This is a genomic window from Shewanella goraebulensis (assembly GCF_030252245.1).
Classification (GTDB): Bacteria; Pseudomonadota; Gammaproteobacteria; order Enterobacterales; family Shewanellaceae; genus Shewanella; species Shewanella goraebulensis.
In genome coordinates, this window is record NZ_CP126972.1 from 1,441,790 (window position 1) to 1,499,460 (window position 57,671).

Below are 57,671 nucleotides of genomic sequence, written 5' to 3' on the forward strand. Positions count from 1 at the left end.
CATTTGCTCTTCGCCAATGGTGGTCACGGTTAAATTGTCATGAACTTCGCCAATTTGACGGGCTTGTGAAGCAAGGTAAGCAGGATTACAGATGTTTGGTGGCATGTTTGCCACATCACGACACAAGTCCATACCAGCAGCAACGGCCATTCCGTGATCGATTGCGCGTTCACCAATGGTTAGCTCACGACGCGTTGGCACATTGAATACCATTTTACGTAATGGACGACGAGTTTCACCTTTTCGGGTTTTTAAAGTATCAAAGCTATATAAACTGTTATAAGTTGTTTCAACAGCTTGGCGTACTTTCCAATAAGTGTCGCGACCTTTAACGTGCAGTTCTGTTAAGAAGCAGACTGCTTCCATAGAACCTGTTTCGTTTAAGGTGTTAATGGTTTTAGTTATGATTTGTTTGTATTGGCGTTCATCTAGTTCACGCTCTTTGCCACAACCAACTAACAAAACGCGCTCACTGAGTACGTTTGGTACATGATGCAATAAAAGCATCTGTCCAGGTTTGCCTTCTAAATCACCGCGTCGAAGTAGGTTACTGATATAACCTTCACTGATTTTATCCAATTGCTCCGCGATACCAGATAAACGACGTGGTTCGTATACACCGACAACGATACAAGCTGAACGTTGTTTCTCGGGGCTGCCGCTCTTTACGCTAAACTCCATGAGCACTCCTAGATTATTAAAGACAAATTTTTATATTTATTAGATAATGTTTTAATTAGGCCTGTTAGGCCATATTTACAAACCTTTAAGGAAATAAATCCTTGGTAATTTTCTGCTATGCAGCTAAATGAATTACACTTAAGGAAGCTCACGAGCTGGTCAGAAAACTATCAATAACTGCTGAAAGCAGACATTTTATAGTGAACTTACTCTGATACTAGCAAAAAGACAAGTTTAGACAGTGGATCCTACCTGTGATTGTATTTAGATACTTGATCGTTGAAGTTTTAAAAGCCCAATTTGCGATACTTTTGGTGCTGTTAACTATTTTTATTAGCCAACAATTTGTGCGTGTCTTAGGGGATGCCTCAAATGGCGAGTTCCCAGCATCTTTAGTGCTCACATTATTAGGGCTAAATTTACCGCAGCTTACTGTGCTGGTGTTGCCGTTGAGTTTTTTCTTAGCGATATTACTTGCTCATGGGCGAATGTATGCCGAAAACGAAATGGTGGTACTCCATGGCGTTGGGATCAGTGAATGGTATGTGACTAGGGTAACCTTACTCATTGCAGTTGCGAATCTGGTATTTACTGGTGTGTTATCTGTTTATGTTGGCCCTTGGGCTGAAGAGAAACAAAACCAAGTATTAGAGCAGGCGCAATCTGAAGCAGGTTTAGCAGCTATCACCCAAGGACGATTCCAAGCAAGCCCCAATGGTCGTGCAGTATTGTTTGTTGAGAAAATATCAAAATCTAATGAGTTACAAAATGTATTTGTGGCGCAACTCCCTGATCCTGAAGATGAAGAAGGCCTCACCAATGTGGTGGTGTCTGAACAAGGTCGAGTCGTAGAAGATCGCTTTGGCAGCCAGCAATTACAACTGGATAATGGTATTAGATATCAAGGTAGTGCCCAACATCTTGATTACCAAATGATTGAATTTGGTGGCTATCGGATGGAAATTAAAGAACAGGAAGTAGATGAAAGGCGAAGAAAATTATCGGCTTTACCTGTGAATGAACTGCTTAGCACACCAGGTCCTGAAGCCGTAGCTGAGTTTCAATGGCGCTTGGCTTTACCATTAGCCATTCCATTAATGACCTTAATTGCTGTGCCGTTAGCACGGGTAAATGTGAGGCAGGGTAAGTTTGCCAAGATGTTCCCTGCTATTTTACTGTATTTAGGCTATTTCGGTTTGATGGTTGCAGGACGTAAAGCATTAGAAGATGAAGTGATTCCATTAGCGTTAGGTATGTGGTGGATCCATGGCTCTGCGCTGATAATGGGCTTGTTTTTGTTAGGTAAAGAACGTCCAAGTGGTGCCAAGTTATTGCAAGTGTTTAAACGCAAGCAGGTGGCATCATGAAGATATTAGATCTCTATATAGCTCGCGTTATCATTAGTACATCAGCTTTGTGCCTGCTTATCTTGACCGGTTTATCTGGGATTATTAAGTGGGTTGATCAATTGCGTGTAGTAGGGCGCGGCGCATACACCATGCTAGATGCGATGATTTATGTGATTTTCCTGATCCCGCGTGATATCGAAATGTTTTTTCCTATTGCGGTATTACTCGGTGCATTAATCGGTATGGGAATGTTGGCATCAAACTCAGAGTTAGTTGTGATGCAGGCGTCGGGTATGTCACGTTTGCAAATCACTATTTCTGCGATGAAGACGGCTATTCCTTTAATGATTATTGTGATGGCTTTGGGAGAGTGGGGCGCACCTGTTGCAGAGCGCAGCGCTAAAGAGTTACAAGCAACCAAAGTATCAGGCGGGAGTTTAATTAAATCTCACCGAGGGGTTTGGGCGCGTGATGGCGATTTGTTTGTGAATATTGGCGAGGTTGAGACAATTAACACCTTAAATAACATCACTTTTTATGAATTTGATGACGATTTAAAGTTAAAAACCATGACGCAAGCAATGCGAGCTAATTTTGCGAATGGTGTGTGGCGATTATTGGATGTTAAAAACACCCACATCACAGAAGATAAAATCACCTTAGAGTATCAAGAAGAACGGGTTTGGAATTCGACATTGACCCCTGACAAACTCAGTGTGGTGTCTGTTAAACCTGAAGCATTGAGTATTCAAGGCTTAATAGGATATTTAGATTATCTCAAAGTGAATCAACAAGATCCCAGCCGTTACGAATTGGCATTATGGCGTAAGATAATGCAGCCAGTGACAGTGGCAGTTATGATATTAGTAGCATTGTCATTTGTATTTGGTCCATTAAGAACTGTGACCATGGGAGCAAGAGTATTGCTCGGTGTAGTGGCAGGATTTAGTTTTTATATTTGTAGTGAAATATTTGGTCCGCTGAGTATTGTTTATGGCTTACCTGCTTATATCAGTGCAAGTATGCCTGCCTTGCTATTTAGTGCCGGGGCGCTTTACTTTATTAGGAAGTAACCTAACGTAGAAATAAGCATTAGGAACAAGCACTAGCGCGACAAAAATATAGCTGCACGTGATAGTGATGATTAAAACCAGCCTCTTTGTTATTCAGAGTGGCTGGTTTTTTTATGGCTGCTAACTGGCTATTTTAGGATGAACACTATCTCTGCCATGTTCTTTAGCATAGTAAAGGTGTTCATCGGCTTGAGATATCGCAGAGTCTACTGAATGCGTGATGTCAGCTTTACCAATACCGATACTGACAGTAATTGGGATGGTGATATTTTCATAAATAATAGGATTATTACGAATGGTTTGTCTGATTTTTTCAGCCACCTCATAAGCATCATTAAAAGGTGTTTGGGGCAGTAATATTAAAAACTCTTCTCCTCCCCAGCGAGAGATCATGTCTTGTTTACGAAGAGTTCCAGTAAAAAGTTTTGCTAATTTAACCAGAACCTCATCCCCATAAGAATGGCCATATTGATCATTCACCTGCTTAAAAAAGTCCACATCAACAAGTAAGATACTCATAGCATGTTGATTGCGCAGCACTCTGGCATACTCATAATTGAGCTGTTCCATCATAGCTCGGCGGTTAGGAATATCAGTGAGGTGATCGCGAAGCGCTTGTTGCTCAAACTTCTCACTGAGCTGCTTCACGTGTAAAAAAGACTGGTGACGGGAATACTCATAATAACCAGATAAAAACGTTAAGGTTAGTAACGAGTAGAGCACCCGTGTTTTAAATTCATAGGTATAAGTCGCTAGTAATAGTTGGTCATTGGGATAAAACATAATGATGCAATAGCAAGTTATAAAGCCGAGAGTATTTCGTAAGCCGCCTTTTAAACCACCAAAAAACATCATTACGGGAGGCACTAAGAATATCCACAAAGGCCCAGTATTATTGGCTCCACCACTATAGACAAGGTAGATCATTAAGGTCAGTAAACTGAGCTGAATTAAGGTGCCAGAAGCTTCAAAACGGTATTGCTTTAGGAAAAGCCAATGATTCTGTAGGGAAAGAAAAAATAACACGCAGGACAATAATAGAACGATTGATAAACTACTATTATTTTCAAAATAGGCATTGATGCCCAATATAAAAGTAATGGAAAAACCAACCATGCCAAACCAGTTGATAATTAGAATCTTATGACGTTTTTCGGGTTCGTCATAAAGCTCTGTACCGCGGTTCAGATAATTTAATAGCAATTTTTTAATCGCAATCAATGTATTCAAAACTTTTGTTCGTCCCTTTACGTAAATATTCCTTAAATAAGCTGAAACAGTCGCGTTATTTCAACGCCTTAAAGTTGAATTTTTCATCTTATAGTCTTATTAAGATACTCCAGTATGCTTGTATCGCCAAGTAACATTCGTATGCTAGTGTATGTCATTAATATCTATAGATTTACTATCGACACTTTCTTAAATGAGTGTGAGGTATTTAGCAATAAAAAAGCCAATTGACAGTGCAATTGGCTTTGATGGGTATTCCTATACGTAATAGTAGGAAATGAAAGTGGACTCTATGCGCCGCGCCAATTTCTCATCTGGTTCGCTTCTACTGATAATACAACGACTTCTGAACGGGTCATTTTATCTTGTAAGGCTAACTTGTCAGGATTAATTAGAATAAATAAATTGCCGATCCCTGCAAAAGACCAAACCACACGTGCTACAGCAGTAATGAAACTTAGGTTTTGTCCATTTGGATGTTGAACTTTTAAGCGCCAAGCTCGCATGCCTAAGGTTTGACCGCCGCGGCTCCAAAAAATGGCATAAAAGCCTGCAACACATACCACTAACCAAAGCTGATAAAAACCCTGATAAAGTGGAGTTTGATTCAGTAGATCTGAAACGTGTTCATGGCCATTCATGCTGATTACACCGGTACTTGTTAGGCCAAAAAAAAGTCCGAATCCAATCACACCAGCAACCATATAAACGGCTACTGCAAGTAAAGCGTCATAAATCATAGCGCCACAGCGTTTAATAAAGCTGGCTCTAGGAAAGTTAGCGTGTTCTGTATTAATCATGATAGCCCTATTGAATTAGCTAGTCGTTGTCTCTTCGTCGTCTTCTCTGACAAATTTGATACTGGTAAACCCAAAGCGAGCAAACTCAGTTTTACGGAATTCTTTTTCTGCTTTAGCGCCTTTTTTAGAGGTCATTGCCACTTGTTGTTCCATTGCTAAGAAGCCTGTTAAATCGATTCCTTCAGCTTCTGCTGCGGCTTCGTATAAGTCGTGATGAACATCATAGCTAAATGGGATAACTTTGGTTTTACCTTTAAAGATATAAATGACTTGGCGAGCCATGGAAACTCCTAAAATCGGATTCTGAGGTATGAGTAAAATAGATTCATACGGCTAAATAAACATGCTGCATTTCTCATGCTGACACAGCAGCAATAAGTTGGCTATTATAACCAAAGCTGATGGCGCAAGATAGCACTGATGGTTATGCTTTTAGTGTCAGTTATCACCAGCTAATTAAGTTTTAATGCAAACTTTAAATTGGGGTAAATTTTTCTGATAACTTAGATAAATAAAAGGTGCATTGCGCTTCGTTTGCTATTCATAGTGGAAAATCAATCGTGTGATGACATAAATAAGGAATGTCCATGTCTGCAAGAGTTAAGCTCGGTGTTATTGGTGTTATTGGTGTTATAGGAATCGTGTTAATTGGTTTTATGCTGCCAGTTCAGGCAGGAATGGAGGTATTCAAGAATGGCACAGCAATTAAAGGTTACGGCAAAATAGCCGCAGTCGATTCTCAGCTTTCAATACCGCAAAATACGGTGTTTAAAGTGGTGTTTGATATGAGTAAAGCTGCTAATGCTGGAGAGGTTAATCGCAATTTAAATACCCTAGCGAGATTTATTAATATGCATGTGGCTGCGGGTGTAAAGCCCGAAAATATCCAATTAGCCATGGTGGTTCACGGCGCATCGGTAGCTGATTTAGCCAATGATGAATTTTACGATCAATTTTACCTAGCTAAGCAAAGTAAACAAGGGCAGCAATTAAATCAAACTAACAAATCTACAAAGACCGCAGACACAAGAGTTTCAACCGTTAATGAAGCAAAATTTGCTAATGCCAATAAAGATTTGGTGAGTCAGCTAGTTAACCACGGAGTGAAAATCTATATTTGTGGTCAGAGCGCGGCTTATTATGAATTAAATAATACATCGCTATTACCTGGTGTGGATATGGCGTTATCGGCGATGACAGCTCATGCAATATTAGCGCAGCAAGGATATAGCCTAAATCCTTTTTAGTATTGAAGTTGAAAAAGAGGTGGCTGAAAGTAATAGCTGATTCCGATCGCTTTAGCAGCTAGGGGGAATTGTTTATTAATCCTCTTCGAGACGCATTGCTTCTTTTATCTCGTCGCTACCAAAGCCTTTTCGGGATAAATAGGCGTAAGCTTTCGATTTTTCTTTGTAGTCTGATAAGTCGTAACGTTTTTTATCTAGTTGGGTTTTACAGCTCTGATAAAAGTCTATTTCTTCAGTAAGACTTAATTGATATACCGTGTCTTCAAAGTCACTGACATCTATTAAGCGCTGTTTTAACTCTTGTAAAATGACCTTCTCACCTTTGCCTTTGTTATAAAGCTTAATAATTTCAGTTTTTAAGTCTGACTTGTCAGCCTTAATAGATAATTTACTCCGCAGCGTGTCTCGTTGTGGGTGATGAGCTAAAGCGTGATCGGTTTCAGCACGAGAGAAGCCTTTGGTACTCATTTGAGCGTAAACTTTTTCTTTGTTGGTGCTGTAAAAGGTTTCAAACTTATTAAGTAATCTTGAAGCCGCCATTTCATATGTATCAACGTTTTGATTTTCGATAACTTGCTCAATCGCCTGTTCAATTTCAGAGGCCGAAACACCACGTTGTTGTAACTTTCTTTTAATCGCGCCAGTACCTATTTCATTATGAAAAGCGAGTTCGCAGTAGCGAACGGCAAAATCCTGATTGCTTTTTAGATAACCACTTTCGATAAGCTTAGCTATTACAGTGTCAATCCACTGTTGATTATCAGTTTTTCGCTCAAGTTTGCTGCGGATTTCACTAATGGTGAAATCCTGTTGGCTTAAATGCCAATAGGCACTATTAAAAACATTATCAATGGTCTTAGCTTTGCGAAGGGGTTGGCGCTGCATAACGAAATTATCTTATAAAAAGAATTCAATGGAGTGTAGCAGAACAGCGCTGTGAAGAGCACTGCCGCTAGATATGAAACTTGCTTTTCTTGGCGCTAATTATTATTTAGCTTCGCTTTTAAAATGGGATATTCCCCAGAATAAAATGCCGGTACCAGAACAAGATAAGAAAAAGAATAAACCTAAGCCGACGGGAGAGCCCCAAGACATAACAGTGTAAAGCACTTCCATGTTTCGTTTCCTTTATTGCGATAATAACTAGATTGAAGAGGATTTTTTCGATATTAATGAAATCAGTATAAGCGAGTGAATCCACAAATCCAGACTAAAAAATCAAAATCAACTTTGAAGCTGAAGTTTTAAAAAGCATGAGAAGCAAGTGGGAAAAGTTTACTAGGTGAAATAGGTGGGCTAAAAACTAGAAAGGTCGCGGATATGTAGCCACGACCTTATGGGTCAAAAGTAACTTTAATGATTTAAATATCAATACTTAATAAAGCTACTTAACTAATACTATTTATCTTAAATTACTGAACTAGAAAACAAAGCGCTTTAAGTTGGTTGTTAGGTGCAATGATATAGGTTTTATGGTGTTTGATTAGACTGGTCTTTTTGTTACCAGGGCTGACTAATAAACCTTTTTCTAGGGCTTTGGCTGCAAAATGGTTTTCATCGCCACGCACATAAATAGGCAAAGGTTTAATTAGCTTTTCACCATCAAAATGGCTTTGAAGCTGTAACTCACATACGACTAAGCTAGACTGCCCATTACCTGCCAGCTTGAGTTTAGTACTACTGTTATCTGAAAAGGCACTGTCTGAGATGACAAACCAATCTTCGTTTTCAAGTTCCGTCAGTAATTGAGTCACGCTTTGTAGTTGGGTTAACTCAGCTTGTTCAACTAGGCGATATTGCTTTGCGATACGTTCAAACAGTTGCGGCAACATAGCGCCAGCACCTTGGCTGCGAGCCATTCTTATCCAAGCTGAAATATCATCGGCGACAATTTTAGAAAAACGTTTTATTCGAAATGACTCAACCAACCATGCACATAAAAAATGGCTCTCTTGAGCAGGAGTGCGGGTGGCTTTTTGATTTTCAGCAGAATCTTGCAGAGCTTTAATGCCAGCTTCTGCAACGTCTAAAATGGCTTGGTTGTATGTTTGGGTTTGCACTATTTTTGGCACCGTTTTATTAAATTACTCCATCACGGAAGTCATCTATGATGGAGCATTGCGACTAATCTATTTTCGATGAATGTATTGTAGCAGAGGAGGTTTAATTGCCGCTACAAACTTAACTCAATGCTGATGTATATGCCGCTTAATAACGATGAACTACAGCTTATTGCTGCTGAAGTAATTTAGCTGCAGTTAAAATTAATTCAGGTGCAGGACGAACTTTGTAGTTTGGATTAATGTACTGGAAATGAACCAGTCCAGATTTGTCTGCCACGTAAACGGCAGGAACAGGAAGCACTAAACGTTTGTCACCTTCAGGTGTTGTCCATAGCGGGTTATCAACGCTTAACTTAGCTTGATACATAGAGGTTACTTTTTCGCTGGTATAAAACGCGATGCCAAATGCTTGAGATGCTGCCATTTTTTCATCGGATAATAGCAAGTAATCTAGCTCGTTATCATTGATTGATGCTTTAAGTTTCGCAGGTGAGTCAGGTGAGATACCCACTAATTGAAAACCCATTTCGATGAGTTTTGGTTCAATAGCTTTTAGCTGACCCATTTGTACATTACAAAAAGGACACCAGCCGCCACGGTAGAAAAAGAAGATAGTCGGCTTTTTAGCTGTAAGCTCTTCTAAGTTTACTTTATTGCCTTCAACATCGTGCAGATCAACGTTGGGAATTTGCTGGCCATTCATCAATGGCATAACGTGGTATTCATCACTTGCAATGGGTTTAGCCATTGAAGGGGTGCTAAATAAAGCCACTGCGGCGACTAACATAAGTTTTTTTAACATGCTGAAATCCATATTCAATTAAAAGGGATGATCTGATTGAATGTCCTAAATAGACATTTCTTATGGTTGAGCGTTACGCATCGTTCAAATTCGCTTTAACAGCGACTAGGGTCTATTGTCTTTGCTGGTTGAGTTTTGTTCGAGTTAAAACGTTTTTAGCCGAACCTTTCGGGCAGCGTATGTTGGCCATTTTTACTGCGTTATCGACTTTTTATGTAGAATAACTACACCACAAAGTCTCTACCTTGTATAAGTGGCCACAATTCGCTGCCAAAACAACCTTGAAAGATCATCAGACACTAATACTAGACCCGAGCATAGCAGTTTTTATTTCATCGAATTCGGATAAAAGTGAATGTGGATTTACTTTTTGTTATTAAGGATAAAAGCATGCAATAAAAAAGGCGCTATTAGCGCCTTTAATGAAGTCAAAACTCAAATAGAGATTACTTAAGCTTTTTGTATTTTACTGTGCTGCTAGATTTACCTACGGTAACACGGCGACCTTCCATGTTGCGCTCTGCGGCAACTTGAGCACCAGCACTATCTGAGCGCTGTTGTTTCTTAGCGAAGCTGCGACGTTTTTGAATTTGCTTGAGCAATAATTCACGACTTCCCACTTCATAGCCTGCCACTGTAATACGGCGAATTGGCTGACCGATTAGCTTTTCGATATCAGCTAAAGTGCGCTCTTCTTCACGACTTACAAATGAAATTGCAGTACCTGATTTACCCGCACGGCCGGTACGACCAATACGGTGAACATAATCTTCTGCAAGGAACGGTAAGTCGTAGTTAACGACGTAGCCAAGATTTTGAATATCTAAACCACGAGCAGCCACTTCAGTTGCGACTAACACGCGAACTTTACCTTCAACAAATTCACGTAAAGCACGGCGACGGCTACCTTGGGCTTTTTCGCCATGAACAACCGCAGATGGAATCCCATCTAAGTTTAATTCTTTGACCAATACATCTGCTGCATCACGAGTTGCTGTGAAGACGAGAACCTGCTGCCAGTTTTTAGTACCAATTAATTCAGATAACAGCTCACGTTTACGACGCTGCTCTACGGGGTAAACCACTTGGCTTACTGTTGCTGCTGTAGTGTTTTGCTTATCAGCAGTAATCACTTTTGGCTTATCAAGCATTTCGTTAGCCAGCTTTTTAACTGACGTTGAAAAGGTTGCTGAGAATAATAAGTTTTGACGCTTCTTATTAACTGCTTGGAGTATTTTTTGAATGTCAGTGCTAAAACCCATGTCTAACATACGGTCAGCTTCATCCAACACTAAAAATTCAACGTTTGAAAGGCTTAGGTTACAAGCAAGAAGATGTTCTAATAAACGGCCCGGTGTGGCGACAATAATGTCTGCACCACGTTTTAGCTTTTGCGCTTGAGTTGCAACCTTAACACCACCGTAAATGGTCAGTACTTCAATATTGATATTTTTACTGTAGTCGTTAATGTTTTCGGCAACTTGAGCGGCTAATTCGCGTGTTGGGGTAAGAATTAATGCACGAGTATTTGAATGCTGAAGTTCACGTGGATTTTCAACCATTTTTTGTAGCATAGGTAATACAAACGCTGCTGTTTTACCTGTACCGGTTTGAGCACTTGCTAGTACATCTTCACCACGACGAATTGCCGGGATAGCTTGCTGCTGAACAGGTGTCATAGTTTTATAACCGCAATCAGCGATCGCACTTAATATTTCTGGGGCGAAGCTAAAAGATTCAAATTTCATCGGTAGATATTCCTATGGTAATCACGTTATTCAACAGTTTAAATGCTTGCCGATTGTAGATAGAAGTATAACGGCTATTACAAGCGGCGGCGGAGTATAACAAATAAAATTGATTAATTCTTAACTTAATTTTTAACAAACTGGTTTAGTTGATTAATCAGGGTTTTAATTATGCTTTGTTCGGTTAGAAATCACCTCAAATGTTGGCATAAAAAAGCCAAGCTTTAACTAGCTTGGCTCTCTAAATGGTTAACTTTTATTTACTGAACTCAGTTCAGCAGTGATTAAATGGCTTGAGTCACTTGAGTTAGCCACTCTAAATCTTTGCCTTGCATCAATGGCGAAATCGTTTTGAATACTAGAGCGTGATACTGATTAAACCAATTAATTTCAGCTTCAGTGAGTAATGATTTATCAACTAAGCGCTTATCCATTGGGATAAGTGTAAGTGCATCAAACTCCATCATTTCTCTTTCAGAATTTACAAGCTTCGACGGCACGATGGCAACTAAGTTTTCAATACGGATCCCAAACTCATCTGCGCGGTAGTAACCTGGCTCGTTTGACAGCACCATACCAGGTACCAATGCCACGTTATTAACATTCTTACCGATACGTTGCGGGCCTTCATGAACACTTAAGAAGTGTCCAACACCATGACCTGTACCATGGTCATAATCAAAACCATGTTGCCATAAGTACTGGCGAGCAAAGCCATCAAGCTGTTGACCTGACGTGCCTTTAGGAAATTTTGCTTGGTCTAATGCAATATGACCTTTTAATACCAGAGTGAACATTTTTTGTTGCTCAGCAGTGACATGGCCAATCGCCACTGTACGGGTCACGTCTGTTGTACCATCAATATATTGTGCGCCTGAATCAACAAGGTAAATGCTGTCCATGGCCATTTTACTTGGGGTGCCATCAAGGTGATTGTAATGGCACATAGCGCCATTGCCACCAGTGGCTGAAATGGTGTCAAAGCTTGGCTCACGATAAAGCGGGTCAGTTAAACGAAATGATTCAAGTTTGTCAGCAAGCTCAGCTTCGTCATGCATGACATTGGCAGCCACTTCTCGGTCAAGCCACGCAAGGAAACGGCTGACGGCAACGCCATCTCTAACATGGCTTTCACGCATACCATTAAGCTCGGCCGCATTTTTTTGTGCCTTAGGTAGTGCCACAGGATCGCTACCAGCAATCAAGATTGCCCCGGCGTTTTGGGCTGTGAGTTGGCTCCAAGCGTTGGCGGTATTAGGGTCTGCAAGTAATTTAACCCCTTCTAACTGCGCAAGCGCATCGGCAAGTAATGACTCATCTTTAAACTCAACACCAGTGCCAACATGTTCTTTAAAACCTTCAGGCAGTTTATTAATGTCAGCAAATAAGGTTGTATCGCCATTAGCTGATAACAATGCACAACCTAAAGTGACAGGTAATCTAGGTACATCGCTACCGCGAATATTCAATAACCAGCAAAATGAATCTAATGCCGATATCAGCGCCATGTCTGCGCCTTCTTTCTCAACCAATTTTCCAATTTGCTGGCGTTTATCTAAACTGTTGCGACCAGCGCCTTCATGACTAAACAAGGTAATCAGTTCACTTGAAAGAGTGGGGCGGTCATGCCAATGGATATCAATCGGGTTTTCATCAACACAAACTAAGCTTAAGTTGGCTTTAGTGAGTTTTTGCTCAGCTTGTTGATACCAAGCTAAAGTGTGTAAACGACTGTCGATGCCGACTCTTTTTCCTTCGCCCAGTTGCTCAATCAACCACTCGATTTGCGGTGTATCATATAAGCTTTGGTAGCTAAATAATTCGCCATTTACTTGCTGTTTAACTTGAACCGTGTAGCGACCGTCAATGAAGATTGCAGCACTGTCTTTTAATACGATGGCCATGCCAGCAGAACCGGTAAAATCAGTAGCCCAAAGTAAGCGTTCGTTACGCTCAGGAACATATTCACCGAGGTATTCATCAGCTCTAGGAATAATGAATGCATCTAGATTGTTTTTAGTAAGCTCTTGACGAATAGCGTTAAGGCGCTGGTTAATGATCTCTGACATGATGACTCCATGAAGGTTGCTGATTGGCTCAGTCTTATTAAGGAAGGGCGATTATCGCAATTGCGTTAGGCTATTTGCAAGTAAAGAACTTGCAAGCAGTTCTGTTACTGTACTGATAATCTTGTAAACATATTTTATAACTTTATATTGTATACATTTTTGATTTGCAGTTTACACTATGACAAATATCTCTTCATTACTTAACTTTTTTGGAGTCATTTATGACCATCGGTGTCGGTATTCAAACCCCAGAACAAGCGTTAGCCAGTTTGTCTGATATGACCACAGATGTTGCCAGCATTGGGTTGCATGAATTTGAACAACGTATTGCTAAAGCCCAAAGCTTAATGCAGCAACAAGGTATTGCAGCAATCTATATTAATGCTGGTACTAATTTGTACTATTTCACCGGTACTAAATGGTACGCCAGCGAGCGTGTTGTGGGTGCGATTATCCCTGCAAATGGTGATGTTGAGTACATTGCACCTGCTTTTGAGCTAGATACCTTAGAAGGCTATATGGCGATTAAAGGCAAGGTTAATACGTGGCAAGAAGACGAAAGCCCATATGATTTATTTGCTCAAACTCTAACAAATATGGGCATTGAATCAGGTAAAATTGGCATAGATGAATCCACCGCCTTTTTTATCTTTGATGGAATGCGACTTGCTAACGACAAGCTAAATTACATTAATGCCAAAAGCATCACTGCTGGCTGCCGAATGATTAAATCAGCAGCTGAAATTGCTTTACTTCAACGCGCTAAAGATATGACCTTAGCGGTACATGTGGCTGCGGCGAGCATGCTTTATGAAGGGATTACGACTGCAGAGGTGGAAGCCTTTATCCATGAAGCGCATAAACGTGTTGGCGCACCTGCAGGCTCATATTTCTGTATTGTGTTATTTGGCGAAGATACCGCATACCCGCATGGGGTTAAATCACCTAAAACCCTCGATAAAAATGACACAGTATTGATTGATACAGGTTGTCAGTTAGGTGGTTATAACTCAGATATTACTCGTACTTATGTGTTTGGTGAGCCAAGTGAACGTCAGCGCAACTTATGGGTACTTGAGCAACAAGCACAACTCGCTGGGTTTGCTGCAGCGCAAATTGGCCAAACGTGTGCCAGCGTTGATAAAGCTGCTAGAGCAGTGATAGTAGATGCGGGTTTTGGTCCAGGATACGATGTACCAGGTTTACCTCATCGCACAGGGCATGGCGTTGGTTTGGACATTCATGAGTGGCCTTATCTTGTATTAAATGATCAAACGCCACTTGAAGCAGGTATGTGTTTCAGCAATGAGCCCATGTTATGTGTACCCGGGGAGTTTGGTGTACGCCATGAAGATCATTTCTATATGACTGAGTCTGGCCCAGTGTGGTTTACCCAGCCAGCTAAATCGATTGATGACCCTTTTTATTTAGGCTGATTTATTGCAGACTTTGTATTTAAATAAGAGGTTAGATTTAAATAAGAAAGTAGATTTGAGCAAACCACAGTCATAAAAATGCCCGATTGGTTAAGCCAATCGGGCATTTTCATTAAGTAGAATAATTGATTAGTTAATGGCTAAAAGCTCAACTTCAAAAATCAGTACAGAACCGCCTTCAATTTTACCTGCAGCGCGATTGCCGTAAGCTAATGTGCTTGGTACAAAAAACTTAAATTTGTCGCCTACATTCATTAACTGTACGCCTTCAGTCCAGCCAGGGATTACGCGATTAAGCGGGAAATCAATACTTTCACCACGGTCAACCGAGCTATCAAAAATCGTCCCATCGATTAATGTGCCATGATAATGAACGGTAACAGTATCAGTAGCTTTAGGGTATTCACTACCTTCGCCTTTATGCATCACAAGATACTGCAAGCCAGAAAGCGTGGTGATAACCCCTTCTTTTTCTTGGTTCTCAAGTAAGAAAGCATTGCCTTTAGTTATGTTTTCTTGGGCTGCTTTTTTATTGTTTGATTGAGTGAAAAAGTAAAAAATGAGTCCTGCTATCACGCATACTGCCAAAACGACTTTCATAGTATTGATTCCTATGTATATTTTTATGTTTATATCGCTGAAAAGCTAAAGGTTGTAGCTGAGCTACCAGTGAGCTTGCTTGTATTATTAGCTTTCGATATAAACGCTTGTAGATAATCTAGTTATGCATGTTACTGATTGAATTTAGCAGGGTAAAGCGAAAGCTTGAAATCTTGTGCTTAGGTTTTATCAGACCGTGAATTTATTAGCGGAATGTGACATTATTGAGTGAAAAAGGTGATGTAAGCCATCAAGGATGCGAAAGAAAAATTCAGTAAAATCATCAAGCGGTAAATCCATTTAAAAGGTGTTTTTTGGGTTTTATGACGAAACACTTCCTGAGCCACAATCCCAGCTGGCCATCCACCAATAAGTGCAAATCCATGGAGTGTTTGTTCCTGAATACGCCATTTTTGCTTACTGGCGGCACGTTTATCACGCCAAGTGATGAAGGCACTGATAACGTTAACTGCTACTAAGTAGTAACCTAAATTAATTGAAACCATAAAACCAACCACTAACATGATGGTTAAACTAATAAGACCGAAAATTTTCATATTGGGTTCTTCATTTTATTTTCTAAACTAATTTTCTAAGGAATAGCCTCTAAAAGCTAGTCTGAACTTTTAAAATGACACAATAGTTGATTAAAGCTACTTTAAAAACTCAGCATAAATCTCTAAATCGATTTCATCACCGACAATAGGAATATAACTGCTCATACCAAAGTCAGATCGTTTTATTTGTCCAACAGCACTAAAGCCAACGGTATACTTTCCTGTCATCCAGTTATCAGCGCCGCCATGAAATGTTGCTTTAAACGTGACTGGCTTTGTCACTCCACGCAAGGTTAAATCGCCGCTGAAGTTAAAACTGGTATCAGAGATAGGTGTAACGGTGTGGCTTGTAAATACAGCTTGAGGGAACTTGGCACTGTAAAACCAAGTGTCTTCTTGTAATGTCTCGGCTAAGTCAGGATTATTAATATCGATAGAGTTTATTTCAACAACAGCGTTGAGAGTGGCAGCTGCCATATTGTTAGGGTCAAAGTTAAGCTCAGCGTCAAATTGATTAAAGCGGCCCACATAGGTTGATAAACCAAGGTGCTGGATTTTAAATATTAACGCAGCGTGGTTTTCATCTAATTGATATTCACCAGATTGCAGTTCTACTAACTCAGACTCAACGCTAGGCGCAACCCAGCTCACACAGCTAGTTAAAGATAATAGTGCAATACCGGTTATCAATAATTTTGTTAATGGATTCATGCGCCTTCCTTGATATAGTTATTCGCTATGTATATCAACTTACAGATTATTGACGAACAGCATTGTTCATCACCAGCTTGCGCCATAACGCTTCTAACGGACCTTGTGTAAAGTAACGAAGATACATTGGCGCTAACACTAACTGTAACAGTGTTATGACCATTGCGATAAGGAAATAGTCGACTCTATTCAATGTCATATATAAGTCGGCTGAATAATGATTGATGCCATATCGAAATATCGCCACGCCAATTAGAGATTGTAGGATATAACAGCTAAAGGCGAGTTTACCTACGGCTTGAAACGAAGAGAGGGCGTGATGACTGTTTTGGCAGACCTTTACCACCAAATGAATGTAAATGAGTGCCATAGCGAATGCACTTAGCATCATTAATACAGACGAAAACTCGACTAGAACAGGACTTGCTGAAAAGCTCAATACTGAGTCAATACTTGATAAAATGACCGTCACTAAAATACACTTTAAAATTGTATTTTTATCTAAGCCATATTCAAACACACCTTGCTGATACAGTGCCATTCCCCACATCATTAACCCAGCAGCAAACCACATTAGAGTAAGTGGAATAATCAGCAACATAAAGCCTACTTGCATCAATTGCAGTAACACAATATCCATATAACCTGATGACCAGTCGTTGAGTTGCTGCAGGTGTAATTCTGAGCCTCTAAAATATTGCTCATCTTCTATCGCTAAACTAAATAACGCCACCAAAGCTAATGCGGCAAAGATGAACTGGCTGGCGCGTTTTTTAATCGTGTTTATATCTGAATTGATATAATTAAGTGCTAAAAATGCGCTGATACCATAAGTCAGTAAGATATCGCCACCCCAGATGAAAACTCCATGGAGTAACCCAAACACTATTAGCCATTTTAAGCGCTTTTTAATTAATGGATAAGCGGGTAATCCATTTGCTTCAAAGCGGCGGTATTGAATTAATAACCCTGCTCCAAACAATATTGATAGTAAGCTTAAAAACCGTCCTTCAAGGAAGAAGTTACTAAATATCTCTAGTATTTTGTCAGATTGAATTTGTGGTAAATGAGGTGCGTAGCCGTAAAAACTGTCATTCATGAAAAAGATATTCATGAATAAGATACCCAATATGGCAATGCCTCTAAGTGCATCTATATTGGTATTACGATTGCCATGACTTTCGTTAATCGTATTAGTTCGTTGGTTAAATGGGTCAGCAGTTATATTTGCTGCTGTACTAGGACTTTTATTAGTGATTGTATTGGAGGTTGTATTAGTTTTAGCAGCAACAGAGGGCTTACTAATATGAGCTGCAGAATCCTTTTCGCTAATCATATCTTTATTTTTATTATGTTTTTTAAGTGGTAGTAAACAGAAAGCCTAACAGCCTGAGATTAAAAAAGATACAGGGTTAAGCTTTCGGAAAGGGGTGAAGTTTCAGGTTGTCTGAGTTACTTTTGTGGTTTTTCAGAAATCCATAATTTGATGGTGCCTTTTACCACGACATTACCGTCAGTATCGTATGCATTTACTGGGACTAATAAGTCACCGACTTGCCATTGCTCAGGAGTTACTTCAGCGACACATAAAATATCACTGCCTGCTTTAGCTGTGTAATCCACAGACATCCCTTTAGGTATCCAACGAAGATGTTTTGGTACTGAAGCTTCAGCCATAACCCCCATTGCCATTTCTAAGCCGTTACAAATCGCAATCACATGTACGGTTTGAATGTGGTTATGAACTGCTTTGCGCTTTTTAATTAAACAAGCACAGCGATTTTCTTTAAGTTCGGTCACAAGTGGTTTTACGGTGGCAAAGTAGGGCGCCATTCTCGAGACCATGATTGAAAAAATCTTATGCCCAAAAGGGTACTTAGTGACTTTATTGTATAAAGCTAATACGTGGTTGGGTTTTGTGCTGCTCATATCAATCCTTCTCTTATTAGAATTATTTTAACATCTGGTCTGATGAGTTGTTTGGGCTTTAGCTTAACATTCTTGTAACCGATTGCACATAAGCGAATTAAATTGAAAAAAGATTAATTAGTTTCAGGCAAAGTTGCAGGTATAATTCGGCTAAACACTTTTGGCACTTCTGACATTTTTGCTTGTCACAACACCAGATATTTAAAATTTAGTTTCAGATGTTTGATTAAGGATTGGCTTTGCAGCAACTATTAAATTATTTCAAGGGAATGGCGATGGGGGCAGCTGATGTTGTGCCAGGTGTATCGGGCGGCACAATTGCGTTTATTACTGGGATTTTAGAGCCTTTATTAGATGGGATTAAAAAGATTAATCCGTCGCTATTCGGCATTGTAAAACAACAAGGCGTAAAAGCGGCATTTATGCACATTAATGGCCCATTTTTGGTGGCCGTATTTGGCGGGATCCTCACCAGCATATTTAGCCTTGCTAAGCTTATTTCATGGTTATTAACTAATCACCCTGTACCAGTTTGGTCGTTCTTTTTTGGCTTAATCTTGTTTTCTGTTATTCACATGCTCAAACAAGTCAAAAGCATCAACCTATTGCGTTGTGTCTTATTCGTTTTAGGTGTTGCCTTTGCATGGTTTATTACGGTGTTAAATCCAATAGAATTGGATGCTGGTTACCTTAATTTCTTCTTTGCTGGTTGTATCGCGATTTGTGCGATGATTTTACCGGGCATCTCCGGCAGCTTCATTTTATTACTGTTAGGGCTATACCCAGCGGTGCTAGCAGCAGCAAGAAGCTTTGATATCTTGCTACTTGCATGTTTTGCTCTTGGTTGTGTCGTCGGTCTACTAAGCTTCAGCCATGTGTTATCTGCCATGTTACGTAAATTCCATGATGAAACCTTGTTGTTTCTAACGGGGCTAATGCTAGGAACACTTGGTAAAATTTGGCCTTGGAAAGAAGTGCTCACTTGGCGCGAAAACTCTAAAGGTGAGCAAGTGCCTTTACTGGAGCACAATATTTCTCCGATGCAATTTGAGCAATTAACAGGTCATTCATCGCAATTAACTACTGCCATCGTGTGTCTATTGTTGGGAATAGGCTTAGTTTGGGGCTTAGAGAAATTTGGTGAGCATTCAGCTCAAAAAGAGTCTTAATTCATCTTCACTTATTTCAAACTCCATACTTACTGGCTTTAACGAGCCAGTAAATTCTATTGTGATTAATGCTGCATCCCCCTTAAACCATTCTTCAAATTCAATCATTTCAAGATAACAAAATAAAAATATTTCTTTTTATTAAAATTTAATGAGTTAAAGGCTAATATCAATAGACATTAGTGATCTTAAAAACATTGCAACACGTAATGTTGTTTAAGCCACAAGGAGTCGTATCGTGAATAAAGAAGTCTTTAATCCAGAAAAAATACAAATCGGTATCAGCAGCTGCCTTTTAGGTCAAAAAGTACGTTTTGACGGCGGCCATAAAAACTCAAATTACTGCAATATCGACCTCGCTCCATTTTTTGACTACATCAGTGTTTGTCCGGAAATGGCTATAGGTATGGGTGCTCCGCGTAAGACTATTCGTCAAGAGCTCGACGGCGATAAAATTTATTTAAAAAGCGCCGATGGCAGTATTGATGTAACCGATAAGCTTGAAGAGTATAGCCAAAAACGCGTTGGTGAACTCGATTTTATTGGTGGTTACATTCTTTGTGCTAAGTCCCCAACTTGTGGAATGGAGCGGGTGATTGAATACAAGTACGGTACCAATAATGGTACCAAAAGTGGCGTGGGTGTATTTGCAAAAAAATTAATGGATACCTACCCAGAGTTGCCTGTGGAAGAAGAGGGCCGCTTGCATGACCCAGTAATTAAAGAAAATTTTATCACTCGAGTATATGCGTATCATGAGTGGCATACCTTGCAAGCTGAAGGCTGGACCAAGCATAAACTAATGCAGTTTCATGCGCGTTATAAGTACCTTTTAATGGCTCATAGTCCTCAATGGTATCGTGATTTAGGGCCGATATTAGCGAATATTGATGATCTTGATGCCACTGCGCAAACCTATTTTGTAGGTTTTATGACGGCGTTAAAGATTAAAGCGACCCGTAAAAATCACACCAGCACTCTGCAGCATATTCAAGGGTACTTTAAAAAGCACCTGTCAAAAGAGCAGAAGCAAGAGCTGACTGAATCAATCATGAAGTATCGTGAAGGACTACTGCCTTTACTTGTGCCTATCACGCTGATTAACCATTATTTACGAGAATATCCGACCCCGTATATTGAAGGGCAGGTTTATCTTAATCCACATCCTGAAGCGCTAAGACTTCGTTACGCTTACTAGTTAAGTTTATTACTCAGCCTAAAACTTAGTGATGCAGATAGACGTTGATAAACAGCAACGTCTATCTGTAAACCTGTTGATATATTTTTTGTTGATAAGTATTTGTTAATAAATATTGCTGTTATTAAGGTTGCAATGATGAAAACTCTGATTTGGTTTAGACAAGATTTACGCCTTGCTGACAATCTAGCTGTTTGTGAAGCTTTTGAATTTGCACTGCGACAATCAGCGTCACAAGAGAAATCTTCTGCTCAAGTCGAGGCTTTATACATAGTCAGCCCTCTGCAATGGCAAAGTCATGATGTAGCGGCAATTCAAATAGATTTTATTGAACGCCATGTGAATATTTTGGCGCAAGGATTAGCCGCTCTTGGGGTCAAACTCAATGTGGTTACATTACCTTGGTTTGATGATGTAATGGATTGGATGCCAAGTTTTTTGGCCGAAAATCAGATTGAGCAAGTCTTTGCCACCCAAGAGCCTGAATTTAATGAGCGCAAACGAGATCAGCAATTGCTGGATATTGGTTTGCCCATCACCTTTGTTGCTCAAGATTGCATTATTAATGCAGGTGAGGTGAACAATCTATCAGGGCAGATGTATAAAGTGTTCACGCCATTTTCTAAAAAGTGGCGTGAGATAGTAGCAAGTAAAATGATTGTACCTTTATCAGTACCTACCCCTATCGGTGCTGCGCTTGCAACTCCTGCTGCTATCAAATTTGATGCAGATAAACGTTCAAGTAAATTGTGGCGAGCCGGTGAAGGCGAAGCGAAACGAATACTCGCTCAATTTTGCCAGAACCATATTCAAGATTATCAGCTCGATAGGGATTTCCCTGCGCTAGACAATACCAGTAAATTATCACCTTACTTAGCGATTGGCGTGATTAGTGCTAAGCAATGTTTAGCCGCTGCGTTAAACCATTATCCTGATGTGCTGGTGGACGACACTAGTCCTGCTAAAACTTGGATCAATGAACTAGCGTGGCGAGAGTTTTATCGTCATTTGTTAGTCGCTTTTCCGCGCCTTTCAAAAGGTAAAAGCTTCAATGAAAAAGGCGACTATGTACTATGGCGAAACGATAAAACTGAATTTGCGGCATGGTGTGAAGGGCGCACGGGTTATCCAATCGTTGATGCCGCGATGAGGCAGCTTAATCAAACGGGTTGGATGCACAATCGTTTAAGAATGGTCGTAGCGAGTTTTCTGACTAAACACTTGCTGATTGATTGGCGCTGGGGTGAAAAATATTTTAGACAACAATTAATTGATGGTGATTTAGCGGCCAACAACGGTGGCTGGCAATGGTCTGCTGGCACAGGCTGCGACGCTCAACCTTATTTTAGAGTGTTTAACCCGATGAATCAGAGTAGTAAATTTGATCCAGATGCCAGCTTTATTAAACGATTTGTTCCCGAGTTATCGAATCAACCGCTAAAAGCCATTCACCAGCCGCTATTTGTTGAAGGAGCTGATGATTCAGCACTCGATACGATGGACTTATTTTCTGTAGACTCTATAGAGGTCGGCTTTGGAGCTGATAGCGCTGTAAGCAACAGTTCAGCTGAGGCTTCAACTGTTGCGTATCCATCACCGATTGTAGAGCATAGCTCTGCACGAAAACGCGCTATTGAGGTGTTAAGTTCGTTAAAGCGATAACGCTATGAATATTAACTGACAAGTCACAGTTGTTTTGATATGGCAGATTTTCCCAAGTCGCCTTATTCGAACGACCTTACTCAAACCACCTTAGGGTGGTTTTTTATTGAACTATTTTTGATGACATACTTTGCGAGAGATCACAGATTCAGCTAGGTTAATAAGACTATTCATTTTTTATGATTGCTGGATGAGAGATAACAACATACAATAAACATATATTTTAAATGCATCTTTTGTTTTTTATTAAAAAGGCTTGATAACTATGCTAAATATTGATGATCCAGCTGAAACTGAAAAAACCGCTGCAATATGGCGATTAGCATTCAGACCTTTCTTCTTAGGTGGTGCAGCTTTGGCGATGTTGTACATCCCACTATGGTTAATGGGCTGGTATACACCTGAGTACAGTTTATTTAACAGTAACTTTTGGTCAAATGTATTGCCGCTATGGTGGCATCCTCATGAGTTACTATTTGGTTTCGCTATGGCGATTGTGTGCGGCTTCTTACTCACAGCAGTACAAACCTGGACTAATCAACCTAGTCTAAAAGGTCCCACTCTTGCCATCACATTTAGTAGTTGGTTGTTAGCAAGGCTGTTACTCCTGCTGCCTTTTGATATTCCATTATATTTTCCTGCACTATTTGACAGTATATTTTTAGGCATTGCTGCTTTTACGATGTGGCGTTGTGTTTATCGTGTTAAGCAATGGCAAAATATCGGTTTTTCGATCATGCTTACAGTAGCCCTGATTGTTAATCTTGTGAGTTATTACGCATTACAAGAACGTAATTTCATTTTAGCTAATCAAATATGGCAAGGAATGTTATTTTGGCTGGCGCTGTTGATTACCATTGTGGGAGGAAGAGTTATTCCTTTCTTTACTGCAATGCGAGTTAAGCAAACCAAAGCCGAACCGATTTTTGCACTAGAAAAAAGCCTATTAGTATTAATGATTACACTGGTTGTGCAAGCCATTTTTAAAGTTTTACCTATGGCAGTTGAACAAGTGTTATTGATTAGCGCTGGTATATTGCATTTGATTCGAATAAGTCGCTGGTTGCCTCATAAAACATTGAAAGAGCCAATGCTGTGGTCGCTGCATTTATCATATTTATCTTTACCCATCGCTTTGTTGGGCTTAGGTTGGTTCATTAATAATGAATTTGCTTACCGAAGTTTATTACACTTATTTGCCATAGGTTGCTTAGCTTCATTGTGTTTATCAATGATTTCTAGAGTATCTCTTGGGCATACCAGCAGAAATATATATCAAGGCCCGAATATGGTATTGGCTTTTGCCAGTTTACCTATTGCAGCTTTATTGCGTGCGGTAATGCCGTTGATATTTCCGGCGCAAACCCAAACTTGGTTATGGTTAGCGGGTGGATTTTGGTTTTTAGCTTTTGGACTTTTTGTTTGGCATTACAGTCCAATTTTATCGCGTCCTCGAATTGATGGACGTCCAGGTTGATAACAACATTATGTTCTCGAACCATTTTTTGATGATTTTTAAAGGAAGAGTTGTGAATATGCAATTAGCATTGTTTGCTAAAAAACACATAGCAGTTAGCCGATTAAGCAAGCGTGTTAGCACTATCTTAATTTCTATTTTAGGTGCTACAACCTGTGCAACAGCCATTGCCAAAGCTGACGTTAACGAAGCTAAGTTTCCAGACCAATTTAAAACTTGGGCTGAAACTGAAGAGCAAACAGAACGCGAAGATATGCTTGCTAGTTACCCTGCCAATATTATTTTATGGGCGGGCTCTTCTTTTGCTAAAGAATATCACAGCCCTCGTGGTCACCAATTTGCAGTGGCGGATGTCACTCAAACATTACGAACTGGCGTGCCACCAAAAGAGGGCGAAAAGGGCACTTCAGCCAGTTGTTGGACTTGTAAAACACCTGATGCACCTCGTCTAATTAAAGAAATGGGTTTTGAAGGATACTCAGCATCTAACTTTACTGATTTAGGCACTGAAATTAACAGTGTGGTTTATTGTACAGACTGTCATGTAGACGGAAGTGCTGACTTAGCTTTACCACGTCCTCATGCACAAAATGCAATGAAAAAAACTGGGATACCTTTTGATAAACAAGATGTGTCGATGCAAGGTGCACAAGTGTGTGGCCAATGTCATGTGACCTATTATTTTCAGCCAGAAAAAAGCAATGTGGTTAACATGCCGTGGATTTTCGGCAGCGACACTGACAATATCCTGAAGTACTACGATACCCGCCGTTTTTACGAGTGGATCCACCCAATTTCGAAAACGCCAATATTAAAAGCGCGTCATCCTGAGTTTGAGCATTGGAGCCGCAGTAAGCATGCTGAAGCGAATGTGACCTGTATTACCTGTCATATGCCCGTTGAAGAAAATGCCAAAGGCGAAGAATTTACCAACCATAAAGTTGATAAAGCACTGCCGCATTTCGATAAAACCTGTATCGGGTGTCACGATAGCAAAGAAGAGGTTACTGCCAAGCTAGATGCTGACAAGCATGAAATTGAAACAATGGCACGTGAAGTTGAAGGCTTATTGGTTAAAGCTCACTATGAAGCTAAGGCGGCATGGGATGCAGGTGCTAACTGGGAGCAAATGAACAGTGCAATTATGGCTATTCGTCATGGCCAATGGCATTGGGACTTCGCTATGGCATCTCACGGACTATATGCACATAATCCAGATGAAGGTCGTATGTTACTCACTCGAGCCACATCACAAGCCAAAATGGCGCGAGCCGTGTTAGCTCAAGTGTTAGAAGGTTTAAAAGTGACTAAGGTTGAATACCCAGATATTAGCTCTAAAGAGTCTGCACATGCAGCTGTGGGTATTAATGAAGCAAAACTGTCTGAAGCTAAGCAAATGTTCATTAAGGATGAAGTTGAAAAACACTGGAATCCAATTGCTGTAAGAGGTTACAAGTAACTATCAGTTAAGACATTGTTAGATGATAATGCTGTCATTGAACAATAATTAGCGGTTTAGTATTTGAAAAAGCGTATAGAGCAATCTATACGCTTTTTTTTGATCTGTAGCTAACGAATAGGCGTATTGACCGTTAAATACATTATTTAATTTTTGTTTGATTATTTTTAAGACAAATTCCTCAACTAAGATTAATATTAATAGATAACTACTCGTTTTTATTGTTAAAAGTAAAAGTGACAAGCTTGTTGAGTAACGATAAAAAATAAACAAGATGTTTAAAGAGATGGTTCAAGGAGAGTTAAATGCACAGTAGCACTAATCTTGTTAGTGAAATGCCTGAGCCGATGAGCTTCGATGAGTATACGCAGCCACAAATCATTGATGACTTCATTAGCATGTACCAGCGGCTTAACAAGGATACTCTGCACCTTTTAAGTCAGGTATACAGTAATAATATTGTGTTCCAAGACCCTTTGCACAAAGTAGAAGGGCTAGCTAATCTGACGAATTATTTTGCCAATCTCTATGAAAACGTTGATTCGATATCATTTGATATACAGCAAGTGAATGTTTCCCAGTCACTGTCTCAATCCCAATCCCAATTACAAGCAAAATCACAGTCGCAACTAGAAGCAGAACAAAAGTCACAAGCCTCAATATTCTGGAAAATGACTTACAGCCATAGCAAGCTTAATAGCGGGCGTGATATTCATGTGGAAGGTATGAGCCACCTTATTTTCAATGACAAAATTACTTCTCATCGTGATTACTTTGACCTAGGTCAGATGCTTTATGAACCGTTTCCTATATTGGGCAAGCTTATTCAAATGGTTAAGTCTAAGGCATCCTCATGACAGCTGATATTCAAGCCAAAACCAAAAAAACGAGTCACGTATCGAACTCTAAAATTGCGGTACTAATAACTGGAGCAAGTTCTGGTATCGGTCTAGCACTAGCAATGAAGTACGTTGATCAAGGCTATCAGGTGTTTGCTTGTGGACGTAATGAGCAATCACTGCAAAATATCAAAGGAGCTTATCCGCTTGTTTTTGATATTAATGATAAAACTCAAATTGAAAATGCTGCCCAGCTACTTAAAGCAGCGTTGATTAAATCTCAATCCAGCCTAAACTCTGTGGTACTGAATGCTGGCAGTTGTGAGTATATCGATGATCCAGTTCAGTTCGATGGGGCTTTATTTGAACGGGTAATTCAGACCAATGTCATTTCAATGGGCTATTGCTTACAGCACTTTTTACCCTTAATTGCGACAAACGGCAGGGTGGGGTTAATGAGTTCAAGCGCAACATATTTACCTTTTCCAAGAGCTGAAGCCTACGGAGCATCCAAGGCTGCAGTTAACTATCTTGCCAGCAGTCTACGTTTAGACTTGAAAGCTCACAATATTGGCGTAAGTGTAATTTGTCCTGGTTTTGTGAAAACACCATTAACAGACAAAAATGACTTTGCTATGCCGATGCAGATTAGTGCCGATAATGCCGCTGACGAAATCATTTATGGCATGAAGATAGGCCGAAATGAAATACATTTTCCAAAGCGCTTTACCTTGATACTGAAGTTTTTATCTTGCTTGCCTAACGTGATAGTTAACAGCTTACTCAGCCCAAAACCAAATAATTAAACAGAGTGAAAATCGTAAACGAAGCTAATATAACGATAATAATTATAAAAATAACAACCTGAAGGATTAATATGAAAAAAATTGCCGTAGTCGGATCAGGGATCTCAGGATTAACATGCGCCCATTTACTTAGCGAGTTGCATGAGGTGACTGTATTTGAAGCTAATGATTACATTGGTGGTCACACAGCAACAATTGATGTTGAAGTTGCAGGAAAACCTTATGCTATTGATAGCGGGTTTATAGTGTTTAATGACCGAACCTATCCAAGATTTCAAAAGCTAATGGCACGCTTGGATATTAAGTCATTACCGACTGAAATGAGCTTTAGTGTACAAAATACTAAAACGGGGCTTGAGTATAATGGCCACACTCTTTGGAGCATGTTCGCTCAACGCCGTAACTTATTAAAACCTGATTTTTATCGTTTTTTAGCAGAGATCGTTAAATTTAATAATCAATGCAAAGGAATTTATGAAGCTGAAGATTATCAAATTGAAACCTTGGGTGAGTTTTTAGATAAAGAAGGGTTTTCTGACTTCTTTAGTGAACATTATATTTTGCCAATGGGCGCAGCAATATGGTCTGCCAGCATCAATGATATGCGCGCGTTTTCACTGCGATTCTTTATTCGTTTCTTCCACCACCATGGTTTGCTCAATATTAGCGACCGCCCGCAATGGTATGTCCTTGAAGGCGGCTCACGAAGCTACATTCCTGCCCTTATCAAGCCGTTTAAAGAACGACTGTTTTTAAACTCAGGGGTGACTTCCATTGAGCGCAAAGCAGATGGGGTTAATATCCGAATAAATAATGGTGAAGTGCAATATTTTGACGAGGTAGTACTGGCTTGTCACAGTGATCAAGCATTAGCCATGTTAACTGATGCCTCAGAAGATGAGCTGCAAGTATTAGGTGCTATGGCTTATCAAAACAATGAAGTGGTTTTACACACCGATGTGGGATTATTACCAAAAAGAAAAGCAGCTTGGGCCAGTTGGAATTATCGTCTCGAAGGTACTGACGCAGAAGATATTGCCAATAAACCTGCTAGCGTGACTTATAACATGAATATTTTACAGCGTTTGCCAAAAGACGCGCCTACATTTTGTGTCACCCTTAATCAGACTGACCTGATTGATAGCAGCAAGATATTACGTAAATTTAATTATGCCCATCCAGTATTCAATGAAGCCAGTATGAATGCCCAAAAAGAACGATCGCGGATTTGTGGTGTGAGGCACACACATTTTGCGGGTGCTTATTGGTATAACGGCTTCCATGAGGATGGCGTACGCAGTGGCTTAGATGTCTGTAATAACTTTGGCATCAGCTTATGATTGCAGACTTAAGTGATTGCTCTAGCCAATTTAGCAGTGGCATTTATCAAGGGGAAGTGAGTCACAGACGCTTCACTCCCAAATCTCATAGCTTTAGCTATGACATGGCACTGATGGCGATAAATCTTGATGAAATCAGCCAACTTGAAAAAGTAAGCCGGTTATTTGGCATGTCAAAATGGTCGTTACTTAAATTTAACCCGCAAGATTACCTAAATTGCTTAGCTAGTCAGTTTGAGGAGCAAGCTGTTGAACAATTAGAAACTGATAACAGCATATTGTCCCCAGCATCAGCGCTTAAGCAACGGGTGATGTGGACCATTAAGCAACTTGGAGCCAAGTTTGATTGCGATGAAGTTATATTTGCTGGTCAAATTAGGCATTTCGGCTTTTATTTTAGTCCTGTTAACTTCTATTTTTGTTATCAAGCTGGCCAGCCGATATATATGCTGGCGGAAGTCAGTAATACTCCTTGGGATCAACGCCATTGTTATTTAGTTGATATTCAAGATACTCAAACCACAGACAAAGTATTTCATGTTTCACCTTTTTTAAACCTCGACATGCATTATCAATGGAAAATTGTCCCCCCTAGTAAACGCCTTAATGTCACTATTCAAAATCGCGATGATGATAATAAAAAGCTGTTTGATGCAAGCTTACATTTACAGCGTAAGCCGTTTAGCTCGGCTAATGTCAGGCAGATGCTGACAGCTTTTCCTGTGATGACAATGAAGATTATGTGGGGTATTTACTGGCAGGCATTTAAGTTATTTGTCAAAAAAATTCCTTTTGTTGCACACCCTCAAACTTAAATTAAACCAAAAGACATCTTGTTACGTACTGAAAACTAATCGATACAGAAGCATTAAGTAGGAAGCGGAGAGATACATGGAAAATACAGCAACGAATGCAAGCTTAGTACAAGCGACTATCTCAGACGGTTTTGCAAAGAAGATTTTATTACGTGCATTACAACATCTCTCTGGTGGCTATTTAACAATAGTTAGTTCTAACGGCAAAGCCGCTGCAGAGCAAAGCCTTTCTTTTGGTGATTTTGAATCCGATTTACATGCAACGATACAAGTCTCTCATCCAAGTTTTTATAAACAGATTATTTGGGGCGGCTCTATTGGAGCAGGTGAAGCTTACATCCAAGGTCATTGGTCTAGTCCTGATTTGACTAAAGTGGTGCAGTTGTTTGCACGTAATCTTGCTTTGCTGGATAACATTGAGCGTTACTTTTCATGGTTTAGCGTTGGAATGAACCGACTGACTCATGTTTTTAATCGCAACTCTGCAGCTGGGTCTAAGCGCAACATTTTGGCCCACTATGATTTGGGTAATACGATGTATGAGCAGTTTTTAGATAAAGAAATGCTTTATTCAAGTGCACTATATCCGCACAGCGGAGCAAGCCTAGAAGAAGCGCAGCTGCATAAACTACATACCATTTGTGAACGTTTAGATTTAAAACCCGGTCAAACTTTGTTAGAAGTCGGTACAGGTTGGGGCGCTTTAGCAATATATGCTGCCAAGCATTTTGATGTTGATGTAACAACCACAACCATATCAGATGCACAGTACGACTATGCTGTTGCGAGAGTGGAGCAAGAAGGCCTTGGCAATAAAGTCACCCTGTTAAAAGAAGATTACCGTTTGTTGACGGGCGAATATGACAGAGTGGTTTCAATTGAAATGATTGAAGCGGTTGGGCATGAATACTTACCTGGATTTTTTAAAAAACTAGAGACATTGTTAAAACCAAATGGCCGCATGCTAATTCAAGCTATTACCATAGCGGATCAACGCTACGACAGTTACCGTAAAAGCGTTGATTTTATTCAACGCTATATATTCCCTGGTGGTTGTTTACCGTCGGTGAGTGAGATGAATAAGCATATCGCCAAGCAGACCGATATGGTGGTTTGGTCCATTGACGATATGGGCAAAGATTATGCACAAACCCTCAATCAGTGGCATGAACGTTTTGATAAGGCGCAACAACAGATTAAGCAGTTAGGCTATGGTGATGATTTCATCCGCATGTGGAAATTTTATTTGAGTTACTGTGAAGGTGGATTCTTAGAACGTACCACCAGCACTGTGCACCTTGTTGCGGTGCGACCACAATATCGCACAACTTTAGCAAGCGGTGCTTAAATCATGCTTCTATCTGGCCATACAAACATCATTAACGCTTGTGCCTTTCAAGTGATTTGGTGGGCCGGAGTGCTTGCTGGAAATCAATTAGTTATTATTCCAGCCTTACTGATTGTTTGGCATTTTGTTGTCAGTAAACAAAAAAGGCATGACGTAAAAGTATTGTTTATTTGTGGTTTGCTAGGTGTACTTGTTGACTCTTTACTGACAATGTCAGGCTTTTTTGAGTTTGCAGTATTCCCTTTATGGCTCGGGCTACTTTGGGGCTATTTTGCGATTTCATTGAACTACAGCTTGGGGTTATTTAATCATTTACCCATCGCTGCACAGTCTTTGTTGGGCGGGATTTTTGGCAGTTTGAGTTACATTGGTGGAGCTAATCTCGGCGCCGTTGACTTACCACATGGGTTGCTGGTTTCGGCTCTAGGTTTATTTATCATTTGGAGCTTACTATTTCCGATGTTTCTACACTTAGCCAACATTATTGGTTTGAAGCATTCTAGAACAGTATTTGAAAAGAGTATTTAGTATGAGTTTTAGTGAAGACATTACTCTAATTGGGGAAAACGATATGCTGAATAGTCATGAGTTGCTAAGCAAGGTTAAATTATCTTTTAGTAGGTTGTTAAGCTCATTAAAGTTAACAAGATTACTAGTTGTGACTAGTTCAATGGTTTTTATTACACCAATTACTTTTGCTGAAAATATTGCAGACATTTCTCCGATAACCGAACCGCAAGGTATTGATTTACCAACTAACACTTCATCAGAAAGTCGTTCTCCAATAAATAATTCACTAATAAAAAGCGACACACTCAGCCAAACACAACTCCACAGCTCTACTCAGATTGAAGCTTCATTCGATACTATGCAAATGGTGGGTGAGGCCGATATGGATTTACTTTGGTTTTCAATTTACAGCGCCAAGTTGATGTCCGTAGATGGTGAATATCAGCAGAACCAATTTCCGTTGAAACTTGAGATCGAGTATCACCGTGATATCGAAGCCGAAGATTTAATTGAAGCCACTGTAGACCAGTGGCAACACATAGGCATCGATAATCAAGATATAGCAAGATTGCAACAACAAATTGAGCAAGCATGGCCTGATGTTAAAGAAGGCGATAAGTTGAGCTTTATGATGCACAACCAAAATTTAGGGCAATTTTATTTCAATGACCAAGCTCTACCTATTATCCAAGAGCCGGGTTTTGCTGCAGCATTTTTAGATATTTGGTTATCTGAGCAAACAAGCAGACCGGAACTTCGTCAAGAATTGATTGGAGCCACTAAATAATGAAAAAATTCAGCCAAATTAAATCCTATTGCTTGGTGGCGTTAGCTGCATTGACATTAATGTCTTGCTCTTCAGCATCTATAGAGGATTATGACAAAACCACGCCAATATTAAACCTACAGACATTCTTCGACGGCAATCTAACGGCTGCAGGTATCGTACAGGATTACTCTGGCACAGTAACACGCAAGTTTACGGTTACTATGGAAGCGAGTTGGCAAGGCAATAAAGGAATCATCGATGAGCGTTTTATTTACGATGATGGCGAGAAGCAAACACGTATTTGGCACATTACCGACTTAGGCGACGGTAAGTATGAAGGTACGGCCAATGATATTACTGGCATCGCCACAGGTGAAGCAAAGGGGAGTGCACTTCGCTGGGCTTACGAGATGAATTTAGTCGTGGATGATTCAGAATACGAAGTCTATTTCGATGATTGGATGTTTTTAGTCGATGACAATACCATCATTAATAAAAGTGACATCATTAAGTTTGGTGTGACAGTGGCGCAAGTTACCTTAGTGATTCAAAAACAGCCTTGAGGTAACGAGCGCTAGATTATCTGAGTGATGTTTGGTTGCCAGCCTGTAAGTTAGCCTTTTAACTTAGAGTTATCAGGTTGTTTTTTATCGTAATACTCAAACGGGAATACGTTCCTAATACGCTGGGTCAATTTATCACCCACGTTAGCCGAAACATGTAATCTGACATCACCTAACTTTTCAGCTCTGATAGTACATGTTAGCTTTTCCGCTTTGGCGATAGCTTTACACTCACGAGAGAAACGTTCAGGGATTTTTCCTGAATGTCTATTGAGTTTTCCATCCTTAAAATGCATCTCAAATATTTTTAACCCTCGAGAACCTGAAAAAATAAGTTTGTAGGCTATAACGAAAAAAACCAGTACAAAGAATACTTTAAAACCCATTTCAACCATGCTTAATTCCTTCTATAAAACAACTTCTTCAATATTTAAGATACTCTGCTATCTCAAGAATGCAATTTTATTTGTAGCTTTCAAACCCAGTTCACACTTGTTAATTCTATCTCGAAACTGAAATCGAGTTTGGTGGACTTATAATCGTTAAACACCGCAATGTTGGTTAATATAAAAGGCTTAACTTAAGCTAGTGCTGAGCTTATTATTAGCCAATATACATTCGTTAGTAGATTTAACACTAGGGACAGATGCGATGACATCACTACATGATATATCGATTTTTCGACAACAAGCCTTTATCAATGGTGAGTGGTGTGATGCTAATTCTGCGCAGACCGAACAAGTTATTAATCCCGCGACTAACGAGGTCATTGGCTCGGTGCCACAAATGGGCGTTAAAGAAACGAATCAAGCAGTTATAGCAGCCCAAGCTGCATTAGCACCTTGGCAAGATCTAACGGCTAAAGAGCGCCAAGCTGTACTAATGAAATGGCATGCACTTATTCAAGCTCACACTGAAGAGCTCGCACTGATTATGACGCTAGAGCAAGGCAAACCTCTTGCTGAAGCTAAAGGCGAGGTGGCATATGGCGCTTCGTTTATTGAATGGTTTGCTGAAGAAGCAAAACGCATTTACGGTGAAACTATCCCTGGGCACCAGCCTGATAAAAGGATTTCGGTAATTAAACAAGCAGTTGGTGTTACCGCTGCAATTACGCCATGGAATTTCCCCCTTGCCATGATAACTCGTAAGGTAGCACCTGCTTTGGCCGCAGGTTGCACCATGATAGTCAAACCTGCCCCTGATACGCCTTTTACCGCTCTGGCATTAGCGGTACTTGCTCAAAGAGCAGGAATTCCTGCTGGTGTGTTCAATGTCATTACGGGTGATGCTAAGTTAATTGGTGAGGTCCTGTGTAGTAGTAAAGTGGTCAGAAAGCTGTCTTTTACTGGCTCAACAGCTGTGGGGGTAAAATTAATGCAACAATGCGCCCCTACAATCAAAAAGCTGTCTTTAGAGTTAGGTGGCAATGCGCCATTTATTGTTTTTAATGATGCCGATATTGATGCGGCGGTTATCGGTGCTATTCAAGCTAAGTATCGAAATGCAGGGCAAACTTGTGTTTGTGCCAACCGAATTTATGTTCAGTCAGGTGTGATTAAGGAATTTACCGAGAAGTTTGTTGATGCGGTTACTAAATTAAGAGTAGGTAATGGGGTCGATGATGACAGTGTTATAGGCCCATTAATTAACCAAGCAGCGGTTGATAAAGTGCTTTCGCATATTCAAGATGCAGTGGCTTTAGGTGGTGAAGTGCTTTTAGGTGGTAAAAGGCATGAGCTTGGTAAACATTTCTTTGAACCAACAATCATTGGTAATGCTAATCAGCAAATGAAGTTAGCAGCAGAAGAAACCTTTGGGCCAGTAGCGCCTATTTTTGAGTTTGATGATGAAGCACAAGCGATAGAAATGGCCAATGATACTGACTTTGGTTTAGCGGCTTATTTTTATGGCAGAGATATCGGCTTGGTTTATCGAGTGTCTGAAGCTTTAGAGTTTGGCATGGTGGGAGTGAACACTGGCTTAATTTCTACAGAAGTTGCACCATTTGGCGGAATAAAGTCATCTGGTATCGGCCGAGAAGGTTCAAGACATGGATTAGAGGAGTATTTAGAGATGAAGTACGTTTGTTTATCGATTTAGGCACTTGGTTTAAACTCTTGATTTAGCCTCTTAATTTAGCCTCTTAATTTAGCCTCTTAATTTAGCCTCTTAATTTAGTCCCTTAATTTAGTCCCTTAATTTAGAGGCTTGATTTAAAGATTGAGTAGATGTGTATTTTTGAAAAAGTACGTCTAATTTCTCAATCGCTATTTATGCCTTATGCGATGTGATGCATAATTAACCATACTTGAAATAATACATTGAGAACTATGCTTTTTTCCTTACTCGATATTTTAGCGTTAACGTGCTTTTTTTCTTGCTGGATGGGCTACACCATATTTGCCCGTAAGAAAGCTAAAAACACTAACTGCATTGCTCGCTGCTTGCACCAACATCGCATTCATTGGATGTCTGAGGTCATGAAAAAAGAAATTCGAGTGGGTGAAGCATCGCTGCTGGCAAACTTAGAACGCAATATTGCCTTTTTTGCTTCAACTACCTTACTGGTTTTAGCGGGTGTATTAACGCTTTTTGCGCAAGTTGAGCGACTTGAGGATGTGATCAGCTCAATCCCATTTGCCGCAGAGCCAAACCATGCGTTAGTTCAGGTTAAATTAGCACTGCTTGCGGGTATTTTCGTATTAGCGTTTTTTCAATTTACTTGGTCAATGCGTCAATATGGTTTTTTAAATGTGATGATAGGTGCTGCGCCGATTGATCCAACTGGAATGGATAAAAATTTAGCTGCTTACTCGCGCCAAATGGCTACTGTGGGCGATCAAGCCGCTCACTCATACAATTATGGCCTTAGAAGCTATTACTTCTCTATGGCGGCTTTGTGTTGGTTTTGGAATCCATTATTACTTATTGTTGCCAGCTTGCTGGTGGTATATACCTTGTATCGACGTGAATTTAAATCTCGTGCTGTAAGAGCTATTACAGCGGCACAAACACATTTAGAGATTGCTCAATCATTGAAAGAGAAACAGCATCAAAATTAAATTAACTACTGCTAAAATTAATCACTGTTAGTTTTGCTTTTTAATTTATAACCATAGCTTTGAGATGGTATGAATCTAAACACAACTTCGAGTTAAATTGAGGAATAGGCTACTGGAAATTAATTCTTGTCTATTAAGTTTATAGGAAACAAAGCTACGGCGTTTTCCTTGATACTTTGCGCCTTGCATTTTTTCAGTAAGGGTTTCACCTAAAGAAACAACTTCACCGCTTAAAAAGTCCATTAACTTAACGCCGATATCAGAGCGAGCCTTGTAGCCAAAAGCAATGTTGGTTTCTGTCTTTGCCAATGTAACAAGTAATTGTGAAAGAAAGTCTTCGGTTACGTGTTTGCCTCCCAAGTAAGTACTAAGCATATAAAGGCAACCTGGTAGATATTCATCGATTAAGTGATCAGGTGTTAGCTGACTATCTTTAAGAGAATTATCGGACAGTTTTGTAAAGGTATCTTCGCTGACTTTTACTATAAAGATATGCCCAGCCAGTATTCCGTTAACTAAATAAAAAGATACTTCAGTTGACTCAACTTCGGCTAAAGCTTTGATAAAGTCTTGAGTCCAGTACTCGCGACCTTTGGTCAAGTTAGAGTGGTAATTGGCTATCCAGCCATACATTTGCTCAGCCTCATCAGCTTGCTTGCAGAGCTTATCGAAACTGACAGTATCTTGTGAGATATAAGGGTGGGCACCCATTACATGGTTGTAATGGAATTGCTGTTCGATCATTTTATTAAAGCTATCTAAAGAAGGAAGTTGCTTTAACTCAAAAGCTGCGTCGCACAATAATTGTTGAGGTTGATCGTTAAAATACTCTATTAGTGCCACTTGTCTTCTAAGATTAGGGCTTATCTTTGCACGTTCCCAACGGCTGATTGTGAGTGCATCGACATTTTCAAACAAAGAGTCGTATTCTGCGAGCTTTAAAGCAAGGGATTCCTGTGAATCTCCGGCCTCGTTGCGTCGCTGCAAGATATATTCTGCAATATCGCTAAAACTCTGAACAGTCATCGTATTCCTTAAGTTAGCTTATAGCCTTGTGAAATCACCCAGTGAAATAATTCTTTGAGAAAGCGCTTTGAAAAAGCCCTTGAAATAGCCCTTGGAATTAGCCCTTTGAATGCTACTCATTAAATTATCATCTACTAGAGTTCATTATCTAGGCATTGGGTAAATTTTTTTTCCGCATCATGCCCTCATTTAATCATGTTGCATTTGTTCTAATGACAAACATTAAACAAGCAGCAACATTTTTTGAGGTAAAACCATGAACAAATCAGCAAAAGTTTTAGTGTTAGTGGCAAGTGTGTCATTCCTGAGTGGTTGCGCAAGCAGTGGTGCAGTAAATGAAGATGGTAGCGGCAATAATCGCGGCTTAAAAACAGGAGCTGCGGGTGGCGCTATTTTAGGACTTGCTATGGGCGCTGCAGCAGGTGATGCGAGCTTAGCGTTAAAAGGTGCCGCTATAGGAGGTGCTGCAGGTGGTTTGGCTGGGGCAAGTGCTGATTATGCTAATGATAGAGAAGATTACCGCAATGAAAATGGTAATAAAAATATCAATATTAATGGACTCCCTCAAAGTAAAGTGAGTGACGCCCAAACGGCTGTAAAATCTACACCGCAATCTTGGGACAAACTTGATCATTTTAGCGGGGAGTGGCAAGTCAATATTTGGGCGCTAAATGATGAAGGGAACAGAGTCGAAGCCTCAGCGAGTGCAAATGGTGCACTTTTAAAAACAACAAAAACACAATTGAGTGTAGATAATGTCCAAATGAACGGAGAAGTACAGTCCTTAAGTGGCAAAGTCGATTTAGCGTTTAGTCCAGAAGACGGTTATCAGATTATGACAGAGTTTAACGGTAACGAAAATATGAGGTTTGTCGGTGAAGTCGATGACCAAGGCCGTTATAGCTATTACCCTGTTGGGGTAAATGGCTCTACCTATTCTGGTAATGAGCGTTCTACAATGAGACTTGAGCTAAGATTTGTTGGAAAAGATGTTTTTCTAGTAGACAGTTTTATTCAATCGAAAGGTGAAGAGGTTCAAATCCAATCATATCGTTTTACACGTCAAAGCTAATTTAGCTGAACTAAATATTGAAGCGTTAAACCAATTTTTAGATATGAAAAAGCCGCTTAAATTTCTTTAAGCGGCTTATCAAAATTGGTGGCCCCTCCCAGACTCGAACTGGGGACCTGACGATTATGAGTCGTATGCTCTAACCAACTGAGCTAAGGGGCCGACTTAAGACAGTCGTCACTATCAAAAGCGGAGGGAAGTATACGAAGTTTATTACTGCTTGTCACCACTGAATTTGCTAGAAACTCACTTCTTGGAGCTGTTTGGTTATCTGTTAATCAATCTTGAGTTCATTAGTGCCAGAGTTCTCTGATTTTTAACAATAAAAAGCCCGCTATTAGCGGGCCTTTTGTTTGAGCTCTATTTCTGACTTACTCGTCTTTTTTGGACTTACTCGTCTAAGAACGATTTTAAGATTTCAGAGCGAGAAGGGTGACGTAGTTTACGTAACGCTTTCGCTTCAATTTGACGAATACGTTCACGTGTTACGTCAAACTGCTTGCCTACTTCTTCAAGAGTATGGTCGGTGTTCATATCGATACCAAAACGCATACGCAATACTTTAGCTTCACGAGCAGTTAGGCCTGCTAAGACTTCGTGAGTCGCATTCTTTAAACTTTCGCTTGTAGCTGAGTCTAAAGGAAGCTCTAAAGTATTATCCTCAATGAAGTCACCTAAGTGCGAATCTTCATCATCACCAATTGGTGTTTCCATTGAAATCGGCTCTTTAGCGATCTTCAACACTTTAAGGATCTTATCTTCAGGCATTAACATGCGCTCAGATAACTCTTCTGGTGTTGGTTCGCGACCCATTTCTTGTAGCATTTGACGTGAAATACGATTTAGTTTGTTAATCGTTTCAATCATATGTACTGGAATACGGATAGTACGTGCTTGGTCAGCAATAGAACGAGTAATTGCTTGACGGATCCACCATGTTGCATAAGTCGAGAACTTATAACCACGACGGTATTCAAACTTATCTACTGCTTTCATCAAACCAATGTTACCTTCTTGAATCAAATCCAAGAACTGTAAGCCACGGTTGGTGTACTTTTTAGCAATAGAAATTACTAGACGTAAGTTTGCTTCAACCATTTCTTTCTTCGCACGACGAGCTCTTGCCTCACCGATTGACATACGACGGTTGATGTCTTTAATTGCACGGATGATTAAGCCGGTTTCTTCTTCGATTGCAGCGAGTTTAGTGCTGCAACGAACAACGTCTTCTTCAACCATTCTTAAGCCTTCAGCATAAGGCTTATTGCTATCTTTTTCTGCATGGAACCAAGCTAAATCGGTTTCGTTGCCAGTGAAGAACTTAACAAAGTTTTTCTTAGGCATTTTAGCTTGTTCAACGCATAATTTAAGAATCAAACGCTCTTGAACACGTACGCGATCCATCATGGTGCGCATGCTTTTAACTAAGCGATCAAACTGTTTTGGAATTAAACGGAATTCTTTAAAGAGTTCGCCGATAACAAACAAAGCACCAATAGCTTCAGGATGGTCACGACCTTTCTTCTCAATAACTAACAGACCTTTTTCATAAGTCTCACGTAATTGAGTAAACTTCTCTTTAGCTTCTTCAGGACATGGACCTTTTGGGCCTTCCTCTTCTTCATCGTCCTCGTCGCCGTCATCATCTTCATCTTCAAGTTCTTCTTCAGATAACTCAGAACCAACGTGTGTAGCTGTAGGGGCTACATCGTCGTCATCTGGGTTAACGAAACCTGCAATGATGTCAGTTAAACGAAGCTCATCCGCTTCATACTTATCAAACTGTTCGAGAATCATCGCAATGGCTTGCGGATATTCTGAAACAGAACTTTGAACCGTATTAATACCTTCTTCAATACGTTTTGCGATGACGATTTCGCCTTCGCGGGTCAATAGTTCAACCGTTCCCATTTCACGCATGTACATACGTACTGGATCGGTTGTACGACCTAATTCGCTCTCTACCGTTGCAAGTGCTGCTGCTGCTTCTTCTGCTGCATCTTCATCGGTGTTGTCCTCAGACATCATGATATCATCGGCATCTGGCGCTTGTTCGTAAACGCGGATGCCCATGTCATTGATCATCTGGACAATATCTTCAATCTGATCTGAATCGACCATGTCAGCTGGCAAGTGGTCATTGACTTCAGCATAGGTTAAATAACCTTGCTCTTTACCTTTAGCAAGCAACAATTTAAGTTGCGACTGCGGAGTATGCTCCATAGATATCATCCAAGTTGGGGAAACTGAAATAACGACTGGACACCTGCCGAAGCATAAGTGTCAAGCAAATCGTCAATTATAGCTGTATGAACTAAAGTACGCTAGTCCATGACATTGCTTAACTGAACATTTTTAAAATAAAAAATGCAGTTATGCGATGCCTTTCATTATTGAAATCAGCTTCGTTAGCTGAATTTTTTCAGCTTTCGTTAGAGTTTGTTTAAGACTCAATTCCTGATAACGCTGCTCAATATATTGATTGTTCAACCAGATCAGGGTTTGTTTAAACTCTTGAACTAAGTTTTCATCCGCCACTTGGTGGTCCCATTGGGCCAATTTAATCAAGGCACCTTTTTGCTCGTGCTCTCGATATATCTCAAGTAGTTGTGCGCTGTTAAACTGTTGTTCGCGAGTTAAATTTAACAAATCAATTAGCAAATCAATGCCAGCAATTTGTATGTGAGCTAATGCAGGTTGGGCACCTAAGCCATAACCTAAATCAGGTCGCTGTACTAACAAAGCAATGGCTAATCGCAATGGAGTTCCGCGGCCTTGTAAGCCCTTTTTATTCATAGGTTGTTGTTTTACGGCAAAACCTAATTTTTTCTTTAAATCATCTGCGCTGTTCATACCGATCTTGTGCGCAAGATTTTCTAACAATAAATTCTGTAAAACAGTATCTTGTACTCGTTCAATAAGCGACATGGCTTCTTTAGCCAGAGCACTTTTGTCGGTACCGTATTGATTGGTTAATGTCTCAAATAAAAATGCAGGTAAATCAAGCGCATCGAGCATTAACTTTTCAAAACCTTCTTTACTGACTTGGCGAACCATAGTATCTGGATCTTCACCTTGTGGTAAAAACATAAATCTAACAACATCACCAGGCTTTAATAAAGGCAGGGCAGTTTCTAATGCACGCCATGCCGCCTTTTTGCCAGCTTTATCGCCGTCATAACAACAAATGACTTCTTTTGCACTACGTACTAATAGCTGGAATTGTTCAGCTGTAGTGGCAGTACCTAAGGATGCAACTGCGTAATCAACGTCGAATTGCGCTAGCGCAACTACATCCATATAACCTTCAACAATCAATACTTGTTGAGGGTCTCTATGTCTTTGCTTCAATTCATAAAGGCCGTAAAGCTCATTACCCTTATGAAATATGGGCGTTTCTGGAGAATTCAAGTATTTCGGTGTTCCATCGCCTAAAACTCGACCACCGAAGCCAACTACACGACCACGACGGTCACGAATAGGGAACATTAATCGATCGCGAAAGCGGTCGTAACGTTTGCCGTTATCGTTGGCAATTAACATGCCTGCTGTAAGTAGCTTGTCTTGCGCTGATTGGTTTTGGCGGTAACGACTAAGTAATCCGTCCCAGCCGTCAGGCGCAAAACCTATTCCAAAGTGTTCAACCACATTGGCTGAAAGTCCTCTGAAATCTAAATAATCTAATACTTTTTGTTTGTCTGAGTGCTGACGTAACTGGCTTTGATAAAAGAGATTAGCTTCTTCCATCAATTGGTATAAGTCGCGACTCAAACCTTGATCTTTTTTAGGACCAGTACCTTGTTCTCTTGGTACATCTAATCCTAATTTACCTGCGAGTTCTTCGATGGCGTCAACGAATTCAAGCCTATCGTATTCCATAATGAAATCGATGGCGTTGCCATGGGCACCACAACCAAAGCAGTGATAAAACTGTTTATCTCGACTGACAGTAAAAGAAGGAGATTTTTCGCTATGAAAAGGACAACATGCAGAGTGATTTTTCCCTGCTTTTTTCAAAGGAACACGATGATCAATTAGATCAACAATGTCTGTGCGAGCTATAAGCTCATTGATAAAGTCACGAGGTATCGCCATATATGCTATAGGTCTCGCATTACCAAGTAGATAAAACAAACAAGCCGCGCAAAATGCACGGCTTATTCAACACTAAAATTCTATTAGTTTAATTTAGCACGAATTTGGCCGCCAATGGCACCCATATCTGCACGTCCTTGAACCTTAGATTTTAATGCTCCCATTACTTTGCCCATATCCGCCATGGTTGATGCTCCTACCTTAGAGATAGCTTCATCAATGATTGCGGCAACTTCTTCTTCTGTTAAAGGAGAAGGCAAGAAAGTTTCAATAACTTGAATCTCTGCTGCTTCAGTTGCTGCTAACTCCGGGCGACCTGCTGACTCGTATTGAGTAATAGAATCGCGACGTTGTTTCACCATTTTGGTTAAAACGGCTATTGTCTGTTCATCGGTCAGAGTTTCGCGGGTATCCACTTCAATCTGTTTAACGGCAGACAATGCCATACGAATAGTCCCCAAACGTGCCTTATCTTTGGCACGCATGGCTTCTTTCATCTGGTCTTTTAGCTGTTCAACTAGGCTCATAATGAGATTAGTATAAACGTACGCGACGTGCGTTTTCGCGAGAAAGCTTCTTAGCTAGACGCTTAACAGCGGCAGCTTTTGCGCGCTTACGTGCAGAAGTTGGCTTCTCGTAGAATTCACGAGCGCGAACATCAGCTAAGATACCAGCTTTTTCACAAGAGCGCTTGAAACGACGAAGAGCTACGTCGAATGGTTCGTTTTCACGTACTTTAATAATTGGCATACGCCATCACCCCTTAGGTGTAGTTAATTTGGCACTACCATTAAAGGTAGATTAACCAAGGCTATTTAATAAAATGGTGCGGAATTCTACACCGAGATATGTGCGTTTGTAAACCCCCTTTATAACTGAGTTTGTGTAATTCGCTTGTCATATTTTTGCAGATAGTCGAGCTTTACTGGAATAACGCTGCATCAACAGGTAGAATTGCCGCCCTTACAATTTTAGGAATATGAGCTGCTATGCGGGTTTTAGGTATTGAAACGTCTTGTGATGAAACTGGAATTGCCGTTTTTGATGATGAGCAAGGGTTGTTGTCACATGCATTATATAGCCAAGTAAAATTACATGCTGACTATGGTGGCGTGGTACCAGAGCTAGCATCTCGTGACCATGTTCGAAAAATTGTACCTTTGATTAAGCAAGCTTTAAAAGAAGCGAATTCAACGGTTGATGATATTGATGGTATTGCTTTTACCAAAGGCCCAGGTTTAATTGGTGCATTATTGGTGGGGGCGTGTGTTGGCCGTTCTTTAGCATATTCATGGGATAAACCTGCTATTGGGGTGCATCACATGGAAGGGCATTTATTAGCGCCAATGCTTGAAGATGATTCACCAGAGTTTCCTTTCTTAGCCTTATTAGTATCTGGCGGCCACTCAATGTTGGTTAAAGTGAATGGTATTGGCCAATACGAAGTTTTAGGTGAGTCAGTCGATGATGCGGCAGGTGAAGCTTTTGACAAAACCGCTAAGTTAATGGGCTTAGATTACCCAGGAGGCCCAAGACTTGCCAAGCTAGCTTCAAAGGGAGTAGAAGCAGGTTACAAGTTCCCACGGCCTATGACTGACAAACCAGGGCTTAATTTTAGTTTTTCTGGTTTGAAAACATTTACCGCAAATACCATTGCCGCAGAACCTGATGATGAACAAACTCGCGCTAATATTGCTCGTGCGTTTGAAGAAGCCGTTGTAGATACCTTAGCGATTAAATGCAAACGTGCATTAAAACAAACTGGCTATAACCGTTTAGTGGTTGCAGGTGGAGTCAGCGCTAATAGCCGTTTAAGAGAAAACCTTGCTGAAATGATGCAACAACTAAATGGTGAAGTGTTTTATCCTCGTGGTGAGTTTTGTACTGATAATGGTGCGATGATCGCTTATGCTGGTTTACAGCGCTTAAAGGCGGGTCAAACAGAAGATCTTGAAGTTAAAGGTCAACCACGCTGGCCATTAGATACCTTAGCAGCGGTATAACGATAGATATAAAGACAAAAACCTAAGCCATGGCTTAGGTTTTTTCGTTTAAGCTGATAACTACCGTAAAGGTACTATCTTCAATCAATCGCTTAATCAGCTTTGTTCATTATTGGTCTTCTTTTTGCGTGACAGCTTACTTTCTTCACCAATCCTTAAACGTTTAATATTATCTTTGTGCCTTATGACAATTAACAAAGATAGCATAGCGACAGGAATGATAAATCTGTCATCTAGCCACCATGTATAAATAGGGGCAAGCATTGCGGTCAGAATAGCTGCAAGAGATGAATAACGTGTCACTAAGACAAACACAATCCAAGTAACTATTAATGATAGCGCTAAATCTCCACCAATGGGGGCCATGGCACCAAAAGCCGTAGCGACACCTTTACCACCTTGAAAATTAAAGAAGATAGGGAAAATGTGACCAAGACAAGCTGCGATGGCAATTAAGCCAAGTGAAACTGCGTCTTGGCCTAAAAGATAGCCACAATAACTAGGCGCTGCGCCTTTTAGCATGTCAAAAAATAACACTAAACCTGCAGAACTGGCACCACCAATCCTAAGCACATTAGTTGCCCCTGGGTTTCCTGAGCCTTCTAAACGCGGGTCCGGCAATCCTCGTAATTTGCATACAAGAATGGCACTTGAAATTGAACCGGCTAAGTAGGCGGTTATAATCATCAGAATCGTGATTGTAACAGCGCTCAAATTGGTTTCCTTACTCGTCTTAGGGTATTATCGCCCATTCATTAATTTCATAAGAGATTAATTGTAATTACAGGGTTAATAAGCTCTTTTAAACTATCTGATATTGCTAAGTGCAGCCGCTATCCTACTGCTTTAATTGCTCAGGAAAAAGGCTAAAACTATAATAACTGCTATTTGATGTGATTTTCAGCCCTTTAAGCTGAAATTTTTATGATAAGAAGTGTAAAGCGTGGAGTTCACATGGACAAAGTTTTAATTCGCGAGCTAAAAGTAGAAACAGTAATTGGTATTTATGAATGGGAAAAGCAAATTCATCAAACCTTACTTATCGATCTTGATATGGCGTGGGACAATAAGCTTGCTGCTGCGTCAGACGATTATCAACATGCACTTTGCTACGAGACAGTTTCAAATCGGTTAACGGCATTAATCACAGAAAAACCAATAGAACTTATAGAAACAGTCGCAGAGATGACTGCTGAGTGTTTAATGTCTGAATTTAATGTTTTATGGGTTAAGGTCGCTGTTATGAAACCAGGAGCGGTACCAACGGCAAAATCAGTTGGCGTTGTCATTGAACGTGGTCATATTTAGTACAGTTTTATATCGTGGTGAGGTCTGAAAGTCCATCATCACATTTAATTGACAGTTTCCATGCTTCAATTAATCAACTTTTCATATTTACTCTGTATATTACCGGATTAGTTAATGGCACGTATTTATATCAGTTTGGGAACCAACATTGATCCTGTGGAACATATGCATTCAGGGTTAGTGGATTTACATCAATATTTTGGCAAGCTTACGCTATCAAGAATGTTCGAAAGTGAAGCGGTTGGTTTTCAAGGTACAAATTTCTTAAATATGGTTGCTGCAGCGGATACTGATATGAGTATTACTGACGTTGTTGCCACATTTAAGCGAATTGAAAAACAAAATGGACGTATTCGGGGCGAGAAAAAGTTTAGCCCTCGGAGTTTGGATATAGATTTACTGCTTTACGATGATGAGGTTTGTCATCAGCCTATTGAGCTTCCTCGAGGTGAGATTCTTTATAATGCATTTGTATTATGGCCATTATCCGAGATTGCCCCGTTGCTGGCACACCCTATCACACAACAGTCGTATCAAGACCTATGGGATAGCTATGATAAGTCGAGTCAGAATATCTGGCCGATCGAGTTCGCCTTTCCGCAACTAGTTTCTAAATAGCTCGTCAATTATTTAGTCGGATACGCCTATTTCGCGATAGCGAGCAAAAATCAGCTCACTTTCAATATATTATTTAAATAATAAGTACATTTTTAAAGGAACACCATGGACACGCTTCAGGTCATTATATTAGCTCTTATTCAAGGGCTTACTGAATTTTTACCTATTTCAAGCTCAGCACATTTAATTTTACCTTCACAAATTTTAGGTTGGGAAGATCAAGGGTTAGCTTTTGATGTTGCCGTGCATATTGGTTCGTTGTTGGCCGTAGTTATTTATTTTAGAAAAGAAATATGGGCGATGTTAACCGCATGGATTAACAGTATATTTAAAGGTGTGCATACCCAAGACAGTAAATTAGCTTGGTGGATTATTTTAGCGACATTGCCAGCGGTATTTTTTGGTTTTATGGCGAAAGATTTAATCGAAACATACTTACGTGGACCTGGTGTTATTGCTATCACCACTGTTATCTTCGGCTTAATGCTTTGGGTAGGTGATAAAATGGCGCGAAATGAATTAACAGAGTACCAAACTGGCTGGCGCAAAGCTTTGCTTATTGGCTTTGCCCAAGCAATGGCAATCATCCCAGGGACGTCACGTTCAGGTATCACGATTACAGCGGCATTAATGCTAGGGCTTAATCGTGACGCTGCTGCACGTTTTTCTTTTTTAATGTCGATTCCGGTGATTTTAGGCGCGGCAATATTGATGAGTAAAGATGCTTTAGCGGGCGATGTTGTTTTTAACTACACTGAGATTCTACTTGGTATTGCAGTTTCATTTGTCGCCGCTTATACCTGTATTTTCTTCTTCTTGAAAATCATCAGTAAAATTGGTATGACGCCATTTGTGCTGTATCGCTTAATGCTAGGTGCTGTATTATGTGGTTTTATTTTCCTGTAAAATAAACGTTCAGTCAGACCAAAAAAACGGGTATTTTACCCGTTTTTTATTTTGTTTAATTTATCTTTTTTGATGATAGTAATAACCCCAAAGGAAGTCTGCTCGCTATGAACTCAATCCTGAATTGCCCAACCTGCGCTGCAAAGCTTCACTTTCATGAGTCATCAAAGGGCTATTACTGTGATAATAAACATCATTTTGATAAAAACGCTCAAGGATACTGGTCGTTTGTAACGTCACCAAAGTTTAAAGGCTCAAGTGAGAGTCGTGATCAATTACGTTCAAAACGCTTTTTAATGGCTTCAGGTATTTTTGCACCTTTAACTGAGCAGCTGTCAGCCGTTTTTAATAAGGCTATTAAGGGTATAAAAGATGTGAACCATCTGAACTATCAGTGTGCTGACGGTTTTTATTTACGTTCAATAGCCCAAAGTGCTGATAACGATGAAATCACTCATTGGGGTGTTTCAGAAGCAAATAATGCGCTTTTTGCCGCGAGTAAAGATAATACACCTGCAAATTTATTATTGAGTCCGTTTAAGAAACTACCTTTCTCTGATCAATCACTAGATGTGGTTACCTTATTTGATGCGCAACTGAAAGGAAAAGAGTGTTTAAGGATCCTTAAAAAAGAGGGTGTTTTATTAATGCTGGTTCCTGCACCAAGGCACTTGTGGCAATTAAAGCAAAAAATTTATGACAACTTATCTGAAAAACCTCAGCAATTAAATTTACCTAAAGATATTGAATTAATAGAATCAACATCGATTAATTTTACGGCAGATGTCACAGGTGAACAAGCAATGACATTATTAGACATGAATAATCTGGGCTGGCGAATTAACGACGAACTCAAACATGACATTAAACAAAAGCCCGTGACAGGTTTGGAATTTGATTACTTGTTACTTACGGCAAAAGTAAAATAGTATTGTTTGTTGTATTGGAAACTGTTGCTTCTAAAATTTGTTAACTGAAATATTACAGTATCGAAGGCAAAGGTGGGTTATTGGTCTTTTAGTTCAATGTGACTGGTTTAAAGGCTTAGGCTAAAAGAGGTTGGGTGTAATAGAAATGAGTTTAATAAAGCCTAAAAACAATTAAGGCTTGAAATGGTAATAAACACTTAGTGCTATTACTATTATCAAGCCCTAATAATCAACCTATATAAATAAGCTAATTTTCATGTATTCTTACTTTTTGTAAGAAGAAGCCATGTTGTCGATACGGTCGTTAGCACGTGACGCTTCAGCTTGTGCGTCCATAGCTGCAGCTTTAGTATCTTTAACATCAGCAGCAAGTTTGCTTTGATCAGACTTTAAAGAGCTAACTTCAGCAGATAGTTGATCTACTTTGTTACCTAGATTAGCAACACTTTCTTCTAAAGCAGTAGTGTTTGCACAGCCACCTAAAAGAGCAGTCATAGCAACACCAGCAATCATTAGTACTTTCTTGTTCATGGAAAATCCCTTCATTATAGGTTGTAATAAATTGCTGAAGCATATTGCTCAGCAGCGCTTTAATTATGTCACAGCTTTTAGATTTTGCTATACCAAAAACCAATAAATATGACAAAAAACTTCGTAAATCTAATAGATTGAAGCAAATTTCTTCATAAATTTATCAATTAATCCTCAAAGAGGTGTTTATTTATTAGTCTGAGGTTTAACAGAATTAACATCCGTTAGTACTATTTCTATTAAATAATGCCAAACTCTTTTTCGACCATTGATTATTGAATACTCAAACTTTAGTTATAGATTGCTTATATAAGCCTATAGCTTCCACTCTACGAGTTGATAATTGCTGTTTTATTTCAGCGCCTCTAAATCCTTCAGAAATAACTTGCTGTACATCTATATCTTTGGCGAGTTGGTAACACTGTTTTAAATAATCACTTTGTGGATATTCAACTGCTTCAAATCCTGTTCTACCGCGAATATCTGCATGGCAACAAATAAGTAAATCATCTAAACGTTGTGGCTTTCGCCAAAAGTCGCCTTTATCGAATATTTTTATGATGGTTTCAGGTCTTAATTCTTGGGCATTATGAATGTTCTGATGTTGATCGCTACAGAGTAAAGAAAGCTCCTTGAACTCGTTAGGAACTTTAATTCGTTGGCATAGCTTCTTAATTACAGGTAAACCTTTTTGCCCATGACCATGGTGTTTAGGCCACAACTCTTTTGGGGTGATTGCTTTTCCTAAGTCATGAACTAATGCTGCAAAACGAATCGTTTTTTTATCTGTTAGCTGAGTTGCAGACTGCAGCACCATCATAGTGTGGATCCCTGAATCGATTTCAGGGTGCCATTTCTCTGGCTGTGGTACACCAAATAGCGCATCAATTTCAGGGAAAAGCACTTTTAATGCGCCGCACTTTCTCAATTGTTGAAAAAACACTTCGGGGTTTTCTGTGCTGAGGGCTTTATCTAGCTCTTGCCAAACACGCTCTGGCGTTAAGTAATCTAGCTCTCCTGAATCACTTATTTGTCTCATTAGTTCAATGGTTTCATCAGCAATATCAAAGCCAAGATGGGCAAATCGAGCTGCAAAGCGGGCAACTCTTAATACCCTTAACGGATCTTCAACAAACGCATCAGAAACATGACGCAACAAACGTAATTTAAGGTCTCGCTGGCCATTATAAGGATCAAAAATTGTGCCCTCATCATCTTGAGCCATAGCATTAATCGTAAGGTCTCGTCTAAGTAGGTCTTGTTCTAGTGTGACTTCTTTGTTGGCTTCACAGCTAAAGCCGCCATATCCTTGACCGCTTTTTCGTTCTGTACGGGCGAGGGCATATTCTTGTTGTGTTTTAGGGTGTAAAAATACAGGAAAGTCTCTGCCTACTTGGCTATAGCCCAAATCAAACATTTCTTCTGTTGAGCCACCTACGACCATATAGTCTTTATCTTTTATGGGTAAAGATAAAAGAGCGTCTCGAACTGCACCGCCCACTAGATAGATTTTCATAAACGTCTTTACCCTGATCGAATTAATTCATAAAGTTTATATTTTAGTATCAATCAATATTGCAGGTGGTTAACTACAGTACAAATTGAAGTTTATTAATGTAAATCTTAGCACGAGTAACATTTCTGCTGCTAAATTTTGACAAGCACTACAGCAAGATATAACTTGAGCCGTCAGTTTTAAATAAGGATTTTTGGCCAGATGTATAAAGCATTTTATGGATTGAATGATAATCCATTTTCAATCGCGCCCAACCCGCATTATTTATTTCTCAGTGACCGTCACCGAGAAGCATTAGCTCATTTAACCTATGGCTTAGGTGAAACGGGCGGCTTTGTACTATTAACTGGTGAGGTAGGTACGGGTAAAACTACAGTATCTCGTTGTTTACTTAAACAATTGCCAGATAATACCGATACTGCTTTTATTCTTAATCCTTCTTTAACTGAACAAGAATTACTGGCAACGCTTTGTGATGAATTAGGTATCGAATATGGCGAGTCACCGTCCATTAAACAGCTCACCGATCTTATCAGCCAATATCTGCTGAACAATCATAAGAATGATCGTAATACCGTACTTATCATTGATGAAGCCCAGCACCTTCGTCCTGAAGTGCTTGAGCAGTTACGATTATTGACTAATTTAGAAACCGACACTAAAAAGTTACTGCAAGTTATTTTAATTGGTCAACCTGAACTACAGCAATTATTGAAGCGCCAAGAGTTAAGACAACTAGCGCAGCGAATTACCGCGCGTTATCACTTGCTGCCGCTGACAGTTGAGGAAATTCAACTATATGTTCAGCATCGACTTCAAGTTGCAGGACGTTTCGAGCCTTTATTCACTAAAAAAGCCTGTAAAGCATTACACAAATTCAGTGGCGGCATTCCAAGACTAACCAACCTATTGTGTGAGCGAGCATTAATGGCTGGTTATGGCCAATCTAAAGTGCCAATCGATCATCATATGATTAAGCAAGCAGCTGCAGAAGTATTAGGTGATATTCCTGTTGAGTCTAATAATAAATGGCCATTAACTATTGCGGCGTCGTTAATTGTCGCTTTTGGTGTGTCGTTTTATCTATTTTTTCCTGAGTCTCAATCTGAACAAGCGAAAGAAAGTCAATTACCGGTTCAAGCAGAGCAAAAAGCCAATTTGAGCAAATCAAATGGAAGTCAGGGGATTGTTCGCTCGGCGATGGCACAAAGTCGCAGTATCGATAATGCATTCGCCGGACTTTTTGCTTTATGGGATAAACAACCCATTATTGGTTTAACTGCATGCCAGGCGGCAAAACAGCAAGGTTTGTTATGTCATCAACAACAAGGAAACTGGAACAGTATTGCTCGATTAAACTATCCAGCAGTGGTGTACTTAGAAGATCAACAAGCCAACCAGTTTTACGGCGTAGTGGTTGCAAGAGAAGGTGAGCAGATTTTGCTTCAGCTTAGTGAGCAACAACTTTGGGTGAACAAAGATTGGTTTAATCGCCATTTTAGCGGCACCTTTGAATTACTTTGGAAAGCGGCTGGAGAAATTCCAAGAGAAATTAGCCGCACATCTAATTTGTCGCAGATACAATGGTTGGAAAATAGTTTAGCGACAATAGAGCAACGCTCATCAAGATTATTGAATTCGTTCGATAGTCAATTAGAGCAAGAGCTAATGGCATTTCAACGTCAACACGGACTTAAGTCTGATGGTATCGCGGGTAATCAAACGCTGGTACAAATTAACTTATACCTCAATCAGCAAGGTCCGAGATTGAGCCAACAAGCAGGTCGTAGTTAATGTCGATTTTGTTAGATGCGGTAACCAAAGAAAAGCAGCAGCAAATGGGCGAACTACCCGATGCTGTGCTCACACCTAGAGCTAATTACCAGCAAGTGGCTAGCCATGCTTGGCTTAAGTATCTGGTGTTAGCTGGGGTGATTATTGCGGGCGTGGCATCAGCTTGGGGATTATCAAAATTAATCGATCCAAGCTCTTCAGTGAAAGATACCATTGAGTCTCAAGCTACTTATACTAGTGTAAGGAATGAAAACTCAAATCAAAACTCCACAACTGAAGATATCAATACTGAGCCTTCAAGTGAAGTTCGAATTGCAAGCAAAGTGGCTTTACCTATTGCGAAGCCTTTATCACAGGTGAACGGTTCAACTCAGTTTGTATCAAGAGCTGAGCAGCAACCAGCTAATGATGTGGTATACGATTATCGTTTAAATAATAATCGTGGTGAAGTGACAGCTAATAATCAGCCTAAAGAGCAAAGCTATTCTCAATCAAGCTATTCGTCAGGGAACGCGAGCAATCAACAAACTCGCTCAAATACTGCGTCTGTAAATGACTATTCTAACTTTGATTCAACTAATACAGGATCAAGTAATTCTAGATCAAATAATAGCGAACCCAAATCATCTAGCGAGCGACAGTTAACAGCTGCAGAGCTACAAGCTTTATATGGAGATGAAGCGATAATTTTGGGGGCGAATTCCAATTACAGAAAACCATCAGATCTTGATGCACTTCGGATGAAAGTCAGCGCAGCTGCTAGCGATGTAAATTACGAACAGCAAAGCCAGCGAGCGCCAACAGAGCCTACAAATAAACCGGTGGTTGATAACTCTAATAATTTAATGGCAGCATTTGAAGCGGCTTTGAAAGAGGTTGAATATGAAAATTCAGCCAATGCGCCAGTAACAGCTGAAAAGCTCGACCCTATCCCGACGACACCTAAGCAAGACGAGATACCACCTTACGGTCAACTACCAGCAAGTGTGCAACTGCAAGTGCCTGAATTTAATATACAAGCTCATGTGTATTCTTCTGCAGCCGAAAACCGTTGGTTAAATGTTGATGGTAAAGAGCTTCAAGAGGGAGATACGATTAAAGGTAAACTTGAGATTATTGAAATTAGGCCAAGAGATGTGGTGCTGGAAATCGATGGCTCAAAATTTAAAGTGCCTGCAATATAAATACCCTGAATCAAATACTTTAAGTTCTAATTACTCGTGAACTTGTTGAGAGTCCTGATTTGGTGAAAAGCTTGGCTAATGGATTTAGTAAGTAGGTTCAGTGGATAGCTTTAGTAGATAAGAACATTGAATTAATACATTAAACTTCATATAAAAAGGCGCTTTGAGCGCCTTTTTGCAGCCTGTCTATATAAACAAGCAATAAAAAGGACTGATGATAACCAGTCCTTTTTACATTTTCGTATTTTAACTTGCCACTGAGTTATTTTACAGCTAACTCATTAACAAGTTAAAGTGCTTTTAAAGCTGCAAATGCTTTATCAGCTGCTGCAAGCGTTAGCTCAAGTTCTTCTTCACCATGAGCCATTGATAAGAAGCCTGCTTCATAAGCGCTTGGCGCTAAGTAAACACCTTCATCTAGCATTAAGTGATAGAAGTTACGGAAGTGATCCATGTTGCATTGAGTCACTTGGTCGAAGCTGGTGATTGGGTTTGTGTCTTCAGTAAAGAAGAAACCGAACATGCCGCCAACTTGGTTAATGCTTAATGGGATGCCGTGCTTATCAGCAGCGGCTTTGAAGCCATCAGCGATACGCTTAGTTTTAGCACTTAGCTCTTCATAAAGGCCTGGCTGACATAAAGCGTCCATTTGCGCTAAACCAGCAGTCATAGCAATTGGATTACCCGATAACGTACCTGCTTGGTATACAGGGCCTGTAGGAGCAATAAACTGCATCACATCTTTACGACCACCAAAAGCACCTACTGGCATGCCGCCACCGATAACTTTACCTAATGTCGTTAAGTCAGGCTTAACATTGTAATGGCCTTGTGCACCGCTTTTAGAAACGCGGAAACCTGTCATTACTTCATCAATGATCATTAGTGCACCGAACTCATCACAGATAGCACGAAGACCTTCAAGGAAACCTTCAACTGGCGGGATACAGTTCATGTTGCCAGCAACAGGCTCAAGAATGATACAAGAGATAGCTTCTGGGTGCTCTTCGAAGATAGCGCGCACTGAATCAAGGTCGTTATAAACCGCTGTCAGTGTGTGCTTAGCAAAATCTTCAGGAATACCAGGAGAGCTTGGTTGCCCAAGAGTCAATGCACCTGAACCAGCTTTAACTAACAAACAGTCAGCATGGCCGTGGTAACAACCTTCAAACTTTAAGATTTTGTCACGATTAGTGAAGCCACGTGCTAAACGAATTGCACTCATTGTTGCTTCAGTACCAGAACTAACCATACGAACTTGTTCGATTGATGGCACCATTTCAATGACTTTCTCAGCCATTTTCACTTCAAGTTCAGTTGGCGCACCAAATGATAAACCGTTCTCAACCGCTTCTAATACCGCTTGACGAATTTGTGGATTATTGTGACCTAAAATCATCGGGCCCCAAGAACCAACATAATCGATATATTTTTTGCCATCAGCATCGTAAATATAAGCACCATCTGCTTTTTCGATGAAAAGTGGTGAACCACCTACACCGTTAAAGGCACGAACTGGCGAGTTTACGCCACCAGGAATGGTTTGTTTTGCTTGTTCAAAAAGCGCTTCTGAGCGGGTCATGTGAAATCCTTCTAAAAAATCGTTAGCTGACTATCTATCAGCTTTTCGTGAATACCAATTAACAGGGCACTCATGCTGTTGTAGCTCGTTTTCAACACCAAGCGTTAACGCAAAAAGTGCCATCCGAATAAGTAAGCCATTATCAGCCTGTCTGAAGATTGCCAGGCTAGGGTGGCTATTTAAATCATTATCCAATTCATTTGCTTGCGCACGTGAATCACGCGGTAGTGGATGCATAATCACAGTATTAGATTTGCAATGTTGCGTATAAATACTGTGGTTCAGCCTAAACTTGCCACGATACTTGTCTGCTTCATCTTGTGAAGCAAATCGTTCTTCCTGAATTCGAGTCAGATAGAGTATATCAGCTTGATGTAAATTACCTTCTAACTGATCAGTTATTGTGATCTTATGACCAGCATTTTCAATGTCATTGATCACATAGTCAGGCATTGCTAGGTCAGATGGTGAAATTAATGTAAATTGAATGTCTTTATACATACACAATAAACGAGATAGCGAATGCACTGTACGACCATGTTTTAGGTCGCCTACCATTGCGATATGCATACCGCTAATATCTTGTCCGTGATGACTCAATTCTTTTTGAATGGTAAATAAGTCCAGTAATGCTTGGGTAGGATGCTCGTTTGAGCCGTCACCGCCATTGATTACAGGAACACGGCTACCTTCAGCAAACTCTTTGACTGAAAAAGGGTCTGGGTGACGCATTGCAATAACGTCTGAATATGTCGATAACACACGAGCGGTATCATAAAGAGACTCGCCTTTAGACAATGACGATGACCCCATACCGACAGTTTCTCTGACATTACCGCCTAGCAAATTAAAGGCGCAGCCAAAGCTCACTCTGGTTCGTGTACTTGGTTCAAAAAAGAGGTTACCTAAAATCGCACCGTCGAGTACCTTAGTGCGCTTTTCACGCAGGGCATAAGGCGTCATATCTTCGGCGACATTAAAAATGGTGTTAATTGCATCAAGATCCAGTTGATTAACTGAAAGGATGTGAGAACCGCTAAACTGTGTCATCAGCCTGATTTCCAATTATTAGGAGAGTAAATAAGGGCTATTTACCCTGTGGTTATGTAGGGTGGCTGAGGCGAGATTTTAACAGAGAGTTGATGAATATTAAATCTCGCTAATGATTATTTATCGCTTTTTAGACATAACACTGATTAGCGAAATGAGAACAATGCTAAATTCCTTAAAAGTGGAGTTTTATCGTCTCAAAAACATTGAAACTTACACTTGGCCAGAGCGTATTTCTTGCCATAATGTCGCCCAGCTAATAACGCCGACAATATTATTGGTATTGCCATGGTAAATATACACTTCACCACGTCGCTTAATCGCCAATAACTCGTAAACTTCATTTAATGTGGCTGTATCAGAAAAACCTTCCATTGGCTGACGTGATAATGTTGTGGAGTTTTCAAATGATTGCATTTCAATACTGAGCATTTCGATTTGAGATTCAGAGTTACGTACCATTACTGGTCGCCCTTCAGCGCGTTTCATCACTTCAAGTAACAACTCATCATTATCATTTACGATGACAAAGCGCTTATCCATGATGGCTCGAACGCCTTTCTTTTGCAGTCCTTGGTTAACAGGTGGCACCTTGTATCCAAGCCCCATAATATCGAGCTGTTTTAAAAAGACTGAGCTGGTATTAAAACCTTGATAGGCAATCAAGAAAGCCGGAATAGTAACAAACATCGCAGGTAGTATAATTGACGCGTCATTGGTTAACTCAAGTAGAGCTACCAGTGCCGCCAGTGGCGCACTTAAACAGACACCCATCATTGCAGTCATACCTATGACAGTATACAAACCTACATATGGGGCTATAGACGGGAAAAACATGGCGCTTACTAAGGCTAATATTGCGCCGATTAATGCGCCAATACCATAAAGCGGACCGATTAATCCACCTGGAATGCCAAAGCCAATGGCTGCAATGGTCGCTATAATTTTGCCGATTAATAATGCCAACAAGAACATTAAGCTGGGGCTGTCGATAATGGTTGCTTGAATCGCTAAATCACCAGAGCCCAGCGCTTGGGGTAAAAATAACCCCACTAAGGTAGTGATGCTTGCAGCTATCATGAGCCGATAAATCAGCGGCCAGTGTTGGCCTATTGCAGTCATTTTTAACAGTGAATGATTAAACCCTGCAGCAGCGCAGCCCAGCACAATACCGCCAATGGCAAGAATAGGGTAATGATCCAGTGGGATCCGCGTTACGGTAATTAAGTCATATTCGTGAATGTTACCAAACACTAATTGACTCGATAACGCTCCACATATAGCCGATAACATTATCGGGAAAAAGTAGTGGATTTTGTATTCGCGGACGATAACTTCAAATACAAAAAGTACCGCAGCAAGTGGTGCATTAAAAATCGCTGCAATACCTGCTGCAATGCCACTGGCGCACATAACACGGACACTATTGTCTGGTAATTTAAACTTTTCAGCTAAATAACTGGCGCTGACGGCGCCGAGATGAATTGCGGGTCCTTCTTTACCAACAGAAAAGTTAGCGATTAACGCAATTAACGCTTGAAAGAACTGACCTGGTGCGGACTGCAGTGGCACTTTACCGTAATGCAGCTTAAATCGATGCATGACATAGGCTATTCCCATGCGTCGATAACGTTTGGAACCGAGGCCTGCAAACAGCCAAATGAGAATAGCGCCAACAATTGGCAAGTAAGTACGCCAGTCGCTGACGGCACTGGCAAAATTGGTCGCTTCAGGAATGGTGTGAACTTGCGCCCAACTCAGTAATAGTCTGAATAAGATGATGACGCTTGAGGCTATTATGGCAAATAACAGTGCTAAAGCGCAAAGTTGCACACTAATCTTCGACTGAGAAAGTTTATCTCTCAATTCATTACGAAGATATTTGCGTGTAGCTGCTTTGGTGTGAATAATAGCGGCTTTATTTATCTTAATTTGCACTGTATTGCCTAAGATCCATATTTGGGCGATTTGTTGTCATTGTATTTTATTAAGGGCTTGTTACCTAATGCTAAATTATCATCGCATGCTTGACCGCTTGCAAGTTCAAGAACGTAAACTTCGTTCATCGGGATTATATTTATCAGCGTTAATTATTATCAGTTTTGTGGTTGGGGTTTTAAGTCATACTGTTTTCATTTCTGAAGTCGTTGAACCAGAACATGAAGCTGCTGAAATAACCGCGCTTAAGACTGAACTTAAGCAACAATCTCATGTTGTTTCCCGTCTTGATATGGCACTTTCAATTGAAAAAGAAGCTAATGCCAACATGAAACAAATGTTTGGTAAACAAATTCAACAACAAAAAACACTTGAACAAGAATTAGCATTTTACCGCAGTCTAGTGTCACCAGAAAAAGAGATTGATGGTGTTGCTATTCATGGTCTTGAACTATCGAAAGGTTTATTGCCTGATAGCTACCAAATGCGATTGATTTTAACCCAACTGCAAAAACGAAAAAGCATTGTTAAAGGGGTCGCCGACATTGTTTTAGTAGGAGTGCAAAATGAAAAACAAGTGGAGATTTCGTTAAGCGACTTAGAGATTGAGCAGTTTAATTTTGGCTTTAGATACTTTCAAATGTTCGATGCTGAAATAAGTTTGCCACAAGGGTTTGATTTACAGAGAATTAAAGCGGTTGTTCAAGTTAGCGCTAGTCGTGGTGTTAAAGGTGGACGCATTGAGCAAACGTTCGAGATCTCAGAGTTACTAGAAAGCTAAAAAAGAACTAAGAGTAATACTTG

Annotated in this window: 55 protein-coding genes and 1 tRNA gene (1 of these 56 cut by a window edge); 28 read left to right on the forward strand and 28 right to left on the reverse strand. The window is 40.1% G+C overall.

All coding sequences use genetic code 11. The features are described from left to right. Positions 1-681, reverse strand: partial view of a leucyl aminopeptidase gene (gene pepA / locus QPX86_RS05990; RefSeq protein ID WP_220751574.1) — the 5' portion only. Its footprint begins 828 nt before the window's first position; 681 of the gene's 1,509 nt are visible here — the first part of the coding sequence; the start codon lies at positions 679-681; its stop codon lies off the left edge, out of view. 254 nt (positions 682-935) lie between these two features. Between pepA and lptF the strand changes: the two genes are divergently transcribed. Both lptF and lptG read left to right on the forward strand, forming a co-directional pair. After that, complete coding sequence (gene lptF, locus QPX86_RS05995; RefSeq protein WP_220751576.1) at positions 936-2,048, forward strand: LPS export ABC transporter permease LptF; 1,113 nt, start codon at positions 936-938, stop codon at positions 2,046-2,048. After that, positions 2,045-3,103, forward strand: a complete 1,059-nt coding sequence (gene lptG / locus QPX86_RS06000; protein ID WP_220751578.1) for an LPS export ABC transporter permease LptG — start codon at positions 2,045-2,047, stop codon at positions 3,101-3,103. The genes lptF and lptG overlap by 4 nt, the downstream gene beginning before the upstream one ends. Before the next feature lie 120 nt (positions 3,104-3,223). Here lptG and QPX86_RS06005 read toward each other — a convergent pair whose 3' ends face one another. From QPX86_RS06005 to QPX86_RS06015, 3 genes are all read right to left on the reverse strand, one after another. Continuing rightward, positions 3,224-4,333, reverse strand: a complete 1,110-nt coding sequence (locus tag QPX86_RS06005; protein ID WP_220751580.1) for a GGDEF domain-containing protein — start codon at positions 4,331-4,333, stop codon at positions 3,224-3,226. Positions 4,334-4,623: 290 nt separating this feature from the next. Next, positions 4,624-5,133, reverse strand: a complete 510-nt coding sequence (locus tag QPX86_RS06010; protein WP_220751582.1) for an RDD family protein — start codon at positions 5,131-5,133, stop codon at positions 4,624-4,626. 15 nt (positions 5,134-5,148) lie between these two features. After that, complete coding sequence (locus QPX86_RS06015; RefSeq protein WP_220751584.1) at positions 5,149-5,415, reverse strand: DUF2960 domain-containing protein; 267 nt, start codon at positions 5,413-5,415, stop codon at positions 5,149-5,151. Positions 5,416-5,720: 305 nt separating this feature from the next. On the opposite strand from QPX86_RS06015, the gene QPX86_RS06020 reads away from it, so the two are divergent. Continuing rightward, positions 5,721-6,380: a DsrE family protein gene (locus tag QPX86_RS06020; protein WP_285164638.1), complete on the forward strand. Its 660-nt coding sequence runs from the start codon at positions 5,721-5,723 to the stop codon at positions 6,378-6,380. Positions 6,381-6,455: 75 nt separating this feature from the next. Here the strand turns inward: QPX86_RS06020 and QPX86_RS06025 are convergent, their stop codons facing one another. The 6 genes from QPX86_RS06025 to QPX86_RS06055 form a co-directional block, all read right to left on the reverse strand. Beyond that, complete coding sequence (locus QPX86_RS06025) at positions 6,456-7,265, reverse strand: RecX family transcriptional regulator (RefSeq protein WP_285164639.1); 810 nt, start codon at positions 7,263-7,265, stop codon at positions 6,456-6,458. A gap of 102 nt (positions 7,266-7,367) precedes the next feature. Then, positions 7,368-7,496, reverse strand: coding sequence for a hypothetical protein (locus QPX86_RS06030; RefSeq protein WP_259651187.1), 129 nt, complete (start codon positions 7,494-7,496; stop codon positions 7,368-7,370). Positions 7,497-7,792: 296 nt separating this feature from the next. Then, positions 7,793-8,440 (reverse strand): DUF2913 family protein, encoded by a 648-nt coding sequence (locus tag QPX86_RS06035; RefSeq protein ID WP_220751590.1) that lies wholly within the window; start codon positions 8,438-8,440, stop codon positions 7,793-7,795. A gap of 169 nt (positions 8,441-8,609) precedes the next feature. Beyond that, entirely contained in the window at positions 8,610-9,245 is a 636-nt protein-coding gene (locus tag QPX86_RS06040; RefSeq protein WP_285164640.1) for a peroxiredoxin-like family protein, read from the reverse strand. Positions 9,246-9,691: 446 nt separating this feature from the next. Then, positions 9,692-10,993, reverse strand: a complete 1,302-nt coding sequence (locus tag QPX86_RS06050; RefSeq protein ID WP_285164641.1) for a DEAD/DEAH box helicase — start codon at positions 10,991-10,993, stop codon at positions 9,692-9,694. Between the two features lie 284 nt (positions 10,994-11,277). Beyond that, the gene (locus QPX86_RS06055; RefSeq protein ID WP_285164642.1) at positions 11,278-13,062 is read right to left on the reverse strand and encodes an aminopeptidase P family protein; all 1,785 of its coding nucleotides are present in this window, start codon (positions 13,060-13,062) and stop codon (positions 11,278-11,280) included. Between the two features lie 221 nt (positions 13,063-13,283). Here QPX86_RS06055 and QPX86_RS06060 point away from each other — a divergent pair, with 221 nt between their 5' ends. Beyond that, positions 13,284-14,498 carry a M24 family metallopeptidase gene (locus QPX86_RS06060; protein ID WP_220751598.1) on the forward strand — a complete coding sequence of 405 codons (1,215 nt, stop codon included), beginning with the start codon at positions 13,284-13,286 and terminating at the stop codon, positions 14,496-14,498. 129 nt (positions 14,499-14,627) lie between these two features. On the opposite strand, the gene QPX86_RS06065 is transcribed toward QPX86_RS06060, so the two are convergent. The 5 genes from QPX86_RS06065 to QPX86_RS06085 all read right to left on the reverse strand — a co-directional run bounded on the left by QPX86_RS06065 (position 14,628) and on the right by QPX86_RS06085 (position 18,295). Next, the gene (locus QPX86_RS06065) at positions 14,628-15,098 is read right to left on the reverse strand and encodes an FKBP-type peptidyl-prolyl cis-trans isomerase (protein ID WP_220751600.1); all 471 of its coding nucleotides are present in this window, start codon (positions 15,096-15,098) and stop codon (positions 14,628-14,630) included. Between the two features lie 221 nt (positions 15,099-15,319). Continuing rightward, entirely contained in the window at positions 15,320-15,655 is a 336-nt protein-coding gene (locus tag QPX86_RS06070) for a DUF1294 domain-containing protein (RefSeq protein WP_220751602.1), read from the reverse strand. A 96-nt stretch (positions 15,656-15,751) separates the two neighbouring features. Beyond that, positions 15,752-16,366 (reverse strand): YceI family protein, encoded by a 615-nt coding sequence (locus tag QPX86_RS06075; RefSeq protein WP_220751604.1) that lies wholly within the window; start codon positions 16,364-16,366, stop codon positions 15,752-15,754. A 46-nt stretch (positions 16,367-16,412) separates the two neighbouring features. After that, positions 16,413-17,702 (reverse strand): DUF418 domain-containing protein, encoded by a 1,290-nt coding sequence (locus QPX86_RS06080; protein WP_285164643.1) that lies wholly within the window; start codon positions 17,700-17,702, stop codon positions 16,413-16,415. A 116-nt stretch (positions 17,703-17,818) separates the two neighbouring features. Continuing rightward, entirely contained in the window at positions 17,819-18,295 is a 477-nt protein-coding gene (locus QPX86_RS06085) for a hotdog fold domain-containing protein (protein ID WP_285164644.1), read from the reverse strand. A gap of 239 nt (positions 18,296-18,534) precedes the next feature. On the opposite strand from QPX86_RS06085, the gene QPX86_RS06090 reads away from it, so the two are divergent. The 13 genes from QPX86_RS06090 (at position 18,535) to QPX86_RS06150 (ending at position 32,250) form a co-directional block, all read left to right on the forward strand. After that, positions 18,535-19,464, forward strand: coding sequence for a DUF368 domain-containing protein (locus tag QPX86_RS06090; RefSeq protein ID WP_220751610.1), 930 nt, complete (start codon positions 18,535-18,537; stop codon positions 19,462-19,464). Positions 19,465-19,702: 238 nt separating this feature from the next. Continuing rightward, positions 19,703-20,662, forward strand: a complete 960-nt coding sequence (locus tag QPX86_RS06095; RefSeq protein WP_374758465.1) for a YbgA family protein — start codon at positions 19,703-19,705, stop codon at positions 20,660-20,662. A 138-nt stretch (positions 20,663-20,800) separates the two neighbouring features. Continuing rightward, the gene (locus QPX86_RS06100; protein WP_285164645.1) at positions 20,801-22,324 is read left to right on the forward strand and encodes a cryptochrome/photolyase family protein; all 1,524 of its coding nucleotides are present in this window, start codon (positions 20,801-20,803) and stop codon (positions 22,322-22,324) included. A gap of 265 nt (positions 22,325-22,589) precedes the next feature. Continuing rightward, a complete protein-coding gene (locus tag QPX86_RS06105; RefSeq protein WP_220751613.1) occupies positions 22,590-23,801 on the forward strand; it encodes an NnrS family protein in 1,212 nt (403 codons plus the stop codon). Positions 23,802-23,859: 58 nt separating this feature from the next. Beyond that, positions 23,860-25,260 carry an ammonia-forming cytochrome c nitrite reductase subunit c552 gene (locus QPX86_RS06110; protein ID WP_285165141.1) on the forward strand — a complete coding sequence of 467 codons (1,401 nt, stop codon included), beginning with the start codon at positions 23,860-23,862 and terminating at the stop codon, positions 25,258-25,260. A gap of 305 nt (positions 25,261-25,565) precedes the next feature. Next, on the forward strand, positions 25,566-26,117 hold the full coding sequence (locus QPX86_RS06115) for a nuclear transport factor 2 family protein (protein WP_285164646.1): 552 nt from the start codon (positions 25,566-25,568) through the stop codon (positions 26,115-26,117). Then, positions 26,114-26,905, forward strand: a complete 792-nt coding sequence (locus QPX86_RS06120; protein ID WP_285164647.1) for an SDR family NAD(P)-dependent oxidoreductase — start codon at positions 26,114-26,116, stop codon at positions 26,903-26,905. Before QPX86_RS06115 ends, QPX86_RS06120 begins: the two co-directional genes overlap by 4 nt. A gap of 71 nt (positions 26,906-26,976) precedes the next feature. Then, positions 26,977-28,245, forward strand: coding sequence for an NAD(P)/FAD-dependent oxidoreductase (locus QPX86_RS06125; protein ID WP_220751618.1), 1,269 nt, complete (start codon positions 26,977-26,979; stop codon positions 28,243-28,245). Further along, positions 28,242-29,060, forward strand: coding sequence for a DUF1365 domain-containing protein (locus tag QPX86_RS06130; RefSeq protein WP_285164648.1), 819 nt, complete (start codon positions 28,242-28,244; stop codon positions 29,058-29,060). Before QPX86_RS06125 ends, QPX86_RS06130 begins: the two co-directional genes overlap by 4 nt. Before the next feature lie 76 nt (positions 29,061-29,136). Next, entirely contained in the window at positions 29,137-30,408 is a 1,272-nt protein-coding gene (locus QPX86_RS06135; protein ID WP_285164649.1) for an SAM-dependent methyltransferase, read from the forward strand. Positions 30,409-30,411: 3 nt separating this feature from the next. After that, a complete protein-coding gene (locus tag QPX86_RS06140; protein WP_220751624.1) occupies positions 30,412-30,936 on the forward strand; it encodes a DUF2878 domain-containing protein in 525 nt (174 codons plus the stop codon). A 142-nt stretch (positions 30,937-31,078) separates the two neighbouring features. Then, positions 31,079-31,705: a chalcone isomerase family protein gene (locus QPX86_RS06145; RefSeq protein ID WP_285164650.1), complete on the forward strand. Its 627-nt coding sequence runs from the start codon at positions 31,079-31,081 to the stop codon at positions 31,703-31,705. Next, positions 31,705-32,250 (forward strand): DUF3833 domain-containing protein, encoded by a 546-nt coding sequence (locus QPX86_RS06150; RefSeq protein WP_220751627.1) that lies wholly within the window; start codon positions 31,705-31,707, stop codon positions 32,248-32,250. The genes QPX86_RS06145 and QPX86_RS06150 overlap by 1 nt, the downstream gene beginning before the upstream one ends. 50 nt (positions 32,251-32,300) lie before the next feature. Here QPX86_RS06150 and QPX86_RS06155 read toward each other — a convergent pair whose 3' ends face one another. After that, positions 32,301-32,645, reverse strand: coding sequence for a DUF3634 family protein (locus tag QPX86_RS06155; RefSeq protein ID WP_220751628.1), 345 nt, complete (start codon positions 32,643-32,645; stop codon positions 32,301-32,303). Between the two features lie 256 nt (positions 32,646-32,901). Here QPX86_RS06155 and QPX86_RS06160 point away from each other — a divergent pair, with 256 nt between their 5' ends. Together QPX86_RS06160 and QPX86_RS06165 are read left to right on the forward strand one after the other, a co-directional pair. Continuing rightward, a complete protein-coding gene (locus QPX86_RS06160) occupies positions 32,902-34,353 on the forward strand; it encodes an NAD-dependent succinate-semialdehyde dehydrogenase (protein ID WP_285164651.1) in 1,452 nt (483 codons plus the stop codon). Positions 34,354-34,583: 230 nt separating this feature from the next. Beyond that, complete coding sequence (locus QPX86_RS06165) at positions 34,584-35,315, forward strand: DUF599 domain-containing protein (RefSeq protein WP_220751629.1); 732 nt, start codon at positions 34,584-34,586, stop codon at positions 35,313-35,315. A 75-nt stretch (positions 35,316-35,390) separates the two neighbouring features. Here the strand turns inward: QPX86_RS06165 and QPX86_RS06170 are convergent, their stop codons facing one another. Then, positions 35,391-36,341, reverse strand: a complete 951-nt coding sequence (locus QPX86_RS06170; protein WP_285164652.1) for a helix-turn-helix domain-containing protein — start codon at positions 36,339-36,341, stop codon at positions 35,391-35,393. A 256-nt stretch (positions 36,342-36,597) separates the two neighbouring features. On the opposite strand from QPX86_RS06170, the gene QPX86_RS06175 reads away from it, so the two are divergent. Continuing rightward, a complete protein-coding gene (locus QPX86_RS06175; RefSeq protein ID WP_220751631.1) occupies positions 36,598-37,413 on the forward strand; it encodes a hypothetical protein in 816 nt (271 codons plus the stop codon). Positions 37,414-37,498: 85 nt separating this feature from the next. Here the strand turns inward: QPX86_RS06175 and QPX86_RS06180 are convergent. From QPX86_RS06180 to rpsU, 5 genes are all read right to left on the reverse strand, one after another. After that, a tRNA-Ile gene (locus QPX86_RS06180) sits at positions 37,499-37,575 on the reverse strand. Between the two features lie 228 nt (positions 37,576-37,803). After that, positions 37,804-39,636 carry an RNA polymerase sigma factor RpoD gene (gene rpoD, locus QPX86_RS06185; RefSeq protein ID WP_220751632.1) on the reverse strand — a complete coding sequence of 611 codons (1,833 nt, stop codon included), beginning with the start codon at positions 39,634-39,636 and terminating at the stop codon, positions 37,804-37,806. A gap of 150 nt (positions 39,637-39,786) precedes the next feature. Then, entirely contained in the window at positions 39,787-41,508 is a 1,722-nt protein-coding gene (dnaG, locus tag QPX86_RS06190) for a DNA primase (RefSeq protein ID WP_285164653.1), read from the reverse strand. 83 nt (positions 41,509-41,591) lie between these two features. Continuing rightward, complete coding sequence (locus QPX86_RS06195; RefSeq protein WP_220751636.1) at positions 41,592-42,035, reverse strand: GatB/YqeY domain-containing protein; 444 nt, start codon at positions 42,033-42,035, stop codon at positions 41,592-41,594. 7 nt (positions 42,036-42,042) lie between these two features. Beyond that, positions 42,043-42,258, reverse strand: a complete 216-nt coding sequence (rpsU, locus tag QPX86_RS06200) for a 30S ribosomal protein S21 (RefSeq protein ID WP_055024252.1) — start codon at positions 42,256-42,258, stop codon at positions 42,043-42,045. Between the two features lie 239 nt (positions 42,259-42,497). On the opposite strand from rpsU, the gene tsaD reads away from it, so the two are divergent. Next, positions 42,498-43,511 carry a tRNA (adenosine(37)-N6)-threonylcarbamoyltransferase complex transferase subunit TsaD gene (gene tsaD / locus QPX86_RS06205; RefSeq protein WP_285164654.1) on the forward strand — a complete coding sequence of 338 codons (1,014 nt, stop codon included), beginning with the start codon at positions 42,498-42,500 and terminating at the stop codon, positions 43,509-43,511. 96 nt (positions 43,512-43,607) lie between these two features. Here the strand turns inward: tsaD and plsY are convergent, their stop codons facing one another. Beyond that, positions 43,608-44,225 carry a glycerol-3-phosphate 1-O-acyltransferase PlsY gene (gene plsY / locus QPX86_RS06210; protein WP_220751639.1) on the reverse strand — a complete coding sequence of 206 codons (618 nt, stop codon included), beginning with the start codon at positions 44,223-44,225 and terminating at the stop codon, positions 43,608-43,610. Positions 44,226-44,465: 240 nt separating this feature from the next. Between plsY and folB the strand changes: the two genes are divergently transcribed. The 4 genes from folB to QPX86_RS06230 all read left to right on the forward strand — a co-directional run bounded on the left by folB (position 44,466) and on the right by QPX86_RS06230 (position 47,272). Further along, positions 44,466-44,819 carry a dihydroneopterin aldolase gene (gene folB / locus QPX86_RS06215; protein ID WP_220751641.1) on the forward strand — a complete coding sequence of 118 codons (354 nt, stop codon included), beginning with the start codon at positions 44,466-44,468 and terminating at the stop codon, positions 44,817-44,819. Positions 44,820-44,933: 114 nt separating this feature from the next. Further along, complete coding sequence (gene folK, locus QPX86_RS06220) at positions 44,934-45,437, forward strand: 2-amino-4-hydroxy-6-hydroxymethyldihydropteridine diphosphokinase (RefSeq protein WP_220751643.1); 504 nt, start codon at positions 44,934-44,936, stop codon at positions 45,435-45,437. 105 nt (positions 45,438-45,542) lie between these two features. Continuing rightward, a complete protein-coding gene (locus QPX86_RS06225; protein ID WP_220751645.1) occupies positions 45,543-46,343 on the forward strand; it encodes an undecaprenyl-diphosphate phosphatase in 801 nt (266 codons plus the stop codon). 107 nt (positions 46,344-46,450) lie between these two features. Beyond that, positions 46,451-47,272 (forward strand): class I SAM-dependent methyltransferase, encoded by an 822-nt coding sequence (locus QPX86_RS06230; protein WP_220751647.1) that lies wholly within the window; start codon positions 46,451-46,453, stop codon positions 47,270-47,272. Between the two features lie 264 nt (positions 47,273-47,536). Here the strand turns inward: QPX86_RS06230 and QPX86_RS06235 are convergent, their stop codons facing one another. Both QPX86_RS06235 and QPX86_RS06240 read right to left on the reverse strand, forming a co-directional pair. Next, a complete protein-coding gene (locus tag QPX86_RS06235; RefSeq protein ID WP_102529730.1) occupies positions 47,537-47,803 on the reverse strand; it encodes an Lpp/OprI family alanine-zipper lipoprotein in 267 nt (88 codons plus the stop codon). Positions 47,804-48,086: 283 nt separating this feature from the next. Beyond that, positions 48,087-49,319, reverse strand: coding sequence for a multifunctional CCA addition/repair protein (locus tag QPX86_RS06240; RefSeq protein ID WP_220751648.1), 1,233 nt, complete (start codon positions 49,317-49,319; stop codon positions 48,087-48,089). Positions 49,320-49,520: 201 nt separating this feature from the next. Between QPX86_RS06240 and QPX86_RS06245 the strand changes: the two genes are divergently transcribed. Next, complete coding sequence (locus tag QPX86_RS06245) at positions 49,521-51,113, forward strand: ExeA family protein (protein WP_285164655.1); 1,593 nt, start codon at positions 49,521-49,523, stop codon at positions 51,111-51,113. Further along, positions 51,113-52,297 (forward strand): general secretion pathway protein GspB, encoded by a 1,185-nt coding sequence (locus QPX86_RS06250; protein WP_285164656.1) that lies wholly within the window; start codon positions 51,113-51,115, stop codon positions 52,295-52,297. The genes QPX86_RS06245 and QPX86_RS06250 overlap by 1 nt, the downstream gene beginning before the upstream one ends. A 289-nt stretch (positions 52,298-52,586) precedes the next feature. Here the strand turns inward: QPX86_RS06250 and hemL are convergent, their stop codons facing one another. The 3 genes from hemL to QPX86_RS06265 form a co-directional block, all read right to left on the reverse strand. Next, the gene (hemL, locus tag QPX86_RS06255; protein ID WP_285164657.1) at positions 52,587-53,879 is read right to left on the reverse strand and encodes a glutamate-1-semialdehyde 2,1-aminomutase; all 1,293 of its coding nucleotides are present in this window, start codon (positions 53,877-53,879) and stop codon (positions 52,587-52,589) included. A gap of 30 nt (positions 53,880-53,909) precedes the next feature. Then, complete coding sequence (locus tag QPX86_RS06260; protein ID WP_220751651.1) at positions 53,910-54,929, reverse strand: aspartate carbamoyltransferase; 1,020 nt, start codon at positions 54,927-54,929, stop codon at positions 53,910-53,912. A 213-nt stretch (positions 54,930-55,142) separates the two neighbouring features. Continuing rightward, positions 55,143-56,867 (reverse strand): chloride channel protein, encoded by a 1,725-nt coding sequence (locus tag QPX86_RS06265; protein WP_285164658.1) that lies wholly within the window; start codon positions 56,865-56,867, stop codon positions 55,143-55,145. 67 nt (positions 56,868-56,934) lie between these two features. On the opposite strand from QPX86_RS06265, the gene QPX86_RS06270 reads away from it, so the two are divergent. After that, positions 56,935-57,648, forward strand: coding sequence for a DUF6776 family protein (locus QPX86_RS06270; RefSeq protein WP_220751653.1), 714 nt, complete (start codon positions 56,935-56,937; stop codon positions 57,646-57,648). Positions 57,649-57,671 lie beyond the last annotated feature (23 nt).

Excerpts from the sequence above, each read along its gene's own strand:
- hemL (WP_285164657.1), bottom strand. The coding sequence starts at position 53,879 with ATGACCCGCTCAGAAGCGCTTTTTGAACAAGCAAAACAAACCATTCCT.
- QPX86_RS06270 (WP_220751653.1), top strand. The coding sequence starts at position 56,935 with ATGCTAAATTATCATCGCATGCTTGACCGCTTGCAAGTTCAAGAACGT.
- QPX86_RS06245 (WP_285164655.1), top strand. The coding sequence starts at position 49,521 with ATGTATAAAGCATTTTATGGATTGAATGATAATCCATTTTCAATCGCG.
- QPX86_RS06070 (WP_220751602.1), bottom strand. The coding sequence starts at position 15,655 with ATGAAAATTTTCGGTCTTATTAGTTTAACCATCATGTTAGTGGTTGGT.
- QPX86_RS06135 (WP_285164649.1), top strand. The coding sequence starts at position 29,137 with ATGGAAAATACAGCAACGAATGCAAGCTTAGTACAAGCGACTATCTCA.
- folB (WP_220751641.1), top strand. The coding sequence starts at position 44,466 with ATGGACAAAGTTTTAATTCGCGAGCTAAAAGTAGAAACAGTAATTGGT.
- QPX86_RS06030 (WP_259651187.1), bottom strand. The coding sequence starts at position 7,496 with ATGGAAGTGCTTTACACTGTTATGTCTTGGGGCTCTCCCGTCGGCTTA.
- QPX86_RS06015 (WP_220751584.1), bottom strand. The coding sequence starts at position 5,415 with ATGGCTCGCCAAGTCATTTATATCTTTAAAGGTAAAACCAAAGTTATC.
- QPX86_RS06175 (WP_220751631.1), top strand. The coding sequence starts at position 36,598 with ATGAACAAATCAGCAAAAGTTTTAGTGTTAGTGGCAAGTGTGTCATTC.
- QPX86_RS06020 (WP_285164638.1), top strand. The coding sequence starts at position 5,721 with ATGTCTGCAAGAGTTAAGCTCGGTGTTATTGGTGTTATTGGTGTTATA.
- QPX86_RS06120 (WP_285164647.1), top strand. The coding sequence starts at position 26,114 with ATGACAGCTGATATTCAAGCCAAAACCAAAAAAACGAGTCACGTATCG.
- QPX86_RS06125 (WP_220751618.1), top strand. The coding sequence starts at position 26,977 with ATGAAAAAAATTGCCGTAGTCGGATCAGGGATCTCAGGATTAACATGC.
- QPX86_RS06080 (WP_285164643.1), bottom strand. The coding sequence starts at position 17,702 with ATGATTAGCGAAAAGGATTCTGCAGCTCATATTAGTAAGCCCTCTGTT.
- lptG (WP_220751578.1), top strand. The coding sequence starts at position 2,045 with ATGAAGATATTAGATCTCTATATAGCTCGCGTTATCATTAGTACATCA.
- QPX86_RS06050 (WP_285164641.1), bottom strand. The coding sequence starts at position 10,993 with ATGAAATTTGAATCTTTTAGCTTCGCCCCAGAAATATTAAGTGCGATC.
- rpoD (WP_220751632.1), bottom strand. The coding sequence starts at position 39,636 with ATGGAGCATACTCCGCAGTCGCAACTTAAATTGTTGCTTGCTAAAGGT.
- QPX86_RS06195 (WP_220751636.1), bottom strand. The coding sequence starts at position 42,035 with ATGAGCCTAGTTGAACAGCTAAAAGACCAGATGAAAGAAGCCATGCGT.
- QPX86_RS06160 (WP_285164651.1), top strand. The coding sequence starts at position 32,902 with ATGACATCACTACATGATATATCGATTTTTCGACAACAAGCCTTTATC.
- tsaD (WP_285164654.1), top strand. The coding sequence starts at position 42,498 with ATGCGGGTTTTAGGTATTGAAACGTCTTGTGATGAAACTGGAATTGCC.
- QPX86_RS06110 (WP_285165141.1), top strand. The coding sequence starts at position 23,860 with ATGCAATTAGCATTGTTTGCTAAAAAACACATAGCAGTTAGCCGATTA.
- QPX86_RS06240 (WP_220751648.1), bottom strand. The coding sequence starts at position 49,319 with ATGAAAATCTATCTAGTGGGCGGTGCAGTTCGAGACGCTCTTTTATCT.
- QPX86_RS06075 (WP_220751604.1), bottom strand. The coding sequence starts at position 16,366 with ATGAATCCATTAACAAAATTATTGATAACCGGTATTGCACTATTATCT.
- QPX86_RS06165 (WP_220751629.1), top strand. The coding sequence starts at position 34,584 with ATGCTTTTTTCCTTACTCGATATTTTAGCGTTAACGTGCTTTTTTTCT.
- QPX86_RS06085 (WP_285164644.1), bottom strand. The coding sequence starts at position 18,295 with ATGAGCAGCACAAAACCCAACCACGTATTAGCTTTATACAATAAAGTC.
- QPX86_RS06145 (WP_285164650.1), top strand. The coding sequence starts at position 31,079 with ATGGTTTTTATTACACCAATTACTTTTGCTGAAAATATTGCAGACATT.
- QPX86_RS06260 (WP_220751651.1), bottom strand. The coding sequence starts at position 54,929 with ATGACACAGTTTAGCGGTTCTCACATCCTTTCAGTTAATCAACTGGAT.
- dnaG (WP_285164653.1), bottom strand. The coding sequence starts at position 41,508 with ATGGCGATACCTCGTGACTTTATCAATGAGCTTATAGCTCGCACAGAC.
- folK (WP_220751643.1), top strand. The coding sequence starts at position 44,934 with ATGGCACGTATTTATATCAGTTTGGGAACCAACATTGATCCTGTGGAA.
- QPX86_RS06100 (WP_285164645.1), top strand. The coding sequence starts at position 20,801 with ATGAAAACTCTGATTTGGTTTAGACAAGATTTACGCCTTGCTGACAAT.
- QPX86_RS06235 (WP_102529730.1), bottom strand. The coding sequence starts at position 47,803 with ATGAACAAGAAAGTACTAATGATTGCTGGTGTTGCTATGACTGCTCTT.
- QPX86_RS06140 (WP_220751624.1), top strand. The coding sequence starts at position 30,412 with ATGCTTCTATCTGGCCATACAAACATCATTAACGCTTGTGCCTTTCAA.
- QPX86_RS06170 (WP_285164652.1), bottom strand. The coding sequence starts at position 36,341 with ATGACTGTTCAGAGTTTTAGCGATATTGCAGAATATATCTTGCAGCGA.
- QPX86_RS06150 (WP_220751627.1), top strand. The coding sequence starts at position 31,705 with ATGAAAAAATTCAGCCAAATTAAATCCTATTGCTTGGTGGCGTTAGCT.
- QPX86_RS06040 (WP_285164640.1), bottom strand. The coding sequence starts at position 9,245 with ATGTTAAAAAAACTTATGTTAGTCGCCGCAGTGGCTTTATTTAGCACC.
- QPX86_RS06055 (WP_285164642.1), bottom strand. The coding sequence starts at position 13,062 with ATGTCAGAGATCATTAACCAGCGCCTTAACGCTATTCGTCAAGAGCTT.
- rpsU (WP_055024252.1), bottom strand. The coding sequence starts at position 42,258 with ATGCCAATTATTAAAGTACGTGAAAACGAACCATTCGACGTAGCTCTT.
- QPX86_RS06225 (WP_220751645.1), top strand. The coding sequence starts at position 45,543 with ATGGACACGCTTCAGGTCATTATATTAGCTCTTATTCAAGGGCTTACT.
- QPX86_RS06010 (WP_220751582.1), bottom strand. The coding sequence starts at position 5,133 with ATGATTAATACAGAACACGCTAACTTTCCTAGAGCCAGCTTTATTAAA.
- QPX86_RS06155 (WP_220751628.1), bottom strand. The coding sequence starts at position 32,645 with ATGGTTGAAATGGGTTTTAAAGTATTCTTTGTACTGGTTTTTTTCGTT.
- QPX86_RS06130 (WP_285164648.1), top strand. The coding sequence starts at position 28,242 with ATGATTGCAGACTTAAGTGATTGCTCTAGCCAATTTAGCAGTGGCATT.
- QPX86_RS06105 (WP_220751613.1), top strand. The coding sequence starts at position 22,590 with ATGCTAAATATTGATGATCCAGCTGAAACTGAAAAAACCGCTGCAATA.
- QPX86_RS06060 (WP_220751598.1), top strand. The coding sequence starts at position 13,284 with ATGACCATCGGTGTCGGTATTCAAACCCCAGAACAAGCGTTAGCCAGT.
- QPX86_RS06025 (WP_285164639.1), bottom strand. The coding sequence starts at position 7,265 with ATGCAGCGCCAACCCCTTCGCAAAGCTAAGACCATTGATAATGTTTTT.
- QPX86_RS06115 (WP_285164646.1), top strand. The coding sequence starts at position 25,566 with ATGCACAGTAGCACTAATCTTGTTAGTGAAATGCCTGAGCCGATGAGC.
- QPX86_RS06250 (WP_285164656.1), top strand. The coding sequence starts at position 51,113 with ATGTCGATTTTGTTAGATGCGGTAACCAAAGAAAAGCAGCAGCAAATG.
- QPX86_RS06230 (WP_220751647.1), top strand. The coding sequence starts at position 46,451 with ATGAACTCAATCCTGAATTGCCCAACCTGCGCTGCAAAGCTTCACTTT.
- QPX86_RS06065 (WP_220751600.1), bottom strand. The coding sequence starts at position 15,098 with ATGAAAGTCGTTTTGGCAGTATGCGTGATAGCAGGACTCATTTTTTAC.